The sequence below is a fragment of the Pseudomonas sp. TWRC1-2 genome (genome assembly GCF_049896685.1).
Taxonomy (GTDB): Bacteria; Pseudomonadota; Gammaproteobacteria; order Pseudomonadales; family Pseudomonadaceae; genus Aquipseudomonas.
In genome coordinates this window covers 1-57001 of the sequence record NZ_JAFCUU010000006.1, presented here as the reverse complement: position 1 = coordinate 57001, position 57001 = coordinate 1, and the positions used below count along the sequence as shown (strand labels likewise).

Genomic DNA, 57001 nt, shown 5'->3' with positions numbered 1-57001 from the left:
GGCCCCGACGTGCGCCGGGGCAATGTCAGCACCCAGGCGGTGATGGCGGAAAAACGCTCGCTGGTGGTCGGTGGTTTTCATGTCACCGAAAGCACCGACAAGCGCAATAAGGTTCCCCTGCTGGGCGACATACCCCTGCTGGGCAAGGCGCTGTTTTCCTCCAGCGAACGCCAGAACAATCGCCGCGAACCCTTGTTCATCCTGACGCCACGCGTCATCGGCGATCAGGCGGACCCTTCACGGTATTTGCCGCAGGAAGATCAAGTGGAGTTGCAGGCCGCGCTCAAGCCTCTGGCCAGGCGTTACGCCGAACACCCGCCGGTCATCAAGCGCAGTGACATCACCAGCACTCTGGCCAATCTGGTGACCGGGCAAGTGCCCCTGGCCTTCAAGGCAGCACCGATGCCATTGGGCCTGGACACCCTGTGCAACACCCGCGATCTACTGGCCATGAACACCGAGCGCAGCCAGTGGTATGCCGGCCCGCAGTTCAATGTGGCGGTGGTGGTGGTGCGCAATCAGATCAAGCGCAACGTGCGCATCGACGAAAAGGAGTGCAGCAATTCGCAGACCCTGGCCGTCACGGTATGGCCACGTGCCTGGCTCAAACCGGGTGAAGAAGCCGAGGTATTTATCGCCATGCGCCCGGTGGTGAAGGATGAACACATCGGCGTGCCCCGCCCTTCCTTGATCACGCCCACTCAGAAGAGGGTCGCCCCATGAAACGCCACCTGTTGTGCATCACTCTGATCGGCACCGTGCTGCTCATCGCCGGCTGCGCTCCCACGTGCAAAGGCGACTCTTGCTCACGCCCGCAATCGACCAAAGACACCTTGGTAATCTGGTGGCCACCGCAGATGCGCGTCGAGCCCGGCCCTTCCGGAGAGCGCGCGGATTACCAGACAATTTCGCTGGAACGCTGAGTGTTCCGCGATCAACGCCGGCAGTTGCCAGGCTGTCAGGTGAGCAGCGCGGCGGCTCACCTGGCCCTGGCTTCGCGGAGGTTCGGTGCGCTGATCAGCGCACCTCCAGCGCCGGCAACTCCAGGGTTTCGCGCTTGGCCTCATCATCCAGCTCACGCAACGTGCGATAGATCAGCGCCACGGCCTGCAGGGTGTCGCGGGGGATGCTCGCGCCCAGTTTGTTCGTGTAGAGCGTGCGCGCCAGCCACACGCACTGAATCACCGGCACCTCAGCGGCCTTGGCCTGTTGGATCAAGTCGCGCGCCGCGTCGTCCGTGCCTTTGCACACCAGCATGGGCAGCGGCGTCTCACCCGGGCGGTAATACAGCGCCACGGCAAAATGCGTCGGGTTGACCACCAGCATATCGGCCTCTTCCAGCTTGGGCAGCTTGACCTTCGGTTCCTCCTGGGCCAGCTGCTGGGCCAGCGAACGGCGCTGCCCCTTCACATGCGGGTCACCCTCCATGTCTTTGTACTCTTTGACGACCTCGACCTGGGTCATGCGCATGCGCTTGGCGAAGAAGTGTTTTTGCAACGCCAGGTCGATCAGCGCCAGCACCAGCAAAAGCCCCAGGCAGGCATGCAACAAGTGACGGAACAGAACGATCAGCGCCAGGATGTACGTTTGCAGGTCACTGCTGGCCAGGTTAATCAGCGCGCCCAAAGACGGCTTGATCACCACGTACAAAATCACGCCCAGTAGCACTGCCTTGGTGATGCTCATCAACAGATTCATGACCGATTGCGCAGAAAACATCTGTTTGAGCTGCTTGAGGGGGTTGAGCCGATTGAAATCGAGCTTCAAGGTCTCGGGAGCAAACAGGAACCCGAACTGCATCCAACTGCTGATCAGCTTCGCGGCAATGGCCAATCCGGCCATCAACAGGGCGAACGTGAAAAACATCATCGTGCCTTCAAACAGCACCGTCTCCAGCGCCCGCGTGAACGGCTGGGCCATACTCGACATTGGCAACGCCATCAGTTGCTGGAAGCGCTGCAAACTGGTTTCTGCGGTGAACAACGCCACCTCGCTGATGGCCGTCAACGCCAGCAGCTTGCTGACATCCTGGCTTTGGGAAACCTGGCCTTTCTTGCGTTGATCGCGCAGTTTCTTGGCTGAGGCCGGGTGCTTCTTTTCACCGGAGTCACTCATGGCGTCGAGACCTGGAACATCAGCCCGAGCGAGTGTTTAAGATCGCCGAGCACATTCAAGCGCCCGACGATCAGGTCCTGCAGCAACGCAAAGTACAGCAACAGAATCCCGATACCCGCCAGGCATTTGACCGGCGGCGCCAGCGTGCTCACCTGCAACTGCTGGCTGTAGACACCCAACAGCGCGATGCCGAACTCCAGAAACATCAGCACCGCAATGAACGGCGCAGCGTAGAGCATCATGTGGGTAAAGGTATCGCCGACCAGGCCCAGGAAAATACTGAAACCATTGACTGCCGGCAGCGGCACCCAAGCGGTGGCCGGCCATAGCAGGTAACTGTCCCAGATCACTTGGGTAAGCACGCTCAAGCCCAGGACGGCGATCAGCAAGTAAATCACCAGCTGTTTGAACAGATGCCCCACGGGCGTTGCATCCGGCCCCAATGACGGGTTGAGCTGGCCACCTGCCAGGGCGCCACGCTGGTTATCCAGCAGCGCGCCAACCGACTCGAACATCCAGAAAGGCATGGCCAGCAAAACCCCGAGCAAAATGCCCAGGGTGACCTCCTTGAGCATCAGCCCGATGATCATCAGCGCCGAATAGTCCTGGCCCGCCAGTACCGCATGGATGCCGGGAGCCGGAATGAACGCCATGACCATTACGATCACATGCCGGGGCATCCCGCGCAGATGCTGGAAACAGAACGCCGGCACCAGGATCGCGCAGGGATAGATACGCGCCATGGCCACCAGCAGGCTGGGTAGATACTCAAGATAAAGCAGCACGTGCATGCCCTCAGTTCAGTGCCGAGCGAGCGATCATGTCGAACATCAGGTTGATCAGTTGAATCAGCTCCACGCCAATCCAGCGCCCCGTCAATATCAGCGTGATGCCCACCGCAACCAGCTTGATGCCAAAGGGCAGGGTCTGATCCTGTATCTGCATCAGCGCTTGCACCAACGACGTCAGCACGCCGACGATCACCGCCACAATCAGCGGCGGTGCCGACAACACCACCACCAGCAGCATGCCCTGCTTGAACAGTACGATCGGTTCCATGGGGCACTCAAAGGTAGGAAAGGAAAAGGCTGTCGAGCAATCGCGACCATCCGGAGACCATGACGAACAACAGCAGTTTGAGCGGTAGGGAAATGGTCATGGGCGAGACCATCTGCATCCCCAGCGCCAACAGCAGGTTGGACACAATCAAATCGATGACGATGAATGGAATGTAGATGAGGAAGCCGATCTCAAACCCGGCCTGCAACTGCGACAGCACAAAGGAGGGGACCAACAGGATCAGGTCATCGCGCTGGGTGCTTTGCGCCATTTCAGGCGGCCACATGCGCGCGGTGTTTTCGTGCATGTGGGTCAACACATCCGGATCGGTGTTGCGTTTCATAAACGCGCGCAGCGGCTGTATGGCCACAAGCCCCGTCTGTTGAAGGGTCTGCACCGTGCTCATGTCAAGGGGCGCGTTCTTGAGGTTTTCGGCGACCTGGTAACCCACCGGGGCCATGATAAACAGCGTAGCGGCCAACGCGATGCCATTGATCGCCATGCTCGGGGGCACCTGCTGCACGCCGATAGCGTTGCGGGTAATCATCAGCACAATGACGATCTTCAAGAACGCGGTGCAGATGATCAGCAGCATCGGCAGCAACGACAACGCCCCGAAAAACAGCGCCAGGACAACCGGGTCAACGCTCTGGAATATCATCGCGAAAACACCACGCGAGACACTTGCAAGCCAAGTCGCCCATCCACTTCCACCAGTTGCCCCTGGCCAATGGGCCGCTCGCCGTAATACAGGCCGGCCATGCCCGGGGCGTACCCGGTAATGCCCAGCACCGCTCCGGGAGCAAGATTGCGCAGTTCGCCCAGGGTCAGGCTCAGGACACCACAGCGCACCGTCAGCGCCATACTCAATTCATCAAAGGGCTCACGGCCAAAGATATCCTCCACCGGCTGATCCTGTTCAGGCCCCGGGTATTCTTCTATTACAAAGTTCTCGTCCATGGACGCTTCCTCAATCGCAATAAGGTTCAGGCACAACGGCCCGGATTCATCGTCAATACGCCCTTGCAGACGGCGACGCCCGATCGGCAAGTGGCCACGGCCCTGCACATCAAAAAAGGCGTGTTCAAGCATCAGCACGTCACCCGCACGCACGCTGCGCAACTGCACGACAGGCAAGCTCAAACGGCCCACGGTCACGGCGATTGCCAAGGGAAACGATGCGGGTAATGAGCTGGCCGTCGACCGCCAAGCGCCCGCCGCACACATCGCCAGCAAGCTCTGCGGGGCAAGCCACAGGTAACCATCGACCTTGGAGGCTCCCAACAGCACGGTGAAGCGGCAACCAAAGCCCGGCGTTTTGGGTGCCGGCAGCAAGCGCAGATAACCGAACAACGCCACCACTTGGGGGCTGAGGTGATGCTGGAACAATTCCCAGAACCACGACGTCGAGTCATTGCCGGCTTCTGCCAGGGTGACCGGGCATTCGCCCATCAGGCTGAACATCGCCTCGGGTTCCGAGACCCCCAGTACACCGACGGCACTCTCGAAACACACCGGGCTGCGCCCTTCAGGCGCGCGGCCGGGCTCGAGCACAAACGCGCCCTGCTGATCACCGACCTGAAACGGCATGCGTAATCCGCGTCCCAGCCGCTGCAACGCCGCAACCCTTGCCGCCTCAACCAGGGGCGGTGCCACCGCCAACATGATCATGCGGACCCCGTGCTGTTGATGTGGATATCGACAGGCTGGCCCAACGCCTCGGTCAGCCTGTTCTGATAGCGTTTTTGCACCGTGGCGAGCCAATGCGCCGTGCGCGGTTCTTCGGCGTCCAACTCAATGTTCCACGCGCCCGACTGCCGCTGCACACTGGCGTTGATTCGCCCCAGCCGTGGCAGGTAAAGCACCGCCAGCAACGGCCATTGCGTGGCGCCTTGAACGCGCAGCGCCAACTGCCCCGCCAATGCCTCGATCATCAATTTATCCGTCGCCACACGTTGCGCAGGCAGGCTGGAAACGTAACCGCCCTGGCCGTCGTCCTTGGCAAACAGTTGCGCGAATACCTGCACATGAACCCACGGCACCACGGCCTCAACGCCTCTCTCACGGTCTTCCCTGGGCTCGCGAATGCGCGGCCGCTCAGACCTGCTCACAGGCAATCGTTTCATGACGCTCCTGCACCAGTAACTGGGATAATTCCGAGAGTTTTTCGACCTCGCGCAAATACTGGCTGGCCTGCTTTTGCATGCTGTCGATATGCACCACTTGCTGTTCCTGCTGCCCCTGTAGCGTCTGTAACTGCGCCTCTTCACGCTGCGTGCTGGCGGACAATGAGCGCTCCTGGGTATTCCACGACTTGAGCTCCTGAAACGAGAGCACGTGCCCTTGATGCTTGCTCAATAGCTGCGCCGCCTCCTCGGCCTCCTGCAGGCGAGTGTCCTCAAGGCGCTGCTGCGCCTGCTCAACGTGCAACTGCAGTGCGCGCTGATGCCTTTTAGCCTCACCCAATGCGCGCTCGGCCCGGTCCGCGCGGTGTTTGCGCAGACGCCTCAGGGTTTCCAATTCAGAAAGGAACATAGGCAGTCAGCTCCGTCAGCTGATCCAGGGTCGCCGCCATCGGTGAAGGCTCACGCAAGTCCTGGCGCAAAAAGCCATCCACCGCGGCACGGCTGTCCACCGCCAGGTCGGTCAGGGCATCATTGCCGGCCTGGTATTCACCCAGCTTGAGCATCAGCTCGATCTGCTGATACGCCGACAACAAACGGCGCAGCCCGGTCCCCGCCTGGATGTGCTCAGGGGTGGCGACATTGCTCAGAATTCGCGACAGGCTGGCGAGCACATCGACCGCCGGGTAGTGACCGCGCTCGGCAAGCTTGCGCGACAGCACAATATGGCCGTCCAGCAGCGAGCGAACCTCGTCGGCCACGGGGTCACTCATGGAATCCTGTTCGATCAGTACGGTGTAGATTGCGGTGATGACGCCGTCGCGGGTCAACCCGGCGCGTTCCACCAAACGCGGCAGCAAGCTGTACACCGAAGGCGGCAAGCCCCCGCGCCCCAAGGGCTCACCGGCGGCCAGGCCGATTTCTCGCTGCGCGCGGGCGAAACGCGTCAAGGAGTCGATCAGCAGCAACACCCGCTTGCCTTGGCGTCGATAGCCCTCAGCCAGCGCCGTTGCGGTGAACGCTGCGCGGGCGCGTTCCATGCTTGAGCGGTCGGATGTCGCGCACACCAGCACGGCCTTGGCGCGCAACTGATCATCCAGTTCATGGTCGAGAAATTCGCGCAGTTCCCGGCCGCGCTCACCGATCAGGCCGAACACAATCACATCGCACTCGACATTACGGGCAATCTCCGCCAGCAACGTGGTCTTGCCACAGCCAGCACCGGCAAACAGGCCCACGCGCTGGCCTTCGCCAAGCGTCAACAGACCATCGATCGAGCGCACCCCGGTCGCCAGGGCCCGGTGGATCCTCGGCCGTTCGGTCGGCAACGGCGCCTCACACAGCACCATGCTCGCATCCGGGCTGTCCGTCTCGGCGAAGGCATTGGGGCCAACGCCCGTAATCGGCCGGCCGAACCCATCCAGCACCTGGCCGAGCAACGCATCACTGACGCGCACTCGGTGCGAGACACCCAGACGCTGCACACTGGCGCCCACGCGCACCCCTTCAAGGTTGCCCAAGGCACTGAGCACGGCATCCTGCTGATCGAAGCCGATGATTTCCGCCAGCATGTAGTCGTCGGCAGATTTCTCGACCTGGCACAAGTCGCCAATACGCGCGCTCGGCAACCGGCATTGCAACAACATGCCGTTGACGCGCTGAACCCGACCGCGCAGGGTCACCGGCATCAGGTTGGCCAGCGCCTGGGCCTGGCGCTGCTGCCAGGCATCCAGACGTGCGTTCAGTTCTTCGTTCACCAGCGCACCTCATAACGCCGCGCGCCATCGAACACCACTTTGCTGTTGTCGATCAGCACCAGGCGCAGGCCGTCCACTTCATCGCCGACAAACACCCGGCTGCCCTCTTCCAGGACGACATGGCCATTGGGACCGCCGACGATCTGCACGATCTTGAATGGCAGCGCGCCGTCGCTGACACGCACACGGCTGATCACCGGCACCGCGCTGTCGAACAGCTCGACAAAACGGCTGAGCATGCGCGACACCAGCTCCACATCGTCCTGCGACACGTCGCCGTTGAGCGCGACCTGGCCATTGATCACTTGCAGGCTGACCCGTTGGCTCAATTCGCGTTCATTGAGCATCTTCAGCAACTGCTGGCGCACCTCAAACGGCGTGGCCAACTCGTGTTTGACCACCACAGGAGGCATCAATGAGGCCTGGGCCTCACGCTCACCCGTGGACGCGATGCCCACCACCACGACGATGATCGCAACCACCAGCGCCACGCTGATCAGGCGCTTTTGCTGCGCGTGCGAGATGGACGAAAGTTGCAGCGCCCGCGGCGCTTCAGGGGCCGGGGCCGCTGGGGCGGGTGCCTCGGGCCATGGCTGATCGGCCCAGGTGACACACAGCCGCACAGCCCCGACCGAAAACGGTACGTTCAGCGCCAGGCTCGCAATCTGGGCCAGCACCTGCCCTTCATCACCGTGCAACAGCCCGGCTTCGGCCTGCACTGACCAGTTTGCGTTGATCAGCCGCAACCGCGCGTGCTGCTCGGCGATGCCTGGATCGTTCAGCATCAGGTCAGCGTCAGAGTGAGCGCCGATGCTCCACTGCTCGCCAAAAAGCGGCAACGCGGCGCCCTGGCGCAGCCCATTGAGCACCCGTAACTCAAACATTATCGAGCGCTCCGACGCGTTGAAGCTGACTGGCGATTCATGCCAGCGCACCGCGCGCCAGCTCATCCTGGGTCAGGTCAAAACGCCCCAGCACTTTCACCTTGGAGGTGCTTCCCAACTCGGCAAAGGACAGCACCGGCACATGGTTGAACTCCTCCAGAAGCAGGGTGCGCAAGGGACTGCGCAGGTCTTGTGCCACCAACATCACACTTTTGCTTTTGGCGCGTAAGGTGAAGGCCTGGTTGAGGAGGTTGATCAACGCGGCGCTGCTTTCGTTATCAAGCGCAAAGAAAACCCCGGTCTGCGTCTGACGCAACGCCTCGCGCAGGATGTTTTCGGTATGGGGCGACAACAGCCAGGCGTGCAGGCCGTCTTCCTCGCTGTACTGGTGGAAAATCTGCGCCTTGAGGGCAATGCGCGCGTAGTCAGCCAGCGCTTCGGGCTCGCGCTCATGCTGGCCGTACTCGATCAGCGACTCGACAATCAGCCGCACGGCACGCAGCGGCACGCCTTCGCTGGCCAGGCGTTGCAGGACCGCCGAAAACCGCGAGAGCGGCATGATACGTTGCAGTTCCTGCACCAGCTCCGGCTGGTTGTGCTCAAGCCAACTGAGGATCGATTTACTCTCCTGGATCCCCAGGAACTGCGGCCCGCTGAGCATCATCGCCTGCCTCATGCGCTCAATGATCAGGCTCGTCGCGGTGAAGCGTTCCAGCTGCGGGTCATCGAGCAGCGGATCATCAGGCGCCAACCACACCCAGTCCTGTTCATCGCGGTCGGCCTTGCCGGGTATTGCGTGCTCGGGTTCAACCGTCAGCGCCTTGCGGTCCACGGCCAAATGGTTGACGACCGAGGCCTTGACCATCGGCACTTCATGCACACAAAAGCGCATTTCATCGGCGGCCAGGGCGTCATCCAGTTCGACTTCAAACGGCGGCAAGGTCAAACCGATATTGGCCACCAGTGTGTTTCGGGCCTGGCGTATCCCGTGGATAAGCTCGGTGACCTCGGGGGTTCCGCGCAGAACCGGGGAAAACTGCAGCAAGTAAGGTCGCGACGGATCAAACCCGCGCAAGTCTTCATCACCGTTTTGCTCCGGGCGCACGGCGTCCGCGGTTTCGGCGACCGGCTGTTCTTGTCGTTGACGCTGGCGCATCAAGTAATAACCCAGGCCGCCGGTGACCATCGAAATCAGGATAAACACCAGAGTGGGCATGCCAGGCACCGCTGCAAACGCAAGCATCCCCACCGACGCAATCATCCAGCTCTTGGGTTCGCTGGTCATTTGCCGGGCAATTTCGGCGCCCATGTTACTGATCCCCTTGCGCCCATCCGGAGCCACGCGGGTGATGATCATGCCGGCGGTCAGGGAAATCAGCAGCGCCGGAATCTGTGCAATCAGGCCGTCGCCGATGGTCAGCACCGAATACAGCCGTATCGACTCGGCGGCGCTCAAGTCGTGTTGAAACATGCCCGTGGTGAAACCACCCAACAGGTTGACCACAACGATGATCAAACCGGCGACGGCATCGCCCTTGACGAATTTCATCGCACCGTCCATGGCACCGAACAACTGGCTCTCGCGGGACAGTTGCTCACGTTTGTCCCGCGCTTGCGTGCCGTCGATCAGCCCGGCACGCAGGTCACTGTCGATGGACATCTGTTTACCCGGCATCGCATCCAGGCTGAACCGCGCCGCCACCTCGGCGACCCGCTCCGAACCCTTGGTGATGACCAGGAAGTTGACCAGGGTCAGGATCAGAAAGATCACCATCCCCACCGCCAGATTGCCGCCCACGACGAAGTTGCCGAAGGCCTCGACGATGTCACCGGCGTCCTGTTCCAGCAGAATCAAGCGCGTCGTGGCGATCGACAGCGCCAGACGGAACATGGTGGTCAGCAGCAAAATCGATGGGAACGACGAGAACGCCAAGGGGCCTGGCAAATACAGCGCGAGCACGATCAACAGACAGGATATGCAAATGTTGAGTGCGATCAGAATGTCCACCAGCCAGGTGGGCAACGGCACGATAAAAATAAACACGATGCCCAGGATCACCACTGCGCCCAGGACTTCGGCACGTTGTGCCATTTTGAGCAGTACAGCGTTGATGGCTGACAGTGCAGTCACGCCGACGCCCCCAGGTCGCCGGCAAACTTGATCGGGCCGCGCTCGATCCGCTCCAGTTCCCCCATCACGGCCAAAAAGCTGTCCAGCGCGCCCTGGCGGGTTCGACTGTCGGGCCACAAGGCCAAAGGCAACTGCCGGACCAGAGGGTAAAGCGCGTTGAGAACAATCACTTGCCGGGGGCTCGGGCCACTGCCCAGATCATGCCCAAGTCGCAGGATTTCGCCCGCATCGATGCCGCTGCCGGCATACCCCAGCAGGCGCTGCAAAAGACTGACGGCGTCGTAGCCGATGCCCAGGCGCTGGATCAACGCGTGGCAACCGGCCAACACGGTGCTCAGTTGCCCACAGCTTTGCAGGGCCAGCAACAACGTGCGCAATCGCGGCGTGGTCATTGACGAAACCAGGACCGCGATGTCGTCAGCCAAGGCTTTACGCATGCTGATGAGCCTGACGGAAAACGTATCGCCGCCGTATACGCCCAACAGCGCCTGCATCATCGTCGCCAGGGATTGGCGCGTGGCCACGCTGGCGTAATAAAGCGCGCGCAGCGCCTGGCGCTCCTGCGGATCACCACCGGCCTCCATCAACGCCGTGGCGAATTTGAGGCCCGCCTGGATCTCCCCTTTAAAGCCCACCGCCAGCATGCCAATAGCATCCCGCGCCAAGGCAGCTTCGGTGGGGCGCACATCATTGTCCGCCTGGGCTTCCAGATGCTTGAGCACCACGTAGGCACGTGCGGGGTCGCCCTCGGCGAGCTCTACCAGCTTGTCGACACTGGGATGCTGCTGCAATTGCTGCCTGAACCGCCGCGAAATAGTCGCCAGGGACTCCTGAGCAGGATGGCCCAACTGCTCATAAAGTTGCGCAAGCTGTTCGGTGGGGGGCACGCGAATCGACACCGAGCGCTGAGCGCGGTTGTTGGCAATCACTTCCTGGTCGAAGAGCGAAGCAAGCTCATCAACCTTCGCGGGTGCGGGCGTGGAAACAGGCGCAACGGCGGATTGATCCAGGCGCTGGGCAGAGGGCGCATCTTTAGGGGATTCGACTTTCATAAGCATGCCAAGACGGGAAGAGTGTGTCCCTATGTGGCAATGCCTGCCGATACGGTTCCATCAGAACGCGGCTATCGAGACGTTTGACAAGACCGGCACAAAGCCTCGGCGCTTTTTGCAAACTACTGCGCAATACCTCTCCATTTCAAGATATTTACCATTAATAATCAGCTAGTTACGCGACTTTTCCATTTGGCACACCCAGTGCTAAAGGGGTTTCCATCGAACTTATTTCGATAGCGTCTACCCTGAGGAAAAAAACGTGAATATCCCAATTGAAGCTTTAGCGCACCTGGTTGGCAGCTCGCCTCAATTCATGCTCCAACTGACGGACGACCAACAGAAAAAACTCCGGCGTTTTATTCATAAACGCGTACTCAACCCCGAAGATGCAGACGACATACTGCAACTGACTTACCTGGAAGCCTGGCGCAACAGGGAGCGCTTCAGTGGTCAGGCGAGCCTCAGTACCTGGATGTGCGGGATTGCTCAGAACCTGGTACGCAACCACTTCCGCCGCCTGTACGCCAAGCCTGTGCACTGCGAATTCGATGAATCGCTGTGGCATGGGCAGGAGGAAACCAAGAACCTGGATTGGCAGTTCGAGATCAACCGCCGACTGGAGAAAACCCTGACCGCCATCGACCACCTGCCCACAGAAATGCGCAAGACGTTGTACGCCTCACTGGAGACCGACGGCAGCTACCAGGACACCGCCGACGTGTTGGACATACCCATCGGCACCGTTCGCTCGCGCTTGTCACGCGCGCGCGAACACCTCAAGCGCGTCACGCATAACCCGTCGCAACCGTAAGGCCCTCTAGCGGGTAATCGTTGGGCGGCAGGGATATCTGCCCAACCGAATTTTGCTACTTTCATTCACCGCGACGCGTTCACCAACCGCCCGAACACCCCACTCTCTACCGACTGCCTCAGCGCCATAACCACCTCAGCGGCGAATACGCCCAGCCCTGCCTTTCCCACCTGATGCTCAGCGCTTGCGCTACCGTTCTCGACTGCGGCGCCCTCTCGCAACGTCACGATCAACGCCCTAGGGCATCTGCAGAAAATCACCACGACCGTGATTGATCGCTTAATTGAAAGCCTGCGCCCACACACGGCCCGACAGGCGGACGAATGACAAGCCACTCGTCGCCAGAACTGACGATTCCGGTTAAACAATTGAAAGCGTAGAAAAATTTCGATAAAAGTGCTTGACGCATTCCCGTTCTACGCGAATAATGCGCGCCACTTGGCTACATAGCTCAGTTGGTTAGAGCATAGCATTCATAATGCTGGGGTCCGGGGTTCAAGTCCCTGTGTAGCCACCAAGTACTAAAAACGGCTTACCGAAAGGTAGGCCGTTTTTTTATGCCTGAATAAAAGCCCTCAGGCATACTCGCCCCCAACCACAAGGAGGCGATTCGTGAACCCGCACTTCCCCACCCACGGCATTGCCACCGAACGGCTGATACTGCAAGCCGCCCAGCCGTCTCACGCTCAGGCCCTGCACACCTATCTGCTGCAAAACCGCGCTTACCTGCAACCCTGGGAGCCCACGCGCGACGATGACTTCTTTGCACTCGACGCCATCACTCAACGCCTCGAAACCATGGCCGAGAAAACCGCCAGCGGCGAAGCGCTGCACCTGCTGATACGGCGCGACGGTCAGATCATCGGCGCGTGCAATTTCACCAATATCGTGCGCGGTGCATTTCAAGCCTGCCACCTGGGCTACGCGCTGGATGAATCGGCTCAGGGCCAGGGGCTGATGCACGAAGCGCTGAAGGCTGCGATTGCCTATGTGTTCGATGCCATGAAACTGCATCGAATCATGGCCAACTACCGCCCCGAAAATGCACGCAGTGCACGCCTGCTGGAACGGCTGGGGTTTGAGCGCGAGGGTCAAGCGCGGGCTTATCTCAAGATTAACGGCGTGTGGGCGGACCACGTGCTGATGTCGCTGATCAACCACGCGCAGAGCAACTGATGAGCCTCAGCGTATTCGCCATCATCCTCTTGGGCGCCGCGCTCCACGCCACCTGGAACGCCGTGGTCAAAGGCGGCGCCGACAAGCTGTTGACCACCTGCATGATCGCCTCCGTCGCCTCGTTGATCGCGTTGGCCGCCACCCCGTTTCTGGTGCTGCCGGCAAGAGAGAGCTGGCCGTTCATCGGCGCGTCGGTGGTTCTCCAAGTGCTGTATTTCGTGCTGGTGGCCTCGACTTACCGCATTGCCGACATGAGCCAGACCTACCCGATCATGCGCGGCACAGCGCCGCTGCTGGTCGCGACGGTGAGCGTGTTTGTGTTGGCCGAGCCACTGTCGACATCCGCCTGGCTTGGCATTGCGGTGATCTCACTGGGCATTTTGAGCATGGCCCTGGCGCCTTCTTCAGGGCAAAGAAAAGGCCTGGTGCTGGCGCTGATCAACGCCGGCGTGATCGCCGGCTACACCCTTATCGATGGCCTGGGCGTGCGCAAATCCGGCGCGCCTGTGGCCTACACGCTGTGGATTTTCCTGCTGACCGGCGTCCCGCTGGCGACGTGGGCGTTAGCTTCCCGGCGCACGCTGTTCTGTGATTACCTCGCGCGTAACTGGCGCTTGGGCGTCGTCGGCGGCGTGGGCACGATCGCCTCGTATGGCCTGGCGCTGTGGGCCATGACCGCAGCCCCCATCGCGACCGTTTCGGCCCTGCGCGAAACGTCGATCCTGTTTGGCGTGGTGATCTCGGCCTGGGTGCTCAAAGAGCGTCTGACGCGCGTGCGCATCGTGGCCGCGTGTGTGATTGCCGCCGGGGCGATGGTGCTGCGCCTGGGATGAGCGAGGCGCATGCGCTCAAAAAAACTGCGTATCTGTATTTTGACGCCTTAAAGACCCACTGTTAGTGTCCAGCCTCCCTACTCGGAGTGCCCTCGATGAAACTGGATATCTATCAAGTCGATGCTTTCAGCCAACACCCCTTTGGCGGCAACCCGGCGGCAGTCTGTCCGCTCACCGAGTGGCTGCCCGACGAACAACTGCAGAACATCGCGGCTGAAAACAACCTCTCCGAAACCGCCTACTTCGTCCCCCGTGGCGATTTCTACGAGTTGCGCTGGTTCACCCCGGAGGTCGAAGTGGACCTGTGTGGCCATGCCACGCTGGCCGCAGCCTGGGTGTTGATTCACCAATTGGCGGATGCACCCGACGTATTGCGTTTTGCCACCCGCAGCGGCGAGCTTCGCGTGACGCGCAATGGCGACGAACTGGCGATGGATTTCCCGGCCAAACAGCCCCAGCGCTGCGAGCCGCCAAGCGGCATGTTGAGCGCATTGGGGATTGAGCATGCCCAGGTGTTTGCCACCGACGACTACCTCGTGCTGGTCGACGACGAAGCTCAAGTCGCCGCCCTGACGCCGGACTTCGCGCGGCTCAAGGGCCTGCCCAAACGCGGGATTGCGGTGACGGCCAAAAGCACGCGGTTTGATTTTGTATCCCGTTGGTTCGGCCCCAACGTGGGCGTCAATGAGGACCCGGTCACCGGTTCCGCGCACACCTCGCTGGCGCCCTTCTGGGCCGAGCGGTTGGGCAAGTCGCAGTTGACTGCTGAACAGGGCGGCAAGCGCCGTGGGCAACTGCGTTGCGAGCTCAAGGACGACCGCGTGATTATCTCCGGCCACGCGGTGCTCTACCTGCAAGGCACGATATACCTGTAAAAAGCCGTAACCCAAGGACAACAGATCATTCTCAAAATGAACGGAGTTCAGCGCGTGTTTTCGATTTCCCGCCGTCAACTGTCAATGATTGCCGCCGCCCTCGCGCTGGCTGGCTGCCATTCCGCCGTCAATGAACAACCGCCCGCGCCGGAGCTGGGTTCGGGTTATCGCACCGACCTCACCACCCGCCACGCCGAGCGCCATATGGCCGCCGCCGCCAACCCGCTGGCTGCCGAAGCCGGGCGCGAAATGCTGCGCCAGGGCGGCTCGGCCATTGACGCCGCGATTGCGATGCAGGCGGTGTTGACCCTGGTGGAGCCGCAATCATCCGGCATCGGCGGCGGCGCGTTCATCATGCTGTGGGATGGCAAAAACGTGCACGCGTATGACGGCCGCGAAACGGCGCCCGCGGGCGCCACCGAACGCTTGTTCCTTAAAGCGGACGGCACGCCGATGGCCTTTGCCGAGGCGCAGATTGGTGGGCGTTCGGTTGGCACGCCAGGCGTGTTGCGAGCGCTGGAGATGGCACACAAAAAGACCGGCCACCTGCAATGGGCCAAGCTGTTTGAACCGGCGATTCGCCTGTCCGAGCAAGGCTTCGCGATTTCCCCGCGCCTGCACGCGCTGATCGCTGCCGACCGTTACATCGCGCAATCGCCCGAGATGGCGGCGTATTTTCTGAATACCGACGGCACGCCTAAAGCTGCCGGCACGCTGTTGAAAAACCCGGCGTTGGCCAGCGTGTTCAAGCGCATCGCCAAGGAAGGGCCGGACGCGTTGTACCAGGGGCCGATTGCCGATGAGATCGCGCGCAAGGTCCAGGGCAACCGCAACGCGGGCAGCCTGTCGCAGGCGGACCTCAAGGGCTACACCGCCAAGGAGCGCACGCCACTGTGCACCGACTACAAGCGCTATCAGGTGTGCGGCATGCCACCGCCGTCATCGGGCGGGATTGCTGTCGCGCAGATCCTCGGTACGTTGCAGGCGTTGGAAACCCGCGACCCGCGCTTGGCCATCGCACCGATGAAGCCGGTGAAAAGCACATCGCCTGCCGGCCTTGAGCCCACACCTGAAGCCGTGCACCTGCTCGCCGAAGCCGGTCGCCTGGCCTTCGCCGACCGTGGTTTGTACGTGGCCGACGCCGACTTCGTGCCGGTGCCGACCGCAGGCCTGGTCGCCCCGGACTACCTGGCCAAACGCGCCACACTGATCGGCGACCGCAGCATGGGCATCGCCAAGCCGGGCACGCCTGCGGGCATCCAGGTGGCGTACGCGCCGGACCGCTCGCCGTTGCGCATTTCGACCTCGCAGGTGGTGGCGGTAGATGACCTGGGCGGCGCCGTGTCGATGACCACCACGGTGGAAGCGGCGTTTGGTTCGCACGTGATGGTTCAGGGCTTTTTGCTGAACAACCAGATGACTGACTTCTCGTTCATCCCCGCCGAAAACGGCCAGCCGGTGGCCAACCGCGTCGAGCCGGGCAAACGTCCGCGCTCGGCCATGGCGCCGACGCTGGTGTTCGATCGCAAGAGCGGCGAGTTGCTGGCCACCGTCGGATCGCCAGGCGGTTCGCAGATCATCGAGTACGTGAGCAAATCCCTGGTGGCGATGCTCGACTGGAACCTCGACCCGCAAGCGGCCATCAGCTTGCCTAACTTTGGTAGCCGTAACGGCGCCACCGAGCTTGAGGCTGGGATGTTCAGCCCCGAGTTGAAGCAGGCGCTGAGGGACAAAGGCCATGCACTGAGCGAGATTGATATGACCAGCGGCATCCAGGCCATCGTGCGCACCCGAGACGCCCAGGGTAAAGCGTCGCTGAGCGGCGGCGCCGACCCTCGGCGCGAAGGCGAAGCGGTCGGCGACTGACTTTATTGAGCGGAGAGAGCCCCTTGCAACAGGCAAACAATCTCGGCGCCATCCCCGGCGTCGACCACGGTTTTTGTTCGATCAATGATCCATTGCGGCCGCACGAGGTGTTTATCTGCAAGCAGGTGCACAGTGCTTCGGTGATTGAATGGCAGGCGCAGCAGGTGAGCAACACCATTGAGGCAGACGGCGTGTTTACGCGCACGCCTCAGCCAATCGCCGTGATCACCGCTGACTGCCTGCCCATTCTGATCGCCGCACACAGTGGTGAACGGGTGGCCGCCGTGCATGGCGGCTGGAAGGGCCTGCAAGGGGGAATCATCGCCAATGCGGTGAAACAATTGGCTGCCGAGGGCATTGCCGTTGACCAGTTGCGGGTGGCGATCGGGCCGTCGATCAAGCCGTGTTGTTATGAAGTGAGCGCCGAATTTATCGCGCAATTTCAGGCGGACCAGGGGCACGTGTGGCGTGACGCTCAGGCGCCATGGCACTTCGAGCAACCGACGCCACGGCTGTCACCGCAGATTGCACCGCCCCACGCGCGGCAAGCGGGAAGTGCGTGGTTCGACTTGAGTGGTTACGGGGTGATGCTGTCGCAAGCGGCGGGCCTTAAGCGTGAGCAGATCGACGTCAGCGAGGTGTGCACGTATTGCACATCACCGACCTTCGCCAGCTACCGCAGGAGAACCCACCACCCAGAAGAGCCGAAGACGCTGATCTATTCGTGGATCGCCCGCAAAACCTGAGGAGCAAGCTCGTCGTGGCGAGCGGGCTTGTTGTGGCGAGCGGGCTTGCCCCGCGTTGGGCTGCGCAGCAGCCCCGTCAGGCTCACCGCATTGTGTCAGACAGGAATGAGTAGGCAGGTTTTGGGGCTGCTTCGCAGCCCAACGCGGGGCAAGCCCGCTCGCCACAGAGTTCGTCCGGCCCCAACGATTATCAGCGGCTGATCTTCAGCCCCTTGCGCCCCGCATGTCGCTCCAGCGCCAGCTCAATCAAGCGGCTTACCAATTCGCTGTAACTCATGCCCGCCGCCTGCCACAGCTTGGGGTACATGCTGATGCGGGTGAAGCCGGGCAGTGAGTTGATTTCGTTGATCAGCACTTCGCCGTCGTCGGTGAGGAACACGTCGACTCGCGCCAACCCGGCGCAGCCCAAAACCTCAAACGCTTCAATGGCGAGTTGGCGAATACGCTCACTGGCCTCAAAGCTGATATCAGCCGGCACCACCACTTGGGCGGCCTGGGCGTCGATGTATTTACTATCGTAGGAATAGAAACCGCTGCCCACCACGATCTCGCCGCAGCCGCTGGCGACAGGGTTGTCGTTGCCCAACAAGGCGCATTCAATTTCACGCCCCTGGACAGCGGACTCCACCAGCACTTTTTCATCAAAGCCCAAGGCCAGTTCGACCGCGGCATGGTACTCGGCCTCGTTGCTGACTTTACTCACGCCCACCGAGGAGCCCTGGTTGGCGGGTTTGACGAACATCGGCAAGCCAAGCTTGTTCACTGCTGTATCAAAACCGCTGCGCGCCGCGTTGCGACGCGTCAGGGTGATGAACGGGGTAACGGCAATACCGGCATCGCGCAGCAGGCGTTTGCTGATGTCCTTGTCCATGCACACCGCCGAGCCGAGCACGTCGGAGCCTACGAAAGGCAGGTCCGCCATGCGCAGCAGGCCTTGCAGGCAGCCGTCTTCGCCAAGGGTGCCGTGAACGATAGGGAAGATCACATCGATGTGTTCCAGCAGGCTCTGCCCGGAGGTTTCCACCACTTGCTGGCTGGCCTTGCCCGGCACCACTGCCAGTTCGCGGTTGGACTGGTTGAGGGCGATCAGGGCCGGGTTTTCCTGGTTGATCAGGAAGTTCGAGGTTTCGTTCAGGTGCCAGTGGCCGGCCTTGTCGATGCCGATCAGAACCGGCTCGAAGCGCGAGCGGTCCAGTGCATCGACGATGTTGCGCGCCGACTGCAGCGAGACCTCGTGCTCGGCCGAACGGCCACCAAAAATAATACCTACCCGCACCTTGCTCATGACTCGGCCTCACTGTTGAAAGTAAGGCTTCTTACCATGAGCGGTCAGCGATTCGCTACCAGATGTGCGCCGAACAACAGGTAGCACCCACCGGCAAACCGATCGAGCCACTTGCGTGAACGGCTGTAGAGGTTGGCCATACGCTCACTGGAAAACACCAGGGCCACACTCGTGTACCAACTGAACGACAAGGTGGCCATGGTAATCACCGCCAGGGCCAACAATGTCGGCGACGGTGAAGGCGGCATGGTCGACGCGAAGGCCGTGGCGACGAACAGCGCGGCCTTGGGGTTGGACAAGTTGCCCAGCAGACCGAAGCGCCAGGCGGAGAACAGCGAGCGCTTGGGTTCGTCGGGCAACACGGTCTGGCTCGCGGTTGGCGCCGAACGCTTGAACAGTTTCAGCCCCAGGTAGATCAGGTAGCAGCCACCGATGATCTTGAATGCCAGATAGAGCATGGGCGCCGCAGTGAACAGCGACTTGATGCCCAAACCGCCCGCCAGCCCCCAGATCACCGTGCCCGTGGCTACTCCGGCAGACGCCACCACCCCATGCCGACGCGAACAGCTCGCCGCCAGTTGGGCGGTATTGAAGAAGTTCGGCCCCGGCGTCACCACCGCGACGGTCCAAAGCAGCCCCAGCGACAGCAGCGGCGCAACGTACGGCAAGTCGGAGAACAGCATTGGACGATCCCTCTTGTTCTTAAGTGGTTAAACCTATTCGCCCGCAGGTTCAGGGGTGTGCACCAACAGGTCGCCAGGCTGGCAGTCCAGGTAGGTACAGATCGCATCCAGCGTACCCAGCCGTATGCCCTTGACCTTGCCTTGCTTGAGCAACGACAGGTTCTGTTCGGTAATCCCGATGGCGGCTGCCAGGTCTTTGGATTTGACCTTGCGCCGGGCAAGCATAACGTCCAGTTCAATCACAATGGGCATTTCGATCTCAAACAAAAGTGCGGTTTTCAGAGTCCACTTCGCTGGCCTGCCACAGGATACGCGCGATTACCGCAATGCACGCAGCGAGAAACAACGCGACGAAGCTCGGCGGGGTCAGACTCAAGGTAAAAAATCGCTGGCCCAGCGGCTGGTTCATCGAGACCCAGAGGCCGAGCAACGGCTCGCATAAAAAGTCCAGCAGTACCCACAATGCAACAGCTCGACCGACTTTGCCCAGATGCTGCGCCGCCGCGCTGGAGAAATACTCGCCCCGCGCGTAGTTGCGAAACAGCTGGCGCAGATGGTTCAAGCCCGACACCAAGGCCACCAGCGGGATGCTGGAAAAAATGATTCCGCCGAGTTTTTGCCACCAAGGGAGCAGCGCAATTTGCACGCCGCTGTCCTGGATCCGGTTACTCAAGGAAAAGCTCAGGCCCAGGCCATCGGCGGAAGAACCCAGCACCGGAAACAGCCAGACGCCGGTGTTGAGCACCAGCATGACGACCATCAGCAGGAGCGTAAGCAGCGACATGCGCTGGCTGAGCTGAGCCAGACGTTGGGTATTCATAAGTAACCTCGATCAGTAAGTGAGGTCGCAAAAATAATAGATTAATTATCGTAAAACAATCATTTATTAACCTAATTCAACATTTACGCTACTGAAAGCCTTCGTCCGAGCACGCACAATCGTTCAAGACCTCAACAGACACGACATGCCAGACTGGGTTAACGTGTTTCCCACCTCTATTTGTGACAAGTCACCATGGGCCAACCCACTTCCACCCTCGATTGGTTGCACCGCGCCCCGCACGCCAGCGGGCTGGACCGCATCGAAGCGTATTTCGCCGGCTTTGCATTCGACCCGCATCGCCATGACACCTACGCCATCGGGCGCACCTTGTTTGGCGTGCAGAGCTACCACTACCGTGGCTGCATGACGCACAGCCTGCCGGGTACGACCATGGTGATTCACCCTGACGAATCCCATGACGGCCGCGCCAGCAGTGTGGAAGGCTTCAAGTACCGCATGATTTATGTGGAGCCGGCGCTGATCCAGCAGATTCTCGGCGGCCGGCCGTTGCCGTTTATCCACAACGGCCTGTCGACTGACCCGCGGCTGTTCCGCGCCAGCGAAGTGTTGTTGCAAAGCCTGGACTGCCCGATTGACCCGATGCAGGAACAGGACGCGCTGTACGACCTGGCGCAAGCCCTGAGCGCTGCCTCGGGGGTGATCATCAGCCGTAAATCCTTCGATTACGTCGCCGCCGAGCGCGCGCGGGAATTTATCCACAGCGCCTTGGGCCGCAGCATCACCCTGGATGAAATGGCCGACCATTGCGGTCGTGATCGGTGGGCGCTGTCGCGGGATTTTCGCTTGTTGTTCGGCACCAGTCCCTATCGGTACCTGACCATGCGACGGTTGGACCTGGTGCGCGGCTTGCTGGCCCAGGGCCAATCACTGGTGGACGCGGCGCTGACCGCCGGTTTCACCGACCAGAGCCATATGACCCGGCAATTTCGCAGCACCTACGGCATGCCGCCGTCGCGCTGGGTGAAGATGCTCGGGCGCTGATGTGAAACGCAATCAAAATGTGGGAGCGGGCTTGCTCGCGAAAGCGCAGTGTCAGTCGACTTATGAGTGACTGATCCACCGCCTTCGCGAGCAAGCCCGCTCCCACATTGGTTCTATGTTGTTTCCACTATCGCATTCGGCTCGGGCGCTTGCGTTTTGAGCCGCAGCGCCACCACCGCGCCCACCAAACCAATTGCCGCGCTCCACCACAGCGCCAGCTCGATCCCGCCCGCATTCGCCACCGACACCAGCACCGCCAGGCCCAACGCGCCGCCGATCTGCTGGCTGGTAGACGCCATCCCCGCCGCCACGCCCTGCTCCCCTGGCCGAATACCCAGCCCTGCCGCCACCCACATCGCTGTCCAGGTCATGCCCTGTCCGATGCTCAAAATGAAGATTCCCGGCAACAGCGACCAAAACCCCACGCCCGTCGGCAATGCCCAACACACCAGTGCAATGCCCACCGCGCCCGCCAGTTGCCCGCTGACCAAGGTGTTGCGCAACCCCAGCCTGGCCAGCGAACGCTCTGCCAACCAGATGCCGAACGTGCACACCAGAGTCGCCGGTAAAAACGCTAAGCCGGCCTGCAATACGCTGTAGCCATAGACCTGCTGGTAATACAGCGCCAGGAAGTAGTACTGCACGCCAAAGCTGCTCATGAACACCGCCGTGAGCACCATCGCCAAGCGCAGTTCGCGGTAGGCGAACAAGCGCAGCGGCATCAGTGGATCGCTGCCGCGATGCTCGATCCAGGCGAACACCCCAAGCAGCGCCAGCGCCGAGGCGATGCAGCCCAGTGTCTGCGGCGCCGACCAGCCCCACTCGGGGCCTTGCACCAGCGCGAACACCAGCAGCGTGCCGCCGACGGTCACAGTCAAAGCGCCGCCGATATCGAATTTGCGCCCACGCACACGCTCGCCATCGGCTGGAATCCAGTAACGCGCCGCCCACGCGCAGCCGCCCGCCAACGGCACATTCACCAAAAACACCGCCTCCCATCCCCACACCTGAGTCAGCACGCCGCCCAGTAATGCGCCAAGTGCCAGCCCCGCTGCCGAGGCTGCGCTCCACACCGCAAATGCTCGATTGCGTGCAGGCCCTTCGGCATAGTGCGTGTTGATCAACGCTAACGTGGCCGGGAACAACAACGCCCCGCCCACGCCTTGCACCGCCCGCGCCAGCACCAGCAACACCGCGCTGCCGCCGAGTACCGCCGCCAGGGAAGCCAGCGCATACAGCGACTGGCCCACCCGGTAAAAACGGCGCTTGCCAAGCAGGTCCGTCGCCCTACCACCCAGTAACAGAAAGCCACCAAACGCCACGCTGTAGGCGCTCACCACCCATTGCAATTGCTGCGCGGAAAAATCCAGGTGCGCGCCAATCTGCGGCAGCGCGACAAACACAATGGTGGCATCCAGGGCGATGATCAGTTGTGCGGTGGCCAGCAATAGAAGCATCCAGCCAGAGGGTCGAGAGGAAGACATCACAGCGTCCAGTCCGAAAATAAGAGGTGCCAGTTTCTTTCATGCCTGACAGATGATAAATAGCGCTATCACTCTTTCAGTAATGACTTTAATCATGGATCTGAACGCCGTTCGACTTTTGGTCCGCGTGGCCGAAACGCGCAGTTTTACCCGCGCGGCCGGGGAATTGGGGCTGACACAGTCCGGGCTGTCCCGCGCAATCTCGCGCCTGGAAAGCCAGCTGGGCGTGCGCCTGCTGCAACGCAACACGCGCAGCGTGAGCCTCACGCCCGACGGTCAGATGCTGTACGAGCGCAGCGCGCCGTTACTGGCAGAACTGGCTGAAACCGAAAAGCTGATGCTCGAACGGCGCAGCAGCCCGTCCGGCCTGTTGAAAATCAGCACACCGTCGTTGTTCGGTCGCAAGGTGGTGATGCCGGTGATCGGCGAACTGACATTGCGCTATCCCCAATTGCGCATCGAAGCGGTGATGACTGACCGCCTGGTGGATATCGTCGACGAAGGTTTCGACGCATTGCTGCGCACGGGCGAGATCCAGGATCAACGCCTGATCGCCCGTGCCCTGCCGCCGTTGCGCTGGGTCACGGTGGCCTCGCCCGCTTACCTGGCGCGTTGGGGCACGCCGCAAACGGTGGAAGAACTCAAGGACCACAGCTGCCTCACTGTGCGTAACTTGCGCAGCGGGCGCATGGTCGATTGGCAATTCATGAAGGAGGGCAAAGTGCAGGACGTGAGCGTCGAAGGGCGGCTTATTTTCGACATTGGCGATGCGCTGGTAGACGGCGCGGTGGGTGGTTTCGGCATCGCCCAGGTGATGGATTTTGCGGTGCGCGACGACGTGGCCGCCGGGCGCCTGGTGCCGTTGCTGGAAGACGTTGCCGGGCGCAGTCGCGCAATCTCACTGGTCTATCCGCCGTCCCGGCAGTATTCGCCCAAGCTGATGGCGTTTGCCGATGCACTGGCAAACGCCCGCTGGTAAGGCCTACAGCTGGCGCCCGACCACCGGCTCGCCGATGCTCAGGAAATTCCCGCCCGCGATATGGTGCAAGGTGCGCAATTCGTCATGGCCTTCGAAGTGCCAGTGCCCGTCGCTGAACACGCGCGCGTCGGCATAGGCCGCGACGACTTCGCCGAGGAATAAATCGTAGGTCTGTTGGTTGTGAGGCTCGGGCAGCAGGCGGCATTCCAGCCACGCTACGCAACCGTCCAGCAGCGGCGCGTCGGTGTGTTCACCGTTGAATGTCTGCAAGCCATAGGTGGCGAATTTGTCGGTGTCTGCGCCCGTGGTGTTGCCGACCGTCTGCACCAGATCGGCCTGGGCCACACAAGGCACCTGCAACACAAAGGTGCCGGCGGCTTCCAGCAGTTGGCGGGTCCAGGTGGCCTTGTCGAGCACCACGGCGACCTTCGGCGGTTCAAAATCAAGCGGCATGGCCCAGGCAGCGGCCATGATATTGCGCTTGCCAGCGTGGGCCGCGCTCACCAATACGGTCGGCCCGTGATTGAGCAAACGATAGGCCTTGGACAACGGTACGGGGCGACAGTGGGTAGGGCTCATGGAGGAACGGCTCTTCAAGCAAGAAAAAACCTACGATACCTCAAGCACAAGCCCTACGGGTCAGCTCGACAGCTGATTGGCAAACTGCCCGACAGCGCTCACCACCTTTTGTGCACCGTCCTGGATTTCCACAATCACCGCGCCCGCCTCGGCCGCCAGGGCCAAGCCTTGCTCGGCCTGCAAACGGCCCTCGTTCATCACGGACACCGCATCGCGGGCCATGTCCTGGTTCTGACGGACCACGCCGACGATTTCATCGGTGGCCTTGCTGGTGCGCGAGGCCAATTGCCGCACTTCATCAGCCACCACCGCAAAGCCACGGCCCTGCTCGCCGGCCCGCGCCGCTTCGATCGCTGCGTTGAGCGCCAGCAAGTTGGTTTGCTCGGCGATGCCGCTGATGGTCTTGACGATGGTGCCGATCACTTGGGACTGGGCGTTCAGCGCCTCGATGCCATCACCGGCCTGCTGCATGTGCCTGGCCAGATCACGCATGACATCCACCGCCTGCGTCACGACAGTGGTGCCGCGCTGGGCACTGTGGTCGGTTTGCAGCGAGGTGCTGTAGGCAATGTTCGCGGCCTCCGCCACGGCCTGCTCCTGGTTGACCTGGTCGGTGATCACCGTGGCGAATTTGACCACTTTGTAGAGGCGGTCATTGGCGTCCAGCACCGGGTTGTAGGTCGCCTCCAGCCACACCACACGGCCATGGCTGTCGACACGTTTGAAGCGCGCCGCAACAAACTCGCCGGCGTTCAAACGTTTCCAGAAATGCTGGTACTCGGCGCTGTTGTATTCCTCCGGCTCGCAGAACATACGGTGATGTTTGCCCTGAATCTGCGCCAGGCTGTAGCCCATGCCACCGAGGAACCGGTCGTTCGCGGTCAGCACATGGCCGCCGAGGTCGAACTCGATCACCGCAGTGGAACGCACCAGCGCGGTGATCAGGTTCTCATGCTCGCGTGACCCCTCGATGGTGCGGGTGAGGTCGCTGGAGTAAATCGAAAAATGCTTGATGCGCCCGTCAGAACTGCGCACGGGCTGCAGGATCGAGCGCAACCAGGCCTCTTTGCCGTTGCCACGCATCAGGCGCACGGTGCCGACGAAGTGTTCGCCGCGCACCAGGGCATTGTGAAAACGCTGCTGGAATTCGTCCTGGCGCAGGTGCGCAGGCACCAGTTCTTCCATGTGCCGCCCCACGACGTTGGAGGCCTGGTACGACAGCTCTTGCAGGAAGTTGGCATTCGCCCACTCCACCCGGCCTTTGGCGTCCAGCGTCAGGCACAGCATTTCGCTTTCCAGGCTCTCCTTGACCTGTTGCAAGCTGCACAACTCTTCGCGAAGAGCCGACAGCTCCTGCTTCAAACGGGTGTTGAACATGGGGCACCGATGGTCATTTGGGGGAGATGGATCTGACCTGCATCGGCGCTGACGAGGTTTTCTGAAGCGCTTTTTTGTGGCGTGCCCAACTGTTTTTTGGATCCATTAACTGCCGTTGTTTCGGCAAACACCCATCACCTTGTACTCCACCGTATTGAGCTTGCCGTTGGAGTCTTCATAGGTCATGCGTGAAGGCACGGCATTGCACGAACTGATCGGCGGCGTAACGTTGACGACCTTGGCAATATCCAGCGCCATGCCATAGCGATACACCTGTACCTGGGGTGCTGGCTGGCCGTTTTTTTCCGCGTAAGCCGCCATGGCTTTTTGATTATGCTCCATCATCAGCGCAAACGTGCGGTCGCCTCCGCCTTCGGCCATCGCCCCCAGTGACAGGACTGCAGCTAATACACCCAAGCCAATTTTATAAAATGTCATTACAGGTTCCTCGGTTGATAAGTTCAGTCACGAGACTAATCAACCAACCCTGTCGCCATGTTCACCAAAAGATTACTTATCTGTTAGATCGCCTTGAGCTTCCAGAATTGTAATGTTCGCGCCACCTGACCGTTATCCCCTGTTTGCAACTATCAGCCCGGGCCAGATCAATAAAAACGCCCCTACCTATAAGAAGCTGAAACTGCCAACACCCAGGAGCGAAACATGAATATTGCTTACTACACCCTTCCCTTTTCATTGATTGCCGCACTGCCTCTGGCAGCCGTGGCGGTGGAAGACACGCCCGAAGGTTTTATCCAAGGCAGCAGCGTAACCGTGCTGGCGCGCAACTTTTACTTCAATCGCGATGACCGCAAGGGCCAGTCCAGCCCGACCGGCAATGGGTATTCCGAAGCCTGGGCGCAGGGTCTGATCGGCAAATTCGAATCCGGTTTTACCCAAGGCACCGTAGGCTTTGGCCTGGATGCGTTTGCCATGTACGGCCTGAAACTCGACTCGGGCACCGGTCGCAGCGGCGGCAAGGGTTCGTTCGGCGTGCTGCCGGTGGACAGCGACAATCACCCCGAAGGCAGCTACAGCAAAGTCGGCGGCGCGGCGAAATTGCGCGTGCTGGACACGGTTATCAAGGCCGGCGATGTGTTCCCGCTCACGCCGGTGGTGGCCTACGGCGATTCGCGGTTGTTGCCGGAAAGCTTTCGCGGCGTCACCGCGCAGAACACCAGCCTTGAGGGCTTGAGCCTGCAAGGCGGACGCCTGAGCGGCATGAGCCAGCCAAGCGAAAGCGGGATGAACAAGGGCTTTGCGACCTTTTACGCGGGCAAGGTCGACTCACCCTGGATCGGCTATTTCGGCGCAGAGTACGCCGTCAACAAACACCTGAACGTGAGCCTCTACAGCAGCCGCCTGAAGGACGCCTGGGACCAGTACTACGTCGGCAGTGCCGCCAGTTACCCACTGACCGACGACGTGTCGTTATTCGGCGATTTCAACTATTACAAGGCCATGGACGAAGGCAAAAAGCTGCTGGGCAAATTCGACAACGACATCTGGAGTGCCAGGCTCGGGGTAAAGGTCGGGGCCCACAGCGTGGCCCTCTCGCACCAGCGCAACAACGGCGATGACGACTTCGATTACCTGCGCCAATCGGACTCGATTTTCCTCAATAACTCGATCCAGTACAGCGACTTCAATTCGCCCAAGGAGCGTTCGTGGATGGCCCGTTACGACCTCGACATGCAGGCGTTCGGAATACCTGGCCTGTCGTTCATGACCCGTTATGCCAAAGGCACCGGCGCCGATTACAGCCATGCCAACGCGGTGTACATGCGCCGCGATGCAACCGGCAACCCGCTGACCGATCAACGCCGCTGGGAGCGGGATGTCGAGGCCAAGTACGTGGTGCAAAGTGGCAGCCTGAAGGATTTGTCATTGCGCTTGCGCCAGGCCACCGTGCGCTCCAGTGCGTTTGAGTCGGACCTGGAAGAAGTTCGCCTGATTGCGGAATACCCATTGGTCGCACTTTGAACAATTGCCCAGTTGAGTGCTTACATTCGTTCGCGCTTGACTAACATCTGCTCACAAATTGCTATCTATCAAAACTGTAACATTGGCCCCAGCTTCCCGTTAAGTTGAACTTCCTATACTCGCTTCAACTTGTCAGCACCGAGCAACATTCGTCTCTGAAGCTTTTTTTAGCTCCTTTGGAAAGAGATGATTTTTTTAACGCCCCTCTGGGGCGTTTTTTTTGGGCGCAGGCTTAGTCGCGACCCATTGCCGCAGTTGACCCTGAAGCTGCTTCACACTTCAGAATTTTCCTACTCACAACACACCTGATTCCATAGGGAAATGGAACCCTTCTCTTTCAGTAAAAGGTAAATCCCCATGCGTATCCTTGTGGTTGAGGACGAGCAAAAAACCGCTGACTACCTGCAGCAAGGCCTGAATGAAAGTGGCTACGTCGTGGACTGCGCGTCCAATGGCATTGATGGCCTGCACCTGGCTGAGCAGCACGCCTATGAGTTGGTGATTCTTGACGTCAACCTGCCGGGCAAGGATGGCTGGGAAGTGCTGGAGCAATTGCGTCGCAACGGCACCCAGCGCGTGATGATGCTGACCGCCCGCGGCCGGCTGGCCGACAAGATCAAGGGCCTGGACATGGGCGCCGATGATTACCTGGTCAAACCTTTCGAGTTTCCCGAATTGCTGGCGCGGGTACGCACCCTGCTGCGGCGCAGCGAGCACATCCCACAGCCGGAAGTGTTCAGCGTGTCGGACCTGGAACTGGACCCGCGCCGCCATCGCGCGTACCGCGGCACGCGGCGCATTGACTTGACCACCAAGGAGTTCGCACTGCTGCAGGTGCTGATGCGCCAGACCGGTGAAGTGCTGACCCGCACGCAGATCATTTCGCTGGTGTGGGACATGAATTTCGACTGTGACACCAACGTCGTGGAAGTTTCCATCAGCCGCCTGCGGGCCAAGGTGGACGATCAGAGCGAGGTCAAGCTGATCCACACCATTCGCGGCGTGGGTTACGTGCTGGAAGCACGGCCATGAAAACCGGCAGCCTATCGATGCGTCTGGGGTTGACGGTCAGCCTCATGGGCGCCGGCCTGGTGCTATTGCTGGCGACGTTGGCGTACCTGGCCCTGACCCACGAACTGGAAAAACTGGCGCGCAAAGGCCTGGAAAGCAAGATGGAACAGATCCAGCACAGCCTGTCTCAAGGCCTCGACGCCCACGCCATCCGGGCACGTCCGCATTCGCTGATGGACCTGGTGATCGGCCATGACAATTTTTACCTCACTATCGTCGGCACCGCGCCCGATGAAACGGTGCTGCTGAGCATCGGTGCCAAGCCTCAGGAGCCGCTGCTGACAAACTTCACACCGCGAGAAACGCTCGGCTACCTCAATTGGGCCGACAGCAATGGCAACCAGGTGCTCAGCGCCTCCAGCCTGATGCGTCTGGCCAGTGGCGAGCGCGTACGCGTGCTGTTGTCGCTGGACCGCAGGGACGATCAGGCGCTGCTCAGTGCCTACCTGCGCGCCACCGTGATCGCCTTGCCCATGTTGTTGATACTGATCGGCATGGGGGCCTGGTGGCTGGTGCAGCGCGGGCTGGCGCCGCTTAAGCAGTTCAGCCATGTGGCGGCCAAAGTCACCACCCAGGACCTGACCCATCGCTTGTCCGTCGACAACCTGCCCAAGGAGCTGGGCGAGTTGGCGCAAGGCTTCAATGTGATGCTCAACCGCCTGGACGCCGGGGTGCAGCAACTCTCGCAATTCTCTGACGACCTTGCTCACGAATTGCGTGCACCGCTGACCAACCTGATGGGCAAAGCCCAGCTCACGTTGTCGCGCCAACGCCCACCGGACGAATACAAAGCAGTGCTGGAATCCAACACCGAAGAGCTGGAGCGCCTGGCACGCATCGTTTCCGACATGTTGTTTCTGGCCCAGGTCAGCCACCCGGCAGCGCGAGCTTCGTTTACCGCGGTATCGCTGGCGGATGAAGCTCATCGGGTCATGGATTTATTCGCCCTGAGCGCCGAAGACAAACAACTGACCCTGACCCTCAACGGCGAGGCCCGGGTGCAGGGCGATCGCCTGATGATTCAACGCGCCCTCTCCAACCTGCTGTCCAATGCAATCCGCCATAGCCCGGCGGGCGCGCATATCGCGTTGCGGGTGGAGGCTTACGGCAATAGCGTGTCGTTGTCTGTCAGCAACCCAGGTCCGGGGATTGAAGTGCACCACCTGCCGCACCTGTTCGAACGGTTCTACCGTGTCGACAGCAGCCGCGCGCGCACCGAGGGCGGCACCGGCCTGGGACTGGCCATCGTGCGATCGATCATGACCCTGCACCAGGGGCAAACCGACGTGCGCAGTTCGCCCGGCGCTTTCACCGTGTTTCGCCTGGTGTTTCCTCAGGTGTAAGCCCATTGAGGGTGAGCCTGCTTGTTGTGCCAAGCGCACTTGTTGTGGCAGCGGCGTTGTTGTGGCAGCGGGCCTGTTGTGGCGAGCGGGCTTGCCCCGCGTTGGGCTGCGCAGCAGCCCCATCAAGGCCACCTCGGTATCCCCGATATACCGTGGCGAAAGATTTGGGGCGGCTTCGCCACCCAACGCGGGGCAAGCCCGCTCGCCACAGTAAGCGGGCTCGCCATAGACAGCCTGCTCACCCCACCCGCGTCATTCCTCCTTGCGGTGCGCCCACTGATACAACGCCGGCAGCACCAGCAAGGTCAGCAACGTAGAGGAAATAATCCCGCCGATCACCACCGTCGCCAACGGGCGCTGTACTTCGGCGCCGGTGCCGGTGGCCAAGGCCATGGGGATAAACCCCAGGGACGCCACCAGCGCGGTCATCAACACCGGGCGTAAACGTGTGAGCGCCCCTTCATGGATCGCCACCGACAGTGAACGCCCCTCCTCGCGCAGGTTGCGGATGAAAGCAATCATCACCAGTCCGTTAAGCACTGCCACACCGGACAACGCAATAAACCCCACCCCCGCAGAGATCGACAACGGAATATCGCGCAGCCACAGCGCCATGATCCCACCGGTCAACGCGAACGGAATCCCGGTAAACACCAGCAAGCCATCCTTGAGGTTGTTGAACATCATGAACAACAGCCCGAACACCAGCAGCAACGCCACCGGCACAACAATACGCAAGCGCTCGGAGGCTTCCTTCAGCTGTTCGAACTGGCCGCCCCAGGTGGTCCAGTAACCCGCCGGGACCTTCACCTGAGTGCTGATGGCAGACTCGGCCTCTTCGACGAACGAACCGATATCACGCCCGCGCACGTTGGCGCTGACAATCACCAGGCGCTTGCCGTTCTCGCGGCTGATCTGGTTGGGGCCCAGCACCAGGTCCAGGCTGGCGACCTGGGACAAGGCAATAAAACCCAACTGGTCCGAGGCGTTGCTGGCCAGCGCCGGCACCGGGATCAACAGCCGCGACAAGCCCTCGATATCGGTGCGCAGCGCATCGGATAAACGCACGACCATGTCGAAGCGGCGGTCACCTTCATACAGCGTGCCGGCCTGGCGTCCACCCACGGCGACGGCGATGGTGTCCTGCACGTCGCCCACGTTCAGGCCAAACCGCGCGGCCTTGTCGCGATCAATATTGATAGTCAGCACCGGCAAACCAGAGGTCTGCTCCACCTTCACTTCCGAGGCGCCATCAAGCGTTTGCAAGGTCTCGGCGATCTCTGCGGCGGTCTTGTTGAGCACTGCCATGTCGTCGCCAAATACCTTCACCGCCACGTCACTGCGCACCCCGGAAATCAACTCGTTGAAGCGCAGTTGGATCGGCTGCGACAGTTCATACGCACTGCCCGGCACAATCGCACTGGCGCGCTGGATATCTTCGATCAGCGTCTCGCGGGATTTCGCTGGATCAGGCCACTGCTCCTTGGGCTTGAGCATCACATAGCTGTCGGAAATATTCGGCGGCATCGGGTCGGAAGCGATTTCCGCGGTACCGGTGCGCGCAAAGACTCGCTCGATTTCCGGCACCTGGGCCATCAAGGTTTTTTCCAGCTGCTGCTGCATCTGCACCGATTGCGTCAGGCTGGTACCAGGCACACGCAGGGCCTGTTGAGCGAAGTCGCCCTCACTGAGGCTGGGGATGAATTCGCTGCCCATGCGGCTGGCCACCACGCCCGAAGCGACGATGGTCAGCACCGCCAGGCCAAACATCAGCGGGCGACGCGTCATGACCCAATCCAGCACCGGCGCATAGGCCCGAAGCGCCGTGCGCATCACCAGGTTTTCCTCTTCCTTGACCTTGCCGGTGACAAACAGCGCAATCGCGGCCGGCACAAAGGTCACCGACAGAATCATCGCGCCGAGCAAAGCGATGACCACGGTGAACGCCATGGGGTGGAACATCTTCCCGGCCACTCCGGTGAGGGCGAAGATCGGCAGGTACACCACCATGATGATCAGTTGCCCGAAGATCAGTGCGCGCCGCGCTTGCTTGGCCGCAGCGAACACCTCATGCAGGCGCTCGCTACGGGTGAGCAAGCGGCCATGGCGCTGCTGCGCATGGGCCAGCCGGCGAATGGCGTTTTCGACGATCACCACCGCGCCGTCGACAATAATCCCGAAGTCCAGCGCGCCAAGGCTCATCAGGTTGGCACTGACTTTGTTGGTAAACATGCCGGTAAAGGTGAACAGCATCGCCAGCGGAATCACCATCGCGGTGATCAACGCCGCGCGGATATTACCCAGGAACAGAAACAAAACCGCGACCACCAGCAGCGCGCCTTCGAAGAGGTTTTTCTTCACGGTGGCGATGGCTTTTTCGACCAGGTTGGTGCGGTCATAAACGGTAACGGCGACCACGCCCTGGGGCAGCGAACGGTTGATCTCTTCGAGTTTTTTCGCCACCGCCTGGGACACGGTGCGGCTGTTTTCACCGATCAGCATGAACACCGTGCCCAGCACCGCTTCACGGCCATTTTCCGTGGCGGCGCCGGTGCGCAGCTCACGGCCAATGTCGACTTGCGCCACATTGCGCACGCGGATCGGCGTGCCATCCGACGTGGTGATCACGATGTTGGCAATGTCATCGATCGACGCCACTTGCCCCGGTGCGCGAATCAACAGCTGCTCGCCGCTGCGCTCGATGTAACCGGCGCCAACGTTAGCGTTGTTGCGCTCAAGCGCGGTGACCAAATCGGTCAGCGTCAGGTTGTAGGCCGCCAAGCGTTTTGGGTCCGGGGCGATCTGGTATTCCTTGGCAAAGCCGCCGATGGTGTTGATCTCGGCCACGCCCGGCACATTGCGCAGCTGTGGCTTGATGATCCAGTCCTGGATCACGCGCAGGTCGGTCGGCGAGTAAGGCGTGCCATCTTCCTTGAGCGCGCCGTCTTCGGCTTCGACGGTCCACAGGAAAATCTCCCCGAGGCCAGTGGAAATCGGCCCCATCGCGGTTTCGATGCCGGTGGGCAATTGCTCGCGGGCCACCTGCAGGCGCTCGTTGACCAATTGGCGGGCGAAGAACAGGTCAGTGCCGTCTTTGAAGATCACCGTGACCTGGGACAGGCCGGAGCGCGACAACGAACGCGTCTGCTGCAAACCCGGCAGGCCGGCCATGGCGGTTTCGATGGGAAAGGTAATGCGCTGCTCGGTTTCCAACGGCGAAAAGCCGGCCGCCGCCGAGTTGATCTGCACCTGCACATTGGTGATGTCGGGCACCGCGTCGATGGGCAACTTCTGATAACTGGCGATGCCGACACCGGCCATCAACAGCACCGCCAGCAACACGATGATGCGCTGCTCGATGGCGAATTGGATAAGGCGCTCAAACATGGGGAATCACTCGCAGGATCAATGGGCGTGCTCGGCCGAGCCTTTACCCAGTTCGGACTTGAGGATGAAGCTGCCTTCGGTCGCTACTTGCGCGCCGGCTTCAAGGCCCTGGCGCACTTCGACGTAGCCGTTTTCACTCACGCCCAGTTCGAGGTGGCGGGTGATGAAACCGTCCGCCGTGCGCACGAATACCGAGGGTTTGTCCTCGACGGTCTGGATGGCGGTTTGCGGCACGGTGACCTTGGCCTGGTAGGTGTCGGTGGCCAGTTGCACAGTCACAAACAACCCTGGGCGCCAGGCATCGTCAGGGTTGGGCACGGTCACGCGCACGGTAGCGGTGCGCGTCTGCTCGCCGAGCAGGTTGCCGACATAGGCCACCGTGCCTTGAACTTCAGTGCCCATTTCCGAGGAGCTGACCTTCACCGGTTTACCGACGCGCACCTTGTTCAAGTCCTTGGGAAACACGCCGAAGGTGACCCACACCTGGGACAAATCCGAGAGCGTGAAGGCGTTGCTGGTTTCGCCGACCACTTCGCCCACGCCCAGGTGTTTTTCCACCACTACACCGGCGAATGGCGCGCGCAGCTCGTAACGATTACCGCCGGCCAGTACGGCGCTGCCGCTGAGTGCCGTCATCTTCTGACGCGCGTTGGTCAGCGCGATTTCCGCTTCCTGCAAGGTCTGGCGCGCCAGCAGGTAGTCCTGCTCGGCGGAGATTTCGTCCTTCCACAGCTGGCGCTCGCGCTCAAAGGTGGTGCGCGCCAGCTCGACGCGTCGCTCGCTGGCGGCCAACTCGCTGCGCTGGTCGGAAATCTGCTGGCTGGCGATCACGGCCAACAACTCGCCCTTTTTCACCGACTGGCCAAGGTTGACCTTCACCGCCTCCACCACACCGGCCGCACGCGGCACGATGTGTGAGGTCCGGTCCTCGTCGAAACGCACTTCTCCCGGCAGCGTCAGCAGCGTGCTGATCGCGCGCGGTTGGGCTTGCGCGAGCTGAATACCGGCCGCCTGGATCTGCTGCTCGGTGAGTTCGAGTTTGCCTTCTTCTTCCTCTTCGGCCCGTGCAAAACCAGACAGCATCAGGCCCAGGGCGACGGCGAGCGCCACACCGTGTTTATGCTTCATAAAAGACTCCAGAAAAAATCAAAACCGGGCGATGTCGCCGTAAATCCGTTCGATGCGCACCCAGGCGTCGGTCGCCTGAGCGGTCGCCACCAGGTATTGGGTGCGGGCTGCGATCAAGGTGCGCTGGGCGTCGAGCACGTCGAGGAAGTTGAACTTGCCCATCTCGAAGCCACGGGTGGCGCTGTCCACCGCGCTCTGGGCGGCGGGCAGGATGTGTTGGTTGAACGCGCGCACTTCGGTATCGGCGGTTTGCCACAGGTCCAGGGCCTGGCGGGTTTCGGTGCGCAGGCGCAGTTCGACCGCGTTGCGCAAATCGCGGGCCTGATCGGCACGGCGGCTGGCGGCGAGCACATTGCCCTGGTTGCGGTTGAACAGCGGGATCGGCATCGACACGCCCACCAGGTTCACGCGCTCACGCACGCTGGCGTCGTACTGGCTGCCAATGGACACATCGAGGTCGGGAATCCGCTGGGCCTTTTCCAGGCCCACGGCGGCTTCGCTTTGAATAATGTGCAGGTCGGCCAGGCGCAGTTCGGTGGTTTGCTCAAGCCGCGCGAGCAATTGCGCGGCGGCCGGCAAGGGCGGCGCGAATTGGCTTTGCGCGGCCACGTCCTCAAAGTCAGGCGTGGCGCTGCCGGTGCTGGCGGCAAGGCGCCGATAGGCATCGCTGAGGCCGATTTGCGCGCGGTTCAATTCCAGGCGGATCTGCGACACCTGCACCTGCGCGCGCGTGGTTTCCACCGGCGATGACTTGCCGGCGGTGACGCGACCTTTGGCGACCACCAGGCCACGCTCGGCCAGGGCCATCGAGCGTTGCGCCAAGTCGAGGCGCTGCTGGGCACGCAAAGCACTGTAGTAACTGTCGATTACGTCGGCGCGCAGGCCATTGCGACGCTGCTCCAGGGTCAGCGCCGCGGCGTCCTGGGCGCGCGTCGCGACGTCAATGCGCGCGCCACGTTTGCCGCCCAATTCCAGGGTCTGGCTGAGTTTGAGGGTGGTCGTGCGCGTGTTGCGGCGAGTGTCTTCGGCATCCCAGGACGCCACCGGGTTGGGGATCAAGCCGGCCTGCTGGCGACCGCCCTGGGCAATGTCGATGTCCCATTGCGCAGCAGCCAGGTCAGGGTTGTTGGCGAAGGCGGCTTGCAGGGCTGCATCCAGAGAGAGGGTTTGCGCCTGGGCAGCACCTGCGGCCACCCACAACGCTGCTGCCCCCAAAAGTGTTCTAACGGAAAGTGCCATAACGAAAGTTCCACGCCCATGAAGTCGCTGAGATTTCCCAGCGGGGGGCAATGTAGCTTTCGGTACTTATCAGGGCCGTGGGCGCAACATTACAAATCCGTTAGCCGGGCTCAGGCATGCACCTCGTCATGCTCGTCGTGCACAAACCCCTCGCCTTCCACCTGAATCGTGGCGTGGGAAATATCGAATTGTTCGTGCAGCAATTCCGTCACCTGGCTAAGGATTTTTTGTTCCGTGTTCAGCGCAGCATCCGCCACCAAGTGCGTGCTCAGCACATTTTTGCCACTGGTCAGGGCCCAGATATGCAGGTCGTGCACGTCCTTGACCCCCGGCACACCCCGAATGGCCTGCTCGACCTGATCGATATCGATGCCGTCCGGCACGCCTTGCAGCAGCACGTTCATGCTTTCCTTGAGCAGGGTCCAGGTGCGCGGCAACACCCAGAAACCAATCGCCGCCGCCACCACCGAATCGACCCAGCCCCACCCGGTGAACATGATCACCACCGCCGCGATCATCACGCCGATGGAACCGAGCATGTCGCTCCACACCTCCAGATAAGCGCCCTTCACATTCAGGCTTTCACCGCTGGCGGCACTGAGCAGTTTCATCGAGATCAGGTTGACGATCAGCCCCAAAAACGCAATCACCAGCATGCCGGTGGACTGGATCTCAGCCGGTGCCTGCAGCCGTTGATAGGCCTCATACAGAATGTAAAACGCCACGCCAAACAACAGCAGCGCATTGAACGCCGCCGCGAGGATCTCGAAACGCGCGTAGCCAAAAGTGCGCTTGCGGTCGGCCGCGCGCTTGGCGACCTGGATGGCCACCAGAGAAATCGCCAGCGCCAGGGCGTCGGTCATCATGTGCGCGGCGTCGGACAACAGCGCCAGGCTGCCGGTAATAAACGCGCCGATCACCTCAGCAATCATGAAGCTGCTGGTCAGCCCCAGGGCGATCCATAGAAGACGCTCGTGACCGGCGCGTACCTGACCGTGGTTATGTCCTGCGCTCATGAAAATTCCTCAATAGGTGGGGTTCGTTGATCATAGAGCTATAGGCCAGATCCCCGCGCAGGGGTTGCAAATTTGTCATCCGCGCGACAGCTCGCCGTTATATCGCGCGCACCAAAATCGCACATGGACGCGCTGCAACAGTTCTATCAGGTATGCTTTTCGAGCAGGAAACAAAAAGAAACAAATTAGCCAACCTGTTCGATAAGGAGTCCCGTTTTGGAGTTATCGACTGCCGCGTGGATGGTTCACGACACCCGTCTCATGTTCTGCGTTCTGCTGGCCATCGCCAGCATCATTGTGTTGATCAGCGCGACCAAGCTGCCGCCATTTTTATCGATTCTGATCGGTACGTTTATCGCCGGCGTCGGCGCGGGGCTGCCGCCGGAAGAAGTTGCCAAGGCCTTCAGCAAAGGCGCAGGGGCGATCCTCGGTGAGGCCGGGATCATCATTGCTCTGGGCTCGATGCTCGGCGCGTTAATGGCCGAATCCGGCGCCGCCGACCGTATCGCCACCACCTTGCTCGGGCTGGGCAAAGGCAAGTCGTTGCCTTGGGTGATGGCATTGGTGGCGATGGTGATCGGCCTGCCGCTGTTCTTCGAAGTCGGGCTGGTGATGATGGTGCCGATCATCTTCGTAATGGCCAAACGTTCGAATCAGCCGCTGCTGAAAATCGCCATTCCGGCGCTGGCGGGCATGACCACCCTGCACGCGCTGATGCCACCGCACCCGGGGCCGCTGATTGCGGTGAGCGCATTGCACGCCGACTTGGGCCTGACCATGTTGCTGGGCTTCTGCCTGGCGGTGCCGGCGGTGATTCTCGCGGGCCCGCTGTATGGCAACTGGCTGTCCAAGCGCATGCAGGTGGATGAGCCGGCCGACATCGGCGCGCTGTTCAGCGCACCGCCCAAGGCACCGCGCCAGCCGAGTTTCGGGGTGTCGTTGCTGATCATTTTGTTGCCGGTGATCTTGATGCTCGGCAGCACCCTGGCCAAAGTCGCGATGGCGCCGGAAAACCCGCTGGCACTGACCTTGAAGTTCCTCGGTGAACCGCTGATTGCCCTCGGCCTGGCTGTCATCGCCGCCGTGATCTGCCTGGGCTGGGCCGCCGGCATGCCACGCGCCGAGGTCGGCAACACGCTACGCAAAGCCCTCGCGCCCATCGCCGTGTTGCTGTTGACCATCGGCGCCGGCGGAGGCCTCAAGCAAACATTGCTGGACGCCGGCGTCAGCCAGACCATCAGTAAAGTCGCCGAAGGCGCGCACATGCCGTATCTGCTGCTGGCCTGGTTGATTGCCGTGGCCCTGCGCCAGGCCACCGGTTCGGCGACCGTCGCCACGACAACCACGGCGGGCATTCTCGCGCCGATGATGGCGGGTTTGGCGGCGACGCAGAGTTCACTGGTGGCGCTGGCGATTGGCGCCGGCTCGGTGTTCTTCTGCCACGTCAACGACGCCGGGTTCTGGATGGTGCGCGAGTACTTTGGCTTGCAATTGAAGCAGACGATCTGGGTGTGGTCGGTGCTGCAAACCATCGTTTCCGTGGTCGGCCTGGTTGGTACGCTGTTGCTCTGGCACTTTCTGACCTGAGCCTCAGGTGACCAAGGTGTGGCGTTTGCCAAACAGCGCCACACTCGCCACCCCCACCGCGCCCATCACCATGCAATAGCCCACGCAAATCCACGGGCGCGTGGGCATCAGCGCGATCAGCAGTAACGGCGTAGTACTCGCCCACAACGCGTAGGCAATGTTGTAGGTGAAGGAAATCCCCGACACTCGCACGTGCGCTGGAAACAGGCCGACCATCACCGACGGCACCGCGCCCACCACGCCGCAGCTCAAGCCCGCCACGGCGTACGCCGCGCCCAGCCAGAAGCCGCCGTTGATAAGGCTCGCGTACAGCAGCGCAATCCCCACTGGCAGCAGCAGGCTGTAGACCAGCACCGCGCGCCAGGCGCCGATACGGTCCACCAGCAGGCCGGCGAGGACGCAGCCGATATTCAGAAAAACGATGCCCAGCGCGCTCAAGGCGAAGGTGCGGCTGGGGCTCATGCCGAAGGTTTTTTGCATCAGGGTCGGGGTGATGACGACCAGCACCACCACGGCCGAGGTGAGTACGCAGGTGAGGATCATCGCCGGCAGCAACACGGCGCGATGGTCGCGCAGCACGGTGCGCAGCGGCAGTTCGGCGGCCGCCTGGCGGCGGGCCTGCATGTCGAGGAACACCGGGGTTTCACTGAGCCAGCGGCGCAGCCACACGCCGATCACGCCGAATACTCCACCGAGCAGGAAGGGGAAGCGCCAGGCGTAATCGAGGATTTCGGCTGGGGTGAAGACTTGCGCCAGCAGCGTGGCAGTGAGTGCGCCCAGCAGGTAGCCGAAGGTCAGACCGGCTTGCAGGAAACCCAGCGCGTAGCCGCGGTGATGACGCGGTGCGTGCTCGGCGACGAAGGTCCAGGCGCTGGGCACTTCGCCGCCCACTGCGGCGCCTTGCAGCACGCGCAGCACCAGGAGGATCAGCGGCGCGAAATAGCCGATTTGCGCGTAGGTCGGCATGATCCCGATCAGCAGGCACGGCAGCGCCATCATCAGGATGCTCAGGCTGAACACGCGTTTGCGCCCCAGGTGATCGGCAAAGTGCGCCATCAGGATGCCGCCGAGCGGGCGCGCCAGGTAGCCGGTCACGAAGATGCCGAAGCTTTGCAGCAGGCGCAGCCACTCGGGCATTTCGGGCGGGAAAAACAGTTGGCTGAGGGTCAGCGCAAAGAATACGAAGATGATGAAATCGTAGATTTCCAGGGCGCCGCCGAGGGCGGCCAGGCCCAGGGTTTTGTAGTCGGAGCGGGAAAAACGCTGCGCCCGTGGGGAGAAGGTGGCAGTCATGTGCAAGCTCGGCAGACAAACAAAATGGCGTGCAGGTTATGAGTTGAGTCCGGTGATGGCAATCACGGCAGATATATTTGTTTTACTCATGGATCGATGAAGATAACTGCATTCCCATATCAATGGCCGTAGCGGAACATGCCGTAAAACTGCCAACACCATAATAAATACAAGAGGAATGACTCGTGGCCGATGCTATCGAAGAAAGCCGCTATGCCCGATTTGCCCTGCGCTGCTCCAACTTCGCCGAACGCTGGTTTCCGGATTCCTGGGTGTTTGCCGCCCTCGCGGTGATCATCGTCGCCGTGGCGACCCTGGGCATGGGCGCCGCACCCACCGAAGCCGCCAAAGCCTTTGGTGACGGGTTCTGGAGCCTGATCCCGTTCACCATGCAGATGGCCTTCGTGGTGATCGGCGGTTACGTGGTGGCCAGTTCGCCACCGGCGGTGAGATTGATTGACCGCCTGGCACGTATCCCCAAAAACGGCCGTTCGGCGGTGGCCTGGGTCGCATTGATTTCCATGGTCGCGTCCCTGCTCAACTGGGGCTTGTCGCTGGTGTTCGGCGGGTTGCTGGTGCGCGCACTGGCCCGCCGCACGGATTTACGCATGGATTACCGCGCGGCCGGTGCTGCGGCCTACTTGGGCCTGGGCGCGGTGTGGGCGCTGGGGCTGTCGTCGTCGGCCGCGCAGTTGCAGGCCAACCCGGCCAGCTTGCCGCCGTCGATCCTGTCGATTACGGGGGTGATCCCGTTCACCGACACGATTTTCCTGTGGCAATCCGGGGTGATGTTACTGGCGCTGATCGTGGTCTCGTTGATCATCGCTTACGCCACCGCGCCCGGCCCGAACAGTGCCCGTGATGCAAAGGCCTGTGGCGTCGACCCGGCGTTCAACCTGCCCAAGCTTCAAGCGCCCACCCGTCCGGGCGAATGGCTGGAACATAGCCCGCTGCTGACTATTCTGCTGGCGTTGCTGGCGGCCGGTTGGCTGTTCCATGAGTTTTCGACCAAGCCGGCGATCAGTGCGATTTCGGGGCTGAACACCTACAACTTCCTGTTCATCATGGTCGGCGCACTGCTGCACTGGCGCCCGCGCAGCTTCCTTGATGCGGTGGCGCGCGCCGTACCGACCACCACCGGCGTGCTGATCCAGTTTCCGCTGTATGGCTCCATCGCGGCGCTGATGACGGTGGTCAAGGGCGGCGACGGCCAAACCCTGGCGCACCATATCTCAACCTTTTTCACCTCTATTGCTTCACACGACACCTATGCGCTGTTGATGGGCGTGTACTCGGCGGTGCTGGGCTTCTTTATTCCGTCGGGCGGTGGCAAATGGATCATCGAGGCGCCTTACGTGATGCAAGTGGCCAACGACCTGCAATACCACCTGGGCTGGGCAGTGCAGATCTACAACGCGGCCGAGGCGCTGCCGAACCTGATCAACCCCTTTTATATGCTGCCGCTGCTGGGCGTATTGGGGCTCAAGGCGCGGGATTTGATCGGCTTTTCGTTTGTGCAGTTGCTGGTGCATACGCCGCTGGTGTTGTTCCTGCTGTGGGCGTTGGGGACGACGTTGAAGTATTTGCCGCCCGTCATGCCCTAACACGGTCAGGGTGGAAGCGGGCTTGCTCGCGAAAATGCGCGCGGGTCAGTGACGGAAACGGTTGACTGACACAGCGCTTTCGCGAGCAAGCCCGCTGCCACATTTCGACCTGAGGCTTTAACCCGGCTGTCTTCTTTTCGTCACATTGCATTGCTACCGTCCTGCGAAATATCTTGAAACAACCACCGCGCAGGGACTCCCAGCAATGAGTGACGAGCACGAAGACCGCCCTTCTCCCGATTCCATCGCCCAACCGCCGGTAGACACCAGCCGCCGGCGTTTCCTGGGGGGCGCGGCGGTGCTGGGGGTCGGCGCGACCTTGAGTGCCTGCGGCAACACCGGTGAAACACCGACCACACCGGTGACGCGACCGCTCACACCTCAAGAGCTGGACAAGGCCTTGCACGACCAGGTGAAAACCGTGGTGGTGATCTATGCCGAAAACCGCAGCTTCAACAATTTGTTTGCTGATTTCCCTGGCGTGGAAAAACCACTGTCGGCGCTCTCCGGCGCCGATGCCCAGCAACGCGACCGCGACGGCAGCCTGCTGACCAGCCTGCCGCCAACCTGGGGCGGTGTGTTGCAAGTCGGCCCGCAAAGTGTCGACGGGGTGACCTACCCCAGCGAAGTGCAATTCCAGGAAAACCTGCCCAACGCACCGTTCGCCCTCAAAGGCCCGAACGCCGAAGACCTGCCTTTGAGCCTGGTCACACGCGATTTGTGGCACGTGTTCTACCAGAACCAGATGCAGATCAACGGCGGCAAGAACGACAACTTTGTGGCCTGGGGCGATTCCGGTGGCCTGGTGATGGGCCATTACGCCCAGAGCCGTTATTCCTTGCGCCTGTGGGATGTGGCCAAGGAGTTTGTGCTGTGCGACAACTTCTTTCAGGGTGCATTTGGTGGCTCGTTTCTTAACCACCAATACCTGATCAGCGCCACCGCGCCGTTTTATCCGAACGCCGCGCAGTCGGTGGCCAAAGCGCAGATTGCCACGCTGCAAAGCGATGACCCAGCCGACCCGCGTCTCAAGCCGCTGGACAAGTCACCCGCCAGCGCCATGACCGGCCCACCGCAGTTTGGCCCCAGCGCACTGACGCCGGATGGCTACGGCGTGAACACCCTCGCCCCGCCGTACTGGCCGACCTGGATTCGCGACCCGGACAACCCGGATTACTCCAAACCCGACCTGCCCAACGTACTGGTGCCGCAGACCCACGAACACATCGGCGACAAGCTGTCGAAAAAGAACGTCGACTGGGCCTGGTACGCCGGGGCGTGGCAAGCGACGCTCGACCAATTCAAGGACTCGGGCGGCATTCCGAAAATTCCCAACTTTCAGTATCACCACCAGCCGTTCAACTACTTCAAGCAACAAGGGCCAGAAAACCGCGCCGAGCGTGATAAACGCCTGCGCGATGGCGGCTTGGGTGATGAGGCAAGCACCAACAAATTCTTCGCCGACGCCCAGGCCGGCAAGCTGCCTGCCGTGAGCTTCTACAAGCCTCAGGGCAACCTGAACATGCACGCCGGTTACGCCGACGTAGCCTCGGGCGATCGCCACATCGTTCGCGCCTTGAAAGTGCTGCAGGAAAGCCCGCAGTGGAAAAACATGGTGGTGGTGGTGACCGTCGACGAGAACGGCGGCTGGTGGGACCACGTGGCACCGCCCAAGGGTGACCGCTGGGGCCCGGGCACGCGGGTTCCGGCGCTGGTGGTGTCGCCGTTTGCGCGCAAAGGCACCGTGGACCACACGGTTTACGACACGGCATCGATCCTGCGTCTGATCACCAGGGTGTTCCAGCTGGAGAAACTGGACGGCCTCAAGCAGCGCGATGACGCGATGATCTCCCGCGGCCAGACGCCCATGGGCGATTTGAGCAACGCATTGCAATTCAGGCTGTAGGTTTTCTTATCCAATAACGACACGCCTGGCGATTTAGCACGCGGTTTTCCTGGTCAGCCGCTACTGTGTGCAGGTGGGCTTTCACCCCGCGCAGACGGGCTTTCGCTGACAAGGAACCAACTATGTTCAAACCGACCAGGCTGTCCTTCACCTTGGTCGCACTGCTGGCCAGTGCGGTCGTACACGCCGATATCGAAGTACCACTGGGCAGCACGCAACGCGTCACCCAAGTGTTCGCGTTTCCCAATAACTGCAACGTGATCTGCTTTCGGCCATGGACGCTGGAGCAGACCGCCGAGCACTACCTGAACCAGAGCTTGCAGCGCGACGGGTACAGCCGCGCCAAGGTCAGCGTGAAAACCCATGACGGCGAGGTCGTGGCGACCTTCAGCGGCGTACCTGACCACTACGGCCAGCCCCTCACCACGCTGCTCAACACCGCTGACCTGGCCTACCAAGGCGCCAGCAAACTCAACACCGACGGCAAATGGGCCTACAACTGGTACCTGTTCCTGCCGCTGGGCATGGCGCTGGAAAACCGCAAAAGCATCGAGCTGCTGCACTTCCCGCCGGATTACTCGCTGACCCAGGCCCAGGATTACCTGGAATCGGCCACCACGGATCGCTGGGCCACGTTGCTCACCGACAACGGCATCCCGGCCACCGAAACCCCGGCCTACCAGACCATCATCGATATCGCCCCCATCGCCGCGCCGTCCAACGCGGGCAAGGACCTGGAAACGGTTTACAGCTATTTCACCGACTATCAGACCCGCATGGTCAAGGAACTGAGCCTGCACGCCAACGGCTCATTGCCGATGGTGGCGTTCGGTGCGCCGGTGCGCAGCTGGATCAAACAGCAATACGGTCAGACGGTGGCGGTGTTGGGCCTGGCGCAGATCAGCCCCACCGAGGGCAAACCCGTGTCGGTGCTGGGCGCCAACCACCCCAGCTACATCTGGTATGCGGCAGACCCTGCCACCTACGACGGCAATGAACAAAAAGCCGACGAAGCCGGTTTGAAGGTGATGGGCCAGGATTTGAGCGCTGCCTGCTGGCAAGCCGGCATGGGACAGAAGCCCGCCAGCGATCCGAATGTGTTGCTAAAGGCGTGCATGAACACCTGGCAGGTCACGCGCAAGGAACAAACCTGTGAGTTGTTTTACACCTCGGTCCGCAACCTGACCCCGGAACAGGCCAACGCCAAATGCGCCACGCCCGCGATCAAGTCCCAGTTGAAACAGTTGAAGGGCGTCGTGCCGGCAGCATCTCTTACCGCGCCAGCGCTATAGAGCGCACAAACAGAACGGTTTCTACTGTCAGATTTGACAGTAGAAATCGAATTCAACTTGGGCGAGTCTGGGGTCGCACACATTCGCTGCAAGACTGGCAGTCAGACAACTCAGTAGGTCGATGCAGCCTAGGCCAGGAGAGTTATGAAAACTCAAGCCATGGATAAGGCTAAAACCAGCACAAAGGACTGCCTTTACCCTTTCAAAACCCTGCTTTTTGAGCCGGGCTATCCTTCGACCGAGCAATTTCTGCCCATTCAGGACGCTAACGGATTACCCGCCGGGGTCAAGGCGCGCATCGCCTTTGACAGCCGTGTGCGCATCGCCAAGGTTTCCGGCTATGCCGTGGGTGAGCGGCGCCCGCATACGCTGCAGCTGTCGCCCCGTATCCACTTGTATGACTGCTGGTTCTGCGGCCTGTTGTTGCACTCCTGCGACCCGAATGTGTTTTTCGACACCACAGACCTGGAGCTCTGGACCGTACAGCCCATCGCGGCCGGCACCTTGCTGACGCTGGATTACGCCAGTACCGAGGACGCGCTGCCCCAGCAGTTCGCTTGCTTGTGCGGCGAGCTGAACTGCCGGGGCTGGATCACCGGCAGCCAGGAGCCGTTAAACAGCGAAGGTCAGGCGTTCATGGCCCGGTGGCGTGAACGCAAAAGACCTTAGGCTTCGCCCAACGGGCGCAGGCGGTATTGCGGCGGCAACTGCTCAAACCTACTGATGGTGGTGTTCAAGCTTTTCCAGCGGCCATCCTTGATGCCATAGATGCAGCCATGAATCGACAGGCTCTGCCCACGGTGCCAGGCGTTTTGCACAATGCTGGTGTGGCCGACGTTGGCCACCTGCTGAATCACGTTCAGCTCACAAAGGCGATCGACGCGCTCTTCTTCGGTCGGCAGCTGCGCCAGCAGGTCACGGTTTTCGTAATAGAGATCACGAATAGTGCGCAGCCAGCCGTCGATCAGGCCGAACTGGCGGTCCTGCATCGACGCACGCACACCGCCGCAGCCATAGTGGCCGGTGACGAGGATGTGTTTGACCTTGAGCACGTCGACTGCGTACTGGATCACCGACAGGCAATTGAGGTCGGTGTGCAGCACCACGTTGGCGACGTTGCGGTGCACGAACAGATCACCCGGCAACATGCCGACGATCTCGTTGGCCGGTACGCGGGCATCGGAGCAACCGATCCACAGGTATTCCGGGGTTTGCTGGCGGGCAAGCTTGGCGAAGAATTCGGGATCTTCCTGTTTGATCGCGTCCGCCCAGCGTTCGTTGTTATCAAGCAGGTCTTGTAGTTCGTTCATCAGGGAAAGCCTCAGGAATGATGCGCAGCTGTGTGACAGACAACCGCTCGTCCGGGTCACGCCAAGCCGTAATTAGCTTGAATCTTTAGGGCGCCGTGCCTGTCCACACACTATAAGCCCCACAGTATGAGGATTAGCCATGACTGAATCACGACGTCCCTACGGCGCTACGCAGCCGGAACCGATTGACGACAACGAAGACCGCATGGGCTCGATACGCGAGCTGGATTTTGACGAGGAAGAACCGACCGCGGAAATCGGTGATGAGATTCCGCCGGCAGAGCGCGAGCAATTGATGCCCGACGAACGGGTGCGCGAAGCGGGCATGACTGGCGCATCGACGGCGGACCATGAGCCGACTGATGATGATATGAGCCCGGAAACGCTGATCCATGAGGACGGTGCGCGGGATGCGCGGGAAGAAGGCGAGGATAATCCGGCGGATTACGATCTGAGCATTGTCGATGAAGATGAGATTGGTGGCGGCAATGGCCTGGATGAAGCCGAGTTAGCCGATATCGATCCGGTCGACGGTAACCGCTGATACAGCGCGGTTCAAAATGTGGGAGCGGGCTTGCTCGCGAATGCGATCGTTCAGTCAGTAAATCTTTGACTGATACACCGTATTCGCGAGCAAGCCCGCTCCCACATTGGCTTCTGTATTCAGTCCACTAACGTGCAGGCCATCACGACGGCATCTTCGCGGCCACCCACGGCGGGGTAGTAATCGCGCCGACGGCCGATTTCATTGAAGCCGTAACGCTCATACAGGCGGAACGCCCCCGTATTGCTGTCGCGCACTTCCAGGAAGCATTCCCGGGCATTGGCGGCATAGGCGCGGGACATCAAGTGTTCCAGCAACGCCAGGCCCAAACCCCGGCCCTGGTTTTCCGGCTTGACGGTAATGTTCAGCAGATGCGCTTCATCGAGGATGATCTGCACCACGCCGTGGCCTACCTGCTGCTCACCTTCAAACATCAACCAGATCTGGTACTTGCCCAAGCCGTCGAGAAAAATCCCGCGGGTCCACGGATGGCTGAACGCCGCGTATTCAATCTTCAGTACAGCGTCGAGGTCCGCCTCGGTCATTGGGCGGAAAGATAAAGCTTCACTCATCGGTACTTTTCCAGCGCGCCATCAGCCGGCGCATGGCTTGCCATACATCAGCCTTACGCTGTGGCTCTTCCATTAATAATTCCAGGCCCGGCAGGGCCCACACCGACCCAAGGCCCTCGACCTGCAGTTCACGGTACCAGGCCTCGGCATTCGCCTCGCCGGCAAACCGCACGGCGGGCAGGCCGATCAGCCACAGGCACACGCATGGCTCGTCTTCGAGGCGCGCCGAAACAAAACCTTGCACAAAATCCCGCGCGGCTTCCGGGCCCTGGTCCATGTTGCCACGCACCAGCAGCGGCCAGCGCACCGGGTCGCCGACGATTTGCGGGCTGTCGGGCAAGCCGGCAGCGCGCAGCATGTCCTTGAGCAACATGTAAGCCGGGTCGCGGGTCTGGAAACGCTCGCCTGTGGGTAACTCCACCAATAGCAGGCAACGCCCGGCCCGCAGCAATTGCAGGGCAAAGCGCGGCGGCGGCACCACGGGCGCCTTGGCTACCGGCGCAACCGTTTCGGCCACCACTGGCTTGGCCATTGGTGCCGGGCGCGGCACTTCGACCTTCGCCCGCTCGACGACAGGGCGCGATTCGGGTGTGGGCTTGACCACGGCCACCGGCGCAGCCGCCTCTTCCCCCGACACGTCGAACGCCTCATAAGGCTCAAGCGCCTGCAGCAGCTCGGGCCGCGACGGGGCGGCAAACGGCAGTTCGGTGCGGGGCAGCCAGTTGACCACCTGCATGGCGGTCAAGTAAGCGCGACGTCGGGACTCGATAAGCACAGCTCGGCCACTTGTGGATAACTAAAGAGCGGGGATTCTACCGCTGTTCGGTAACAATCGCCCACTGCGCACTGACCGGCTGTGGATAAATCCCGTGCCTGATGCAGTACAATCGCGACTTTTAATCGCCAACCAGCCGGCCATTCCCATGATCGAACCCAAGCGCGTCCTGCGCGCCCTCGCCGAACACTGGGCCTTACTTGAGCCACTGTGCGAACACTTCGACCAAGGCACCTTGAGCCTTGGCGAACTGCGCGCGCAACTGGCCGCCCAACAACTGGACAGCACGCCCCAGGACATCACCAGCCTGCTGGACGTGTGGATTCGCCTGGATATCCTGGTGCCTGTCGCCAAAAGCCCGAACCGTTTCGAGCTCAACGCACAGATCCACGACTTCCTGGCCTATCTTCGCAAGGAGCACCGGCTTGGCCTGTGCCTGGAAATTGAAGCCTACTTGCGCCACCTCGAGCGCCTGGCCGGCTACATTCAGGACGCTTTCGACATCCGCGATGGCCACGACCTGGCCCGCCAGCTGCGCCTGCTGGACATGCGCGTACGCGATGTATTGAAAAAACTCGCCAACGACGAGCAAGCCCTGGCCGCCGTGGCCGACCGCGCCAAGACCAGCGACCGGCAGATCCCGTTGCGCCAGCGTTACGCCGAAGTGCTGGCGACCTGGGACGAATACGTCGAGCCGATGATCCAGCTGGTGAACGCCGACGGCGCCTTCGAGCAAGGCGTGCGTAAGGTCGAAAACGTGCTGTTGCGCATGCTGACCGAGCAACAACGCCTCGGCCACTTGGTCGATGACGACATGCTGCTGCGCACCCACGCGCGCATCCTCGAAATGCAGACCAGCGCCCAACTGACCTTGCGTCATGCGCGCGAATTGCTGCTGCCGCTGCGTGAAGAAGCGCGCCGGCACAACGCAGTGACCCGTGGCGCCGCGCTGGCCTTGTCGGCCATCCGCCGTAAAGGTCTGGACGCCGTGCCGCAAGCGGCGATGCCGATGTTCACGCGGCCGCAAAGCACCTTTCTCGGCAGTGCCAGCCAGGTCGAGGCCTATGTGTACGCGCTGGCGAATTTCGAGCCGAAACCGGCACGTTTCCCCAAGGCGCACAAATCCCACAAAGGCGACGCCCAGCGTGCACCGCGCACGGTCAAGGAAATGCTCGAGCGCTGCGAAGATGCGCTGCCGATGCCAGACCTGATGACTTGGCTGCTGGAGCAGGAACCGGACGGCGCCACCGACGAATTGTTGTACTGGTTCTCACGCCTGTCCCGTGAAAAACGCTTCAAGCGCGAACGCCTGGAACGCCGCGACTACCACACACACGAGCACCAGGTCAGCCTGCGCTCATTCGCCCTGCTCCCGGCCGGCACCGACGCCGCCGAGAATTCTGCGAGCACACCTCATGCATCTTGATCTATCCGAAATGTCCCAGCTGGCGCCGATCTTTCGCGAGCTGTTCAAGGGTTACCACGTCAGCCGCCGCGACCCGGAGCTGTACGCGCAACTGTCGAACTTCCAGGACCAGTACCGCACGCTGTTCAAGGCGCTGGGTTTTGAACTGGTGTGCGATACACGCGGCTTCTATTACTTTGTGCCGGACTCGGCGATTGCCAGCGCGCAAGTGAACAAGACCGCCCAGCGCCTGGCGCTGTTCACCTTCATCCTTGTCGAGCACCTGGCCGACCAGGGCCGCGACCCGATCGCCGTGCTCGACGGCGGCAGCCTGGGTCGTGACGAGTTGCCGTCGTTGCTGGAGAAGTACCGCGACCTGTTTATCCAGGCCGAAGTGCAGACCCAGGAAGAACTTGAAGAAAAAATCATGCGCCGCATGACCCAGCTGGGTTTTGCCAGCGAAGACAACGGCGTGTATCGCTTCCTGCCGCCAATGCACCGTTTCCTCGACGTGTGCCTGTCGGTGCAGCAGGACCGCGACCTCGCCGCCAGTGTGCACAGCGTGCTGCCTTTGCCGGCGCCGGTGATCATCGACGAAGACAGCGATGAAAAACTGCTCAAGACCGACGACCCGCTGGACTTGAGCGACTTTGACGAAGAAAGCGAAGAAGACGCCCTGGCCCGCGCCATTGCTGAAGAACAGGAGACCGACGCATGAGCAAGGAACGCTACGGCATCCGCCGCTTCGCCCTATTGAACACCGCCGGTTACAGTTTGGGCCTGTTCCCGCTGGAAGAACCGCTGTCGGTGTACGGCGCGAACAACCTGGGTAAATCCGCCTCGATCAACGCCCTGCAGTTCCCGATTCTGGCGCGCATGTCGGACATGAGTTTCGGCAAGTACACCCTGGAGCAATCGCGGCGCTTCTACTTTGCCACCGACACCAGCTACATCCTCGTGGAAGTCTCGCTGCCCCACGGCCCGCATGTGATCGGCGTGGTCGGGCGCGGCCCGGGCGGTGGTTTCGGGCACCAGTTCTTTGCCTATGCCGGCAAACTGGACCTGGCGCATTACCAGAAAAACGACACCTGCCTGCGTCAGAAAGAGCTGTTCACCAACCTTGAGCGCGAAGGCCTGAAAGCCTACGAGCTCAAGCCGGATGAACTGCGCCGTTTGCTGGTGGGCGGCCACACCTCGATCCCGCTGGACCTGACCCTGATTCCGCTGCGCTCCACCAGCGAGCAGAGCCTGAAGACCTTCCGCGCACTGTTTATCAACCTGTTGCACATGCGCGAAATCACCGCGGCCAAGCTCAAGCAATTGTTCCTGGATGCCTTCGAACACAGCCTGCGTTCCGGCAGCGTGGACTACATCGCGGCGTGCGAAGAAGCGTTCCGCGATGTAAGGCGCATGGAGCAGGATTACAACTCGCTGGTGGCGGCCGGCCCGTTGGTTGAGGCGTTGGCCAATGGCGTTCGGCAGCGTGATGTTCTGCGCGGCAAACTGCATCGCCTGTCGCCCTTGCTGGATTCGTTGCTGGGCACCTGGTCGGACTACGCCAGTGCGCGCAAGGAAGAGCTGACCATCCAGGCCGAGCATTACCGCAATGAGCAGGACGCGCTGCAAAACGATCAGCGCGGTGGCACACAGGAGCTGATGCGCCTGGAGCGCGAAATCAGCGGCATCCAGCGTTGGCTGGGCGAGCTGTCGGTGCTCAAGCATCGCTTCGCCCTGGTGGATGACGTCAAGGTGCTGGAGCAGCAGCTGCTGGCGGCCAAGGATGCTCACGATGAATTGGCGGGTGCCCTGGCGCAGTCGCGGCAGTTCAGCGCCGAGGATTTGGACGAGCGCTTGCGCGATCTGGAAAAACGCTTGAAGTCGGTCAAGCAGCAGCTCGACCACGCGGACAACAACAGCTACGCCAAACTGCGCGAAGAGTTTTCGCAGCAGGATGTCGAGCGTCTGATGCGCCTGTTCAACAGCTCGTTGTTCAGCCTGCCATTGGGCGAGCACGGCATCACGCTGGATGAGGACGGTCAGTGGGTCAAATCCCTGGAGCAGATCCTCGACGGCTTCAAAGGCGAGCGCTTCGAAGTGCCGGGGCTGTCCATCGACATCTCGCACATCGAGCCACCGGCGTTGCAGGCCCTGGCGGACCGCGCGGCATTGCGCGACCAGAAAGAGCGCCTGGAAAAAGAACTCAAGCAACTCAAGACCCAGCAAGCCGTGGCCTCCGACCGCGCAGCGAGCAAGACCCAGACTGAAGCGCTGTACCAGCAAGTGCTGGATGCGCAGAAGGCACTGGAAGACTTCCGTCGTGCTCAGACCCTGAGCGCTGAAGAAGGCGAGAAGCTGGAAAACCTGGCGCAAATGGAAGCCGCCCAGGATGAGTTGAAGCGCTCCAGCGACGCCTTCACCGAACGTGTGCAGCAACTGTCGGCCAAGCTGCAATTGGTTGGGCGCCAGATTGGCGACATGGAAGCCAAGCAACGCACGCTGGATGACGCGTTGCGCCGTCGCCAGCTGCTACCGGCAGACCTGCCGTTCGGCACGCCGTTCATGGACCCGGTCGATGACTCCATGGATAACCTGCTGCCGCTGCTCAATGACTATCAGGACAGCTGGCAGGGTTTGCTGCGCGCCGATGGCCAGATCGAAGCCTTGTATGCGCAGGTTCGCTTGAAAGGCGTGGCCAAGTTTGACAGCGAGGATGACGTCGAACGTCGCCTGCAACTGCTGATCAACGCGTATGCGCACCGCACTGACGAAGCCCTGACCTTGGGCAAGGCGCGTCGTGCAGCCGTCACCGATATTGCGCGCACCCTGCGCAATATCCGTAGCGACTACGACAGCCTGGAACACCAGTTGGCCTTGTTCAACCGCGAGATCAACAAGCGTCAGGTGTCCAACCTGCAAAGCTTCCGCATTGTGCTGGCGCCGAACAAGGAAGCCCTCAAGCATATCGACCAGATCATCCACAGTGCCGGTCAGTATGAAGAAGGCGAGACGTTGTCGGTGTTTGACCTCAGCCAGAGCGCCGAGCAAGACAACAAGAACGAGGAAGCCAAGGAGTACCTGGCGCGCCTGGTAGCCGCCAACCACAACCAGTTGGGCCTCAAGGACCTGTTCGAGCTGGCATTCGAGATCACCAAGGTGCATGGCCAGCCGGTGATTCACACCGACATCGACGGCGCGGCATCCAACGGCACCACCATGACCATCAAGGCGCTGACCAACATGTACTTGTTGCTGCACTTGATGGACCGTGATCAGGCCGGGCGTGTGCGTTTGCCGTACTACCTCGATGAGGCAGCGGACATCGATGAGAAGAACCAGGCGGCGCTGCTGGAAACCAGTTTGCAGCTGGGTTTTGTACCGATTCTGGCCAGTGTGAAGCCGCAGGTGTCCGCCCAGGTGGCGATCGACCTGGAAGGTGGCAGTGGGCCGAACGGCATCTACATTGACGAGGCGGACTGGAAGTACATCCGTCGTCACGATGTGGTGAAGGCGACCGTGAATGTGCAGGCGGATGAGCCGGAGTTGGATGAGGTTTGATCCACTGAGCTGAAATGCAAAAAGGCCCCTGGATGAGCATCCAGGGGCCTTTTTTTCGTCTGTTATGGCCTCTTCGCGAGCAAGCCCGCTCCCACAGGTGACCGCATTTCTACAGGATAAATGCGCTTGAATGTGGGAGCCGGGCTTGCCCGCGATGGCCGCGCCTCGGTTTATTTGCCGAGCGAAATCTTAGGCGCCCAGGTCAGCCATTCATCTTCAAACTTGTCGAACAGCGGGAAGGTCTGCTGCGGCCGGGCGGCATTGCCCATGCGCTCGCCGTCTGGCGTGGCGAAGGCGATACCGCCGGCGACCAGCGTCTCCAGGGATTCAGTACGCACTGTCGCGCCTTTGAACAGGCCGAAGTCGAGACCGAAACCGCTGGTGTTCCAGAAGCGGCTGCCGCTGCGCACCAGTGGCGCGTACTTGGGCTCGATCAAGATATGGATCAGCACGCGGTCGGCGGTCTGACCCAACTCGTAGCCGGTGACTTTGCCGACGGTGACCTCACGGTAGGTGACCGGCACGCCTTCCTTCAACGAGCCACGGCGTGCGGCGCTGAGTACCAGGCTCAGGCCCTCCTCCTGACGGGCCGCCTCCGGTGGCTTGTCCAACGCGACGAAGCTCTTTTGTGGGCCGGCGTTTTTCGCGGATGGCTGCACCTCGATGTATTGGCCCGTGACCAGGGTTTCCAGGTTCGAGGTTTTCATCAGGCCCAACTCGGGCTTGACCACCCAGAACTGGCTGCCGGCGCGGGCGATCCGATCGGCCACTTGGGTGATGCGCGCGCTGAGCAATACCGACTGCATATCGGCACTGAGGTCGACGCTCTCGATCTTGCCCACGTCCAGGCCTTTGAAGCGTACCGCGGTGCCGGGGCGCAGGCCGTCGGCGCGATCGACCTTGATGGTCACCAGCGTGCCGTGTTGATTGGCGGCTTCGCGATCAGCAAACAAACGGAAGCGCGGGATACGTTTTTTCAGCGGCACGTTCGGTTCCGGGGTCTCGAAGGCAATACCGCCGGCCATCAAGCTGGCCAGGGATTCACTCTTGACCTGGATGCCACCGGTGAGCCCGCCCGTCAGCGTGACGCCGCTGGCATTCCAGAAGCGTGTCGAACCGTTGACCAGGTTTTCGTATTCCTTTTCGATGTGAACACCGATTACCAATTGCTTGTTCTTGCGCGAAAACTGGTAGCTCTGTACCGACCCCACCTTGACCTGTTTGTAGAGGATCGGGCTGCCGACATCCAGCGAGCCGAGGCTGTCGGTGAACAACACCATGTGCAGGCCGGGGGAACGCAGGTCCAACGGTGGCGCCTTGGCTCGAGCGACGAATTCGCGCTGCGGCGCACTGCCTTTGTCGCCAGGGCGAATGGCGATGTAGTTGCCTTTGACCAGCGCTTCCAGGCCGGTGATACCGGCAAGCGAGATGGACGGTTTGACCACCCAGAACTGGGTGTCTTGCACCAGGTAGTCTTCGGCAAGCGGGTCGAGGGTCAGCTCGGCATTGGCGCTGGACAGGTCGGGGTCAATCTTCAGGGTTTTCAGGCTACCGACCTGAATCCCTTTGTACATGACCGGTGTGCGCCCGGCCTGCAGACCTTCGAAGTCGGTGAGTTTGACCTTGACCTTGAGACCGGCCGCCGCTGCGTCGAAGTCTTCGTACAAGCGAAACGGCAGGCTTGGATCGGTGGGAGGGCTGTCTTTGCGGTTCTCGGGTGTGGCGAAAGCGATGCCGCCGGCAACGATGCTCGAGAGAGACTCGCTGCGCACCTTCACGCCGGAGAGGTTGGCGTCGATGCTGATGCCGCTGGCGTTCCAAAAGCGCGTATGTTTGCGCACCAGGCTGGCGTAAGTGGGCTCGATGTAGACCTTGATCTCGACCGTACTCTGGTCTTCGGACAACAAGTAGCTTTTGACCTGGCCAACCTGAATCTGCTTGTAGAACACCGGGCTGCCACGGTTGAGCGAACCCAGGCGATCGGCCTTGATGGTCAGGTGCAAGCCGGGCTTGGCGTCGGATAAAGGCGGCTCTTCGGAAAGGGCCTTGAATTTGCGGGACGGCTCGCCGTCTCCAGGGCTGGCGGCGATGTAGTTACCCGAGACCAGGGTTTCCAGGCCGGTGATACCGGCGAGGCTGACGCTGGGTTTGACCAGCCAGAAACGGGTGTTGGTCTTGAGGTATTGCTCCACATCCTTGTTCATCTCGATGGTGGCGATCACCCCGCGATTGTTGCCCTCGTCGTCCAGGGCCAGGGTCTTGACCTTGCCCACGGGCATGCCTTTGTAGACCACTTCGGTCTTGTTGGCCTGGATGCCTTCGCCGCTTTCAAAGCGCACCTGGATCTCGATGCCTTGTTGGGAATAGGCACGCCATCCCAGCCAACCACCGATGATCAGGGCAATCAGGGGCAACACCCAAATGGCCGACCAGTTGGAGGCCGGGCGGGTTTTAGCTTTTGGCAAATCACTCATGGTCGTCGTCCGACTCCGTGTTGTCCCAAATCAGTCGGGGATCAAAAGTTACTGCGGCAAGCATCGTCAAGATCACCACACTGGCGAACGCTGCAGCACCGAGATTAGCCTCGACACTGGCAAGTCGCCCAAAGTTAACAACCGCGACCAGGATGGCAATCACGAAGATATCCAGCATGGACCAGCGGCCAATGAATTCGATAAAGCGGTACATGATAATGCGTTGTTGTGCGGACAGCGGCTGGCGACGCTGCACCGAGAACAACAGCAGGCCAATGCCCACCAGCTTGAATGTCGGTACAAGAATACTGGCAATAAACACCACAGCAGCAATGGGGAACATGCCGTGCTGCACCAGCTGGATCACGCCGGCCATGATGGTACTTGGATCGCCCTGGCCAAGGGAGTTAACGGTCATGATTGGTAACAGGTTGGCGGGGATATACAGGATCGCCGCCGTGATCAGTAACGCCCAGGTACGCGTAAGGCTGTTGGGACGACGGGCGTGGATCAGCGCACCGCAACGGGTGCAGAGCTGCTCATCGGTGTCGGCCTCTTGCTTGTTCAGCTCGTGGCATTCGGTACAAATCAGAATGCCTGCATCAATCGCCCGCATGATCATCCTCTCCTGACAACGCTTGCCAGATCTGGTGGGGCGACATCACCACCTCAAGCAGCACCTGAACCATTAATAGACTGATGAAACAGATAAGTCCCAGGCCGACCGTGATGGAGGCCATGTCGGCGAGTTTGACGATCGCCACGAGCACGCCCATCAGGTAGACCTCCAACATTCCCCAGTCTTTCAAGTGATGGTAAATGCGGTAGAGCAACAACCCATAGCTGCGGCCGATCTTCCAGCGAATGCTCAGCAGCACAGCCAATTGGCAGAGCAATTTGAGCAATGGGATGCCCATGCTGCACAGAAACACCACTGCTGCGACACCTTGCATGCCGGTATCGAACAGACCTACAACGCCGCTCCAAACGGTGTCCTCTGAGGACTGCCCGAGTAGATTGAGCTGCATGATGGGTAAAAAGTTCGCAGGGATGTACAGCAATAACGCGGCAATTACCAAGGCGAGGCTTCGCTCAACGACATTGTAGCGGTGAGCATAGAGCTCGTAACCGCAGCGTGGGCATTGAGCCTTTTCGCCTCGAGCGAGCGTGGGCTTGCGCATCAGCAAGTCGCACTCATGGCATGCCACCAGATCGTCCAGGGGTAAATCCGACACCGCTGGGGTATCAACCGGATCGGGCATAGTTAGGGCTCGAACTCTAAAAAAGGTTAGGTGCCTATTCTAATGGTCTGGTTCAGAAATAACTGTGCAAATTTGTCGGCCGGGATTGAGCCACTGGTCAAGGGGGCGGTTGCGGCATGCGGCGCGAATAATGGGATGACGGAGCGTCCGCTGATATTGGCGATCTCGGGGAGAAGGGTGGGCTTTCGCTCGATACCAGAGCGTTCGCGTTATTCGGAGAATGCGCGTTTTGCTGGCGTTCGTTGCCAGCACGCTTGCACCTGCGCTTTTCGACCGCCCAAAACAAAACCCCTGTTTGCGTTAGCAAACAGGGGCTCTGGAATTTAATCTTGACGATGACCTACTCTCACATGGGGAAACCCCACACTACCATCGGCGATGCATCGTTTCACTGCTGAGTTCGGGATGGGATCAGGTGGTTCCAATGCTCTATGGTCGTCAAGAAATTCGGGTACTGAGTCGTGACCATGTGGTCTCGCTTCAGCAAATTGGGTATGTGACAGCTTTCGGTGTTTTGTGAGGTTCGAACTTTCGGTTCATTTCGTCTTCACACACCGCAATCTGGTGCTCTTTCGCTTTTCAGCTTGAAGCAAGCAAATTGCTTGGGTGTTA

The 57001-nt window shown here is 61.0% G+C and carries 51 protein-coding genes, 1 tRNA gene, 1 rRNA gene and 2 pseudogenes (1 of these 55 cut by a window edge); 23 read left to right on the top strand and 32 right to left on the bottom strand.

Annotated features, from left to right (window positions below; genetic code table 11):
* Together sctC and hrpT are read left to right on the top strand one after the other, a co-directional pair.
* On the top strand, positions 1-723 hold the final stretch of the coding sequence (gene sctC / locus ACP7B3_RS18070) for a type III secretion system outer membrane ring subunit SctC (protein ID WP_426180009.1). The gene continues 1410 nt to the left of window position 1, outside the view; 723 of the gene's 2133 nt are visible here — the last part of the coding sequence; the start codon falls outside the window, past its left edge; the stop codon is at positions 721-723.
* Positions 720-923: an HrpT family type III secretion system protein gene (gene hrpT / locus ACP7B3_RS18065; RefSeq protein ID WP_119736448.1), complete on the top strand. Its 204-nt coding sequence runs from the start codon at positions 720-722 to the stop codon at positions 921-923. Before sctC ends, hrpT begins: the two co-directional genes overlap by 4 nt.
* A 94-nt stretch (positions 924-1017) precedes the next feature.
* Here the strand turns inward: hrpT and sctU are convergent, their stop codons facing one another.
* From sctU to ACP7B3_RS18010, 11 genes are read right to left on the bottom strand one after another with little or no spacing between them, the layout of a single operon-like run.
* A complete protein-coding gene (gene sctU, locus ACP7B3_RS18060) occupies positions 1018-2115 on the bottom strand; it encodes a type III secretion system export apparatus subunit SctU (RefSeq protein WP_426180007.1) in 1098 nt (365 codons plus the stop codon).
* On the bottom strand, positions 2112-2900 hold the full coding sequence (gene sctT / locus ACP7B3_RS18055) for a type III secretion system export apparatus subunit SctT (RefSeq protein WP_145165604.1): 789 nt from the start codon (positions 2898-2900) through the stop codon (positions 2112-2114). Before sctT ends, sctU begins: the two co-directional genes overlap by 4 nt.
* Positions 2901-2910: 10 nt before the next feature.
* The gene (gene sctS, locus ACP7B3_RS18050; RefSeq protein ID WP_058411467.1) at positions 2911-3174 is read right to left on the bottom strand and encodes a type III secretion system export apparatus subunit SctS; all 264 of its coding nucleotides are present in this window, start codon (positions 3172-3174) and stop codon (positions 2911-2913) included.
* Positions 3175-3181: 7 nt separating this feature from the next.
* Positions 3182-3835, bottom strand: coding sequence for a type III secretion system export apparatus subunit SctR (gene sctR, locus ACP7B3_RS18045; protein ID WP_426180004.1), 654 nt, complete (start codon positions 3833-3835; stop codon positions 3182-3184).
* Positions 3832-4845: a FliM/FliN family flagellar motor switch protein gene (locus ACP7B3_RS18040; RefSeq protein WP_426180002.1), complete on the bottom strand. Its 1014-nt coding sequence runs from the start codon at positions 4843-4845 to the stop codon at positions 3832-3834. Before ACP7B3_RS18040 ends, sctR begins: the two co-directional genes overlap by 4 nt.
* Positions 4842-5300, bottom strand: coding sequence for a type III secretion system HrpP C-terminal domain-containing protein (locus ACP7B3_RS18035; RefSeq protein WP_242194902.1), 459 nt, complete (start codon positions 5298-5300; stop codon positions 4842-4844). Before ACP7B3_RS18035 ends, ACP7B3_RS18040 begins: the two co-directional genes overlap by 4 nt.
* Complete coding sequence (gene sctO, locus ACP7B3_RS18030; protein ID WP_262210019.1) at positions 5272-5709, bottom strand: type III secretion system stalk subunit SctO; 438 nt, start codon at positions 5707-5709, stop codon at positions 5272-5274. The genes ACP7B3_RS18035 and sctO overlap by 29 nt, the downstream gene beginning before the upstream one ends.
* Positions 5696-7054 carry a FliI/YscN family ATPase gene (locus tag ACP7B3_RS18025; protein ID WP_315975618.1) on the bottom strand — a complete coding sequence of 453 codons (1359 nt, stop codon included), beginning with the start codon at positions 7052-7054 and terminating at the stop codon, positions 5696-5698. The genes sctO and ACP7B3_RS18025 overlap by 14 nt, the downstream gene beginning before the upstream one ends.
* A complete protein-coding gene (locus tag ACP7B3_RS18020) occupies positions 7051-7938 on the bottom strand; it encodes an FHA domain-containing protein (protein ID WP_426179999.1) in 888 nt (295 codons plus the stop codon). Before ACP7B3_RS18020 ends, ACP7B3_RS18025 begins: the two co-directional genes overlap by 4 nt.
* 37 nt (positions 7939-7975) lie before the next feature.
* Positions 7976-10069, bottom strand: coding sequence for a type III secretion system export apparatus subunit SctV (sctV, locus tag ACP7B3_RS18015; RefSeq protein WP_426179997.1), 2094 nt, complete (start codon positions 10067-10069; stop codon positions 7976-7978).
* Entirely contained in the window at positions 10066-11121 is a 1056-nt protein-coding gene (locus ACP7B3_RS18010) for a TyeA family type III secretion system gatekeeper subunit (RefSeq protein WP_178119746.1), read from the bottom strand. Before ACP7B3_RS18010 ends, sctV begins: the two co-directional genes overlap by 4 nt.
* A gap of 262 nt (positions 11122-11383) precedes the next feature.
* Between ACP7B3_RS18010 and ACP7B3_RS18005 the strand changes: the two genes are divergently transcribed.
* From ACP7B3_RS18005 to pgeF, 7 genes are all read left to right on the top strand, one after another.
* Complete coding sequence (locus ACP7B3_RS18005; RefSeq protein WP_106578536.1) at positions 11384-11935, top strand: RNA polymerase sigma factor; 552 nt, start codon at positions 11384-11386, stop codon at positions 11933-11935.
* A 440-nt stretch (positions 11936-12375) separates the two neighbouring features.
* Positions 12376-12452: transfer RNA gene (locus ACP7B3_RS18000), tRNA-Met, on the top strand.
* A gap of 95 nt (positions 12453-12547) precedes the next feature.
* Positions 12548-13111, top strand: coding sequence for a GNAT family N-acetyltransferase (locus ACP7B3_RS17995; protein WP_262210014.1), 564 nt, complete (start codon positions 12548-12550; stop codon positions 13109-13111).
* The gene (locus ACP7B3_RS17990) at positions 13111-13944 is read left to right on the top strand and encodes an EamA family transporter (RefSeq protein ID WP_426179994.1); all 834 of its coding nucleotides are present in this window, start codon (positions 13111-13113) and stop codon (positions 13942-13944) included. Before ACP7B3_RS17995 ends, ACP7B3_RS17990 begins: the two co-directional genes overlap by 1 nt.
* Before the next feature lie 95 nt (positions 13945-14039).
* Positions 14040-14819, top strand: coding sequence for a PhzF family phenazine biosynthesis protein (locus ACP7B3_RS17985; protein ID WP_145165525.1), 780 nt, complete (start codon positions 14040-14042; stop codon positions 14817-14819).
* Between the two features lie 36 nt (positions 14820-14855).
* Complete coding sequence (ggt, locus tag ACP7B3_RS17980) at positions 14856-16685, top strand: gamma-glutamyltransferase (RefSeq protein WP_426179992.1); 1830 nt, start codon at positions 14856-14858, stop codon at positions 16683-16685.
* 23 nt (positions 16686-16708) lie between these two features.
* Positions 16709-17431 (top strand): peptidoglycan editing factor PgeF, encoded by a 723-nt coding sequence (pgeF, locus tag ACP7B3_RS17975; protein ID WP_426179990.1) that lies wholly within the window; start codon positions 16709-16711, stop codon positions 17429-17431.
* 190 nt (positions 17432-17621) lie between these two features.
* Here pgeF and ddlA read toward each other — a convergent pair whose 3' ends face one another.
* From ddlA to ACP7B3_RS17955, 4 genes are read right to left on the bottom strand one after another with little or no spacing between them, the layout of a single operon-like run.
* A complete protein-coding gene (ddlA, locus tag ACP7B3_RS17970) occupies positions 17622-18716 on the bottom strand; it encodes a D-alanine--D-alanine ligase (RefSeq protein WP_426179988.1) in 1095 nt (364 codons plus the stop codon).
* A gap of 44 nt (positions 18717-18760) precedes the next feature.
* Positions 18761-19399 (bottom strand): LysE family transporter, encoded by a 639-nt coding sequence (locus tag ACP7B3_RS17965; protein ID WP_242194952.1) that lies wholly within the window; start codon positions 19397-19399, stop codon positions 18761-18763.
* A gap of 33 nt (positions 19400-19432) precedes the next feature.
* Positions 19433-19651, bottom strand: a complete 219-nt coding sequence (locus ACP7B3_RS17960; RefSeq protein ID WP_145165515.1) for a helix-turn-helix domain-containing protein — start codon at positions 19649-19651, stop codon at positions 19433-19435.
* Positions 19652-19658: 7 nt separating this feature from the next.
* The gene (locus tag ACP7B3_RS17955) at positions 19659-20219 is read right to left on the bottom strand and encodes a DUF2975 domain-containing protein (RefSeq protein ID WP_145165513.1); all 561 of its coding nucleotides are present in this window, start codon (positions 20217-20219) and stop codon (positions 19659-19661) included.
* 195 nt (positions 20220-20414) lie between these two features.
* Between ACP7B3_RS17955 and ACP7B3_RS17950 the strand changes: the two genes are divergently transcribed.
* Positions 20415-21224 (top strand): AraC family transcriptional regulator, encoded by an 810-nt coding sequence (locus ACP7B3_RS17950; RefSeq protein WP_106578527.1) that lies wholly within the window; start codon positions 20415-20417, stop codon positions 21222-21224.
* A gap of 113 nt (positions 21225-21337) precedes the next feature.
* Here the strand turns inward: ACP7B3_RS17950 and ACP7B3_RS17945 are convergent, their stop codons facing one another.
* Positions 21338-22681 (bottom strand): MFS transporter, encoded by a 1344-nt coding sequence (locus ACP7B3_RS17945; RefSeq protein ID WP_426180449.1) that lies wholly within the window; start codon positions 22679-22681, stop codon positions 21338-21340.
* Positions 22682-22802: 121 nt separating this feature from the next.
* Between ACP7B3_RS17945 and ACP7B3_RS17940 the strand changes: the two genes are divergently transcribed.
* A complete protein-coding gene (locus ACP7B3_RS17940) occupies positions 22803-23687 on the top strand; it encodes a LysR family transcriptional regulator (RefSeq protein WP_426179984.1) in 885 nt (294 codons plus the stop codon).
* 3 nt (positions 23688-23690) lie between these two features.
* Here the strand turns inward: ACP7B3_RS17940 and ACP7B3_RS17935 are convergent, their stop codons facing one another.
* The 4 genes and pseudogenes from ACP7B3_RS17935 to ACP7B3_RS17920 form a co-directional block, all read right to left on the bottom strand.
* The gene (locus ACP7B3_RS17935) at positions 23691-24266 is read right to left on the bottom strand and encodes a flavin reductase family protein (protein WP_426179982.1); all 576 of its coding nucleotides are present in this window, start codon (positions 24264-24266) and stop codon (positions 23691-23693) included.
* Positions 24267-24326: 60 nt separating this feature from the next.
* Positions 24327-24758: pseudogene (locus ACP7B3_RS17930) on the bottom strand (methyl-accepting chemotaxis protein); the annotation flags it as partial.
* 108 nt (positions 24759-24866) lie between these two features.
* A pseudogene (locus ACP7B3_RS17925) lies at positions 24867-25553 on the bottom strand (PAS domain-containing protein); the annotation flags it as partial.
* A gap of 195 nt (positions 25554-25748) precedes the next feature.
* Positions 25749-26081, bottom strand: a complete 333-nt coding sequence (locus tag ACP7B3_RS17920; RefSeq protein ID WP_426179980.1) for a DUF2790 domain-containing protein — start codon at positions 26079-26081, stop codon at positions 25749-25751.
* Positions 26082-26306: 225 nt separating this feature from the next.
* Between ACP7B3_RS17920 and ACP7B3_RS17915 the strand changes: the two genes are divergently transcribed.
* The 3 genes from ACP7B3_RS17915 to ACP7B3_RS17905 all read left to right on the top strand — a co-directional run bounded on the left by ACP7B3_RS17915 (position 26307) and on the right by ACP7B3_RS17905 (position 30040).
* Positions 26307-27626 (top strand): OprD family porin, encoded by a 1320-nt coding sequence (locus tag ACP7B3_RS17915; protein ID WP_426179978.1) that lies wholly within the window; start codon positions 26307-26309, stop codon positions 27624-27626.
* A gap of 357 nt (positions 27627-27983) precedes the next feature.
* Positions 27984-28658, top strand: a complete 675-nt coding sequence (locus ACP7B3_RS17910) for a response regulator transcription factor PcoR (RefSeq protein WP_119736387.1) — start codon at positions 27984-27986, stop codon at positions 28656-28658.
* Positions 28655-30040, top strand: coding sequence for a heavy metal sensor histidine kinase (locus tag ACP7B3_RS17905; RefSeq protein WP_426179975.1), 1386 nt, complete (start codon positions 28655-28657; stop codon positions 30038-30040). The genes ACP7B3_RS17910 and ACP7B3_RS17905 overlap by 4 nt, the downstream gene beginning before the upstream one ends.
* A gap of 252 nt (positions 30041-30292) precedes the next feature.
* Here the strand turns inward: ACP7B3_RS17905 and ACP7B3_RS17900 are convergent, their stop codons facing one another.
* The 4 genes from ACP7B3_RS17900 to ACP7B3_RS17885 all read right to left on the bottom strand — a co-directional run bounded on the left by ACP7B3_RS17900 (position 30293) and on the right by ACP7B3_RS17885 (position 36810).
* Positions 30293-33427: a CusA/CzcA family heavy metal efflux RND transporter gene (locus ACP7B3_RS17900; protein ID WP_426179973.1), complete on the bottom strand. Its 3135-nt coding sequence runs from the start codon at positions 33425-33427 to the stop codon at positions 30293-30295.
* 18 nt (positions 33428-33445) lie between these two features.
* Complete coding sequence (locus tag ACP7B3_RS17895; RefSeq protein WP_426179971.1) at positions 33446-34555, bottom strand: efflux RND transporter periplasmic adaptor subunit; 1110 nt, start codon at positions 34553-34555, stop codon at positions 33446-33448.
* 18 nt (positions 34556-34573) lie between these two features.
* Positions 34574-35794 (bottom strand): TolC family protein, encoded by a 1221-nt coding sequence (locus tag ACP7B3_RS17890; RefSeq protein ID WP_426179969.1) that lies wholly within the window; start codon positions 35792-35794, stop codon positions 34574-34576.
* Positions 35795-35904: 110 nt separating this feature from the next.
* Complete coding sequence (locus ACP7B3_RS17885) at positions 35905-36810, bottom strand: cation diffusion facilitator family transporter (RefSeq protein WP_106578516.1); 906 nt, start codon at positions 36808-36810, stop codon at positions 35905-35907.
* A gap of 216 nt (positions 36811-37026) precedes the next feature.
* Between ACP7B3_RS17885 and ACP7B3_RS17880 the strand changes: the two genes are divergently transcribed.
* Entirely contained in the window at positions 37027-38397 is a 1371-nt protein-coding gene (locus tag ACP7B3_RS17880; RefSeq protein WP_106578515.1) for a gluconate:H+ symporter, read from the top strand.
* Between the two features lie 3 nt (positions 38398-38400).
* Here the strand turns inward: ACP7B3_RS17880 and ACP7B3_RS17875 are convergent, their stop codons facing one another.
* Complete coding sequence (locus ACP7B3_RS17875; RefSeq protein ID WP_426179966.1) at positions 38401-39690, bottom strand: MFS transporter; 1290 nt, start codon at positions 39688-39690, stop codon at positions 38401-38403.
* Positions 39691-39875: 185 nt separating this feature from the next.
* On the opposite strand from ACP7B3_RS17875, the gene ACP7B3_RS17870 reads away from it, so the two are divergent.
* The 4 genes from ACP7B3_RS17870 (at position 39876) to ACP7B3_RS17855 (ending at position 45161) form a co-directional block, all read left to right on the top strand.
* Positions 39876-41294 (top strand): short-chain fatty acid transporter, encoded by a 1419-nt coding sequence (locus ACP7B3_RS17870; protein WP_145165484.1) that lies wholly within the window; start codon positions 39876-39878, stop codon positions 41292-41294.
* Positions 41295-41499: 205 nt separating this feature from the next.
* Positions 41500-43200, top strand: a complete 1701-nt coding sequence (gene acpA / locus ACP7B3_RS17865) for an acid phosphatase (RefSeq protein ID WP_426179964.1) — start codon at positions 41500-41502, stop codon at positions 43198-43200.
* Between the two features lie 122 nt (positions 43201-43322).
* Positions 43323-44492 carry a hypothetical protein gene (locus tag ACP7B3_RS17860; RefSeq protein ID WP_426179962.1) on the top strand — a complete coding sequence of 390 codons (1170 nt, stop codon included), beginning with the start codon at positions 43323-43325 and terminating at the stop codon, positions 44490-44492.
* A gap of 144 nt (positions 44493-44636) precedes the next feature.
* Positions 44637-45161 carry an SET domain-containing protein-lysine N-methyltransferase gene (locus tag ACP7B3_RS17855; protein ID WP_242195002.1) on the top strand — a complete coding sequence of 175 codons (525 nt, stop codon included), beginning with the start codon at positions 44637-44639 and terminating at the stop codon, positions 45159-45161.
* Here the strand turns inward: ACP7B3_RS17855 and can are convergent.
* Positions 45158-45802 carry a carbonate dehydratase gene (gene can, locus ACP7B3_RS17850; RefSeq protein ID WP_426179960.1) on the bottom strand — a complete coding sequence of 215 codons (645 nt, stop codon included), beginning with the start codon at positions 45800-45802 and terminating at the stop codon, positions 45158-45160. The genes ACP7B3_RS17855 and can overlap by 4 nt on opposite strands.
* 139 nt (positions 45803-45941) lie before the next feature.
* Between can and ACP7B3_RS17845 the strand changes: the two genes are divergently transcribed.
* Positions 45942-46346, top strand: coding sequence for a serine kinase/phosphatase (locus tag ACP7B3_RS17845; protein WP_426179958.1), 405 nt, complete (start codon positions 45942-45944; stop codon positions 46344-46346).
* A 119-nt stretch (positions 46347-46465) separates the two neighbouring features.
* Here the strand turns inward: ACP7B3_RS17845 and rimI are convergent, their stop codons facing one another.
* Together rimI and ACP7B3_RS17835 are read right to left on the bottom strand one after the other, a co-directional pair.
* Positions 46466-46918, bottom strand: a complete 453-nt coding sequence (gene rimI, locus ACP7B3_RS17840; RefSeq protein WP_003188286.1) for a ribosomal protein S18-alanine N-acetyltransferase — start codon at positions 46916-46918, stop codon at positions 46466-46468.
* Positions 46911-47654 (bottom strand): energy transducer TonB, encoded by a 744-nt coding sequence (locus ACP7B3_RS17835; RefSeq protein ID WP_145165603.1) that lies wholly within the window; start codon positions 47652-47654, stop codon positions 46911-46913. The genes rimI and ACP7B3_RS17835 overlap by 8 nt, the downstream gene beginning before the upstream one ends.
* Before the next feature lie 187 nt (positions 47655-47841).
* Here ACP7B3_RS17835 and mksB point away from each other — a divergent pair, with 187 nt between their 5' ends.
* From mksB to mksF, 3 genes are read left to right on the top strand one after another with little or no spacing between them, the layout of a single operon-like run.
* The gene (gene mksB / locus ACP7B3_RS17830; RefSeq protein WP_426180447.1) at positions 47842-49119 is read left to right on the top strand and encodes an Mks condensin complex protein MksB; all 1278 of its coding nucleotides are present in this window, start codon (positions 47842-47844) and stop codon (positions 49117-49119) included.
* Entirely contained in the window at positions 49109-49816 is a 708-nt protein-coding gene (gene mksE / locus ACP7B3_RS17825; protein WP_426179956.1) for an Mks condensin complex protein MksE, read from the top strand. Before mksB ends, mksE begins: the two co-directional genes overlap by 11 nt.
* On the top strand, positions 49813-52653 hold the full coding sequence (mksF, locus tag ACP7B3_RS17820; protein ID WP_027606957.1) for an Mks condensin complex protein MksF: 2841 nt from the start codon (positions 49813-49815) through the stop codon (positions 52651-52653). The genes mksE and mksF overlap by 4 nt, the downstream gene beginning before the upstream one ends.
* Before the next feature lie 170 nt (positions 52654-52823).
* Here mksF and ACP7B3_RS17815 read toward each other — a convergent pair whose 3' ends face one another.
* The 4 genes from ACP7B3_RS17815 to rrf form a co-directional block, all read right to left on the bottom strand.
* Entirely contained in the window at positions 52824-55127 is a 2304-nt protein-coding gene (locus tag ACP7B3_RS17815) for a PqiB family protein (protein WP_106578504.1), read from the bottom strand.
* Complete coding sequence (locus ACP7B3_RS17810) at positions 55120-55743, bottom strand: paraquat-inducible protein A (protein ID WP_145165468.1); 624 nt, start codon at positions 55741-55743, stop codon at positions 55120-55122. The genes ACP7B3_RS17815 and ACP7B3_RS17810 overlap by 8 nt, the downstream gene beginning before the upstream one ends.
* On the bottom strand, positions 55730-56389 hold the full coding sequence (locus tag ACP7B3_RS17805; protein ID WP_242195010.1) for a paraquat-inducible protein A: 660 nt from the start codon (positions 56387-56389) through the stop codon (positions 55730-55732). Before ACP7B3_RS17805 ends, ACP7B3_RS17810 begins: the two co-directional genes overlap by 14 nt.
* A gap of 327 nt (positions 56390-56716) precedes the next feature.
* A 5S ribosomal RNA gene (rrf, locus tag ACP7B3_RS17800) occupies positions 56717-56832 on the bottom strand.
* Between the last annotated feature and the right edge of the window lie 169 nt (positions 56833-57001).

Excerpts from the sequence above, each read along its gene's own strand:
- ddlA (WP_426179988.1), bottom strand. The coding sequence starts at position 18,716 with ATGAGCAAGGTGCGGGTAGGTATTATTTTTGGTGGCCGTTCGGCCGAG.
- ACP7B3_RS17990 (WP_426179994.1), top strand. The coding sequence starts at position 13,111 with ATGAGCCTCAGCGTATTCGCCATCATCCTCTTGGGCGCCGCGCTCCAC.
- ACP7B3_RS17890 (WP_426179969.1), bottom strand. The coding sequence starts at position 35,794 with ATGGCACTTTCCGTTAGAACACTTTTGGGGGCAGCAGCGTTGTGGGTG.
- ACP7B3_RS17960 (WP_145165515.1), bottom strand. The coding sequence starts at position 19,651 with ATGCCCATTGTGATTGAACTGGACGTTATGCTTGCCCGGCGCAAGGTC.
- ACP7B3_RS17920 (WP_426179980.1), bottom strand. The coding sequence starts at position 26,081 with ATGACATTTTATAAAATTGGCTTGGGTGTATTAGCTGCAGTCCTGTCA.
- ACP7B3_RS17835 (WP_145165603.1), bottom strand. The coding sequence starts at position 47,654 with ATGCAGGTGGTCAACTGGCTGCCCCGCACCGAACTGCCGTTTGCCGCC.
- acpA (WP_426179964.1), top strand. The coding sequence starts at position 41,500 with ATGAGTGACGAGCACGAAGACCGCCCTTCTCCCGATTCCATCGCCCAA.
- ACP7B3_RS17985 (WP_145165525.1), top strand. The coding sequence starts at position 14,040 with ATGAAACTGGATATCTATCAAGTCGATGCTTTCAGCCAACACCCCTTT.
- ACP7B3_RS17955 (WP_145165513.1), bottom strand. The coding sequence starts at position 20,219 with ATGAATACCCAACGTCTGGCTCAGCTCAGCCAGCGCATGTCGCTGCTT.
- ACP7B3_RS17805 (WP_242195010.1), bottom strand. The coding sequence starts at position 56,389 with ATGCCCGATCCGGTTGATACCCCAGCGGTGTCGGATTTACCCCTGGAC.
- ACP7B3_RS17895 (WP_426179971.1), bottom strand. The coding sequence starts at position 34,555 with ATGAAGCATAAACACGGTGTGGCGCTCGCCGTCGCCCTGGGCCTGATG.
- ACP7B3_RS17965 (WP_242194952.1), bottom strand. The coding sequence starts at position 19,399 with ATGCTGTTCTCCGACTTGCCGTACGTTGCGCCGCTGCTGTCGCTGGGG.
- ggt (WP_426179992.1), top strand. The coding sequence starts at position 14,856 with ATGAACGGAGTTCAGCGCGTGTTTTCGATTTCCCGCCGTCAACTGTCA.
- ACP7B3_RS17935 (WP_426179982.1), bottom strand. The coding sequence starts at position 24,266 with ATGAGCCCTACCCACTGTCGCCCCGTACCGTTGTCCAAGGCCTATCGT.
- ACP7B3_RS18040 (WP_426180002.1), bottom strand. The coding sequence starts at position 4,845 with ATGATCATGTTGGCGGTGGCACCGCCCCTGGTTGAGGCGGCAAGGGTT.
- ACP7B3_RS17910 (WP_119736387.1), top strand. The coding sequence starts at position 27,984 with ATGCGTATCCTTGTGGTTGAGGACGAGCAAAAAACCGCTGACTACCTG.
- mksF (WP_027606957.1), top strand. The coding sequence starts at position 49,813 with ATGAGCAAGGAACGCTACGGCATCCGCCGCTTCGCCCTATTGAACACC.
- ACP7B3_RS17940 (WP_426179984.1), top strand. The coding sequence starts at position 22,803 with ATGGATCTGAACGCCGTTCGACTTTTGGTCCGCGTGGCCGAAACGCGC.
- ACP7B3_RS17945 (WP_426180449.1), bottom strand. The coding sequence starts at position 22,681 with ATGCTTCTATTGCTGGCCACCGCACAACTGATCATCGCCCTGGATGCC.
- ACP7B3_RS17860 (WP_426179962.1), top strand. The coding sequence starts at position 43,323 with ATGTTCAAACCGACCAGGCTGTCCTTCACCTTGGTCGCACTGCTGGCC.
- ACP7B3_RS17915 (WP_426179978.1), top strand. The coding sequence starts at position 26,307 with ATGAATATTGCTTACTACACCCTTCCCTTTTCATTGATTGCCGCACTG.
- can (WP_426179960.1), bottom strand. The coding sequence starts at position 45,802 with ATGAACGAACTACAAGACCTGCTTGATAACAACGAACGCTGGGCGGAC.
- mksE (WP_426179956.1), top strand. The coding sequence starts at position 49,109 with ATGCATCTTGATCTATCCGAAATGTCCCAGCTGGCGCCGATCTTTCGC.
- ACP7B3_RS17845 (WP_426179958.1), top strand. The coding sequence starts at position 45,942 with ATGACTGAATCACGACGTCCCTACGGCGCTACGCAGCCGGAACCGATT.
- sctU (WP_426180007.1), bottom strand. The coding sequence starts at position 2,115 with ATGAGTGACTCCGGTGAAAAGAAGCACCCGGCCTCAGCCAAGAAACTG.
- ACP7B3_RS17885 (WP_106578516.1), bottom strand. The coding sequence starts at position 36,810 with ATGAGCGCAGGACATAACCACGGTCAGGTACGCGCCGGTCACGAGCGT.
- ACP7B3_RS18035 (WP_242194902.1), bottom strand. The coding sequence starts at position 5,300 with ATGAAACGATTGCCTGTGAGCAGGTCTGAGCGGCCGCGCATTCGCGAG.
- rimI (WP_003188286.1), bottom strand. The coding sequence starts at position 46,918 with ATGAGTGAAGCTTTATCTTTCCGCCCAATGACCGAGGCGGACCTCGAC.
- mksB (WP_426180447.1), top strand. The coding sequence starts at position 47,842 with ATGATCGAACCCAAGCGCGTCCTGCGCGCCCTCGCCGAACACTGGGCC.
- hrpT (WP_119736448.1), top strand. The coding sequence starts at position 720 with ATGAAACGCCACCTGTTGTGCATCACTCTGATCGGCACCGTGCTGCTC.
- sctO (WP_262210019.1), bottom strand. The coding sequence starts at position 5,709 with ATGTTCCTTTCTGAATTGGAAACCCTGAGGCGTCTGCGCAAACACCGC.
- ACP7B3_RS17810 (WP_145165468.1), bottom strand. The coding sequence starts at position 55,743 with ATGCGGGCGATTGATGCAGGCATTCTGATTTGTACCGAATGCCACGAG.
- ACP7B3_RS17950 (WP_106578527.1), top strand. The coding sequence starts at position 20,415 with ATGGGCCAACCCACTTCCACCCTCGATTGGTTGCACCGCGCCCCGCAC.
- ACP7B3_RS18010 (WP_178119746.1), bottom strand. The coding sequence starts at position 11,121 with ATGAAAGTCGAATCCCCTAAAGATGCGCCCTCTGCCCAGCGCCTGGAT.
- ACP7B3_RS17875 (WP_426179966.1), bottom strand. The coding sequence starts at position 39,690 with ATGACTGCCACCTTCTCCCCACGGGCGCAGCGTTTTTCCCGCTCCGAC.
- sctS (WP_058411467.1), bottom strand. The coding sequence starts at position 3,174 with ATGGAACCGATCGTACTGTTCAAGCAGGGCATGCTGCTGGTGGTGGTG.
- ACP7B3_RS17905 (WP_426179975.1), top strand. The coding sequence starts at position 28,655 with ATGAAAACCGGCAGCCTATCGATGCGTCTGGGGTTGACGGTCAGCCTC.
- ACP7B3_RS17815 (WP_106578504.1), bottom strand. The coding sequence starts at position 55,127 with ATGAGTGATTTGCCAAAAGCTAAAACCCGCCCGGCCTCCAACTGGTCG.
- ACP7B3_RS18020 (WP_426179999.1), bottom strand. The coding sequence starts at position 7,938 with ATGTTTGAGTTACGGGTGCTCAATGGGCTGCGCCAGGGCGCCGCGTTG.
- ACP7B3_RS17855 (WP_242195002.1), top strand. The coding sequence starts at position 44,637 with ATGAAAACTCAAGCCATGGATAAGGCTAAAACCAGCACAAAGGACTGC.
- sctR (WP_426180004.1), bottom strand. The coding sequence starts at position 3,835 with ATGATATTCCAGAGCGTTGACCCGGTTGTCCTGGCGCTGTTTTTCGGG.
- ACP7B3_RS17900 (WP_426179973.1), bottom strand. The coding sequence starts at position 33,427 with ATGTTTGAGCGCCTTATCCAATTCGCCATCGAGCAGCGCATCATCGTG.